Raw genomic sequence first — 57,671 nt, 5'->3', positions numbered from 1 at the left:
TTCTATATACTTTTTTAAACATGAAAATTATCCCATTTTATTATAGCATAGCAGGCTTGTATTCTTCAGGAGGGATTTAATGAATTTTAAAAGATGATTGATCAATCCATTCAATACTTTTCTCTGAATGTAAATCTGTTACTAATTGAAATAAAGCATTATCCTTTTGTTTCGCCTCAATCATACAATCAATTTGAGGCACACTTCCTTTTACCTCATGCAAAAATTTCAAAAACATGTTGGGATCAATATAATCCGCATGAGCCCTAAAGTCTTTTTCATTCTTTGGACTTGAAATATGCATTTTAATTGGTAAAGGTGATGCCTCCCAAGTACCAATAATCCTCTCCCATTGTTGCTCCCAATTTGGATCCTCATGAAAGGCTAGATGGTGGTGATAATCAAACACTTGAGGAACTCCAAGCTTTTCACATAAATAGAGAGCATCTTGTAAGTGAAATGTTGTATCATCATTTTCAAAAAGAAGCATTCTTTGGATAGAGACAGGAATCAGTCCCCAATTATGAATAAACTGTTCTAAAGCCTTTAGCTTGTCCTCATAAGCTCCACCGATATGTATAACACACCGATGTTCAGGATTAACTCCCATACCTTTCAGAAGCATTTCATGCATATGTAATGTTTTGACTGACATCTTCATAATTTCCGGTTTTGTAGAATTCAAGACAACAAAGTGGTCCGGATGAAATCCAACACGGATTGGGTGTTGATGAATAAACTCTTCTACCTCTTTTAGTTGCTCAGCCAGATTTCTCATGTATTTCCAATCGCTCAGCTCCTCGTGATTAGCTAAAGGAATTAACTTCGAACTAAATCGAAAAAAGTGAATGTCATGAGCAAGATTGTGCTTTAGTAATCGCAGACAATTTAAGATATTCGATTTTGCAATTTTTTCAAGCTTAGCAATAGCAGCATCTCTATCTTGAATTTTTTGAAATTGGGTAAATGTCATTGTTTGAGAGGGAGAACAATTTTGCAGATTCATACTCATCGCTACATAGCCTAATCTGATAATCGTCAATTTCCTTTTCACCTCGTTATTTCGTTCTATTCTTAGCTTTCCCAACTATTCATTTCGTATCATGCAGCTACTAGTAGACAGGTGAAGTATTGATATATTCTCTGTTATGGAGGATTTATAATCAAGTATGGTTGATATATTACCTTTTATGGTGGAAATCCTTTTGTTTTGCGGATAAATAGTTCATGTAGGAGAATTTTCTTTGGTTAATGGTGGAAAAATCACTTTTATTGGTTGATATCTCTACATTCTGTCTTAATAAAAAAAGACCGAACCTATTTCAGGTTCGATCATCAGTATCTTATTTCTTATTTCGAGTTAGAGTAACGACGTTGTTTGCTACCTTGGCCACTCTTGCCACGGTCACGACTTCCGTAAGATGAACGATTTTTTTGTCCATCTCTACGATTGAAATCACCTTTTCTTCTGTTATTAGAAGAACGGCCTTTGTTTTTAGATTTTGAGTATAATGGAGCTTCTTCAGTTAATTTAACTTCAACTGAGTTAGGCTCTTTAGTCATATATTTGATGGCAGCAGCAACAACTACTTGTGCATCAAATTCTTCTAAAAGCTCTTCAGCTGTACGCTTGTAGAAAGATAAATTATCACTTTCAATGATTGAGCGCATTTTTTCAACTGTCATCTGTTGTTGACTTTCAATTGCCTCATCAAGAGTAGGCGGCTTCATACGATCCATTTTGCGTTTTGTTGTGCGTTCGATGTTCTTCACAATGTCCAATTCTCTTGGTGTGACAAACGTCATCGCCATACCTGTTTTACCAGCACGGCCAGTACGTCCAATACGGTGAACATAGCTTTCCGGATCTTGTGGTACATCAAAGTTGTAAACATGTGTTACACCGGAGATATCTAATCCACGTGCAGCAACATCTGTTGCAACAAGAACCTCAATCGCACCTTCTTTGAATTTACGTAATGTTGACATACGTTTAGCTTGTGTTAAGTCACCGTGAATACCTTCAGCTGTGTAACCTCTTAATGTTAACGCCTCAGATAATTCGTCAACACGACGCTTTGTACGACCAAATACAATCGCAAGCTCAGGTGATTGGATATCAAGTAGTCTTGTTAAAATATCAAATTTCTTTCTTTCCTGTGTTTCTAAATAATATTGTGTAATATTCGGAACTGTCATTTCCTTCGCTTTTACTTTAACAAGCTCAGGCTCTGTCATAAACTTTTCCGCAATACGACGGATTGGATCAGGCATAGTCGCTGAGAAAAGTAATGTTTGACGCTCATCTGGTACATTTGAAAGGATTGCTTCAATATCTTCAATGAATCCCATGTTTAGCATTTCATCTGCTTCATCTAATACCAGTGTATGAACGTTGTTTAAGCGAATTGTTTTACGATTAATATGGTCAAGTAAACGACCAGGAGTTCCAACAATGATGTGTGGATTTTTCTTAAGAGAACGAATTTGTCTGTTAATATCCTGACCACCATAAATAGAAAGAACTCGAGAGCGTTTATGATAACCAATTTTATATAGTTCTTCTGAAACTTGAATTGCTAATTCACGTGTAGGAGCAACAACAACAGCTTGTATATTGTTATTTTTCACATCAATTTTCTCAATAAGAGGGATACCAAATGCAGCTGTTTTTCCAGTTCCTGTTTGTGCTTGCCCGATTACATCCTTCTTCTGCAAGGCTAATGGAATGGTTTGGGCTTGAATTGGTGAAGGCTCTTCAAACCCCATTTTGCTAATAGATTCCATCAATGACGAACTTAAACCTAAATCTTGAAACGTTATTGTCAATGTATTCATACTCCTTCTATATCGTTTGCTGTAAATATTTACAGACCTTATAGGTAATCCAAAATCGTCTTCATAATGAAACGATGTTTATATTCAATCCTAATCTCTGGTATGCTCCCAGAAACATTAGATAAACTGGGCTAATCGCAAGTCCCAGCGAAAACCCTAGTTTTTCTTATACCATCATCCATAATTTACCTATTTCTAATAGTATAAAAATAGATTATCAACTGTTGTGTCATCATGAAAAACAGTCAGATATTTAGAAAACATACTGTTCAAAAACAAATGTTTTCTTCATAAAGTTAAACCGTTCTGATTATTTGCAATAAAAAAATGCCCTTTTTCAGCCAAGGGCAGCAGTTTTACCTTATTTAAAGCCCGCAAACACTTTAAATGTAATCATACCACTACCAGTACTTTATTTCAACTTAATGTCAAAACCAGTAAATGAAATTCACTTAAAAAATACCTGATAAAAGACCTAAAGATCAATTATGTTAGTACATTCTCTTCAGTAGATAAAAAATCTTCAACATAGTTTTTTAGGTCTTCATAATCATCTCCGTGGCAAACATGGTGCTTCGAGCACGGTAATAAATAAAGTTTTTTTTCTTTCGAAGGAATGTTGTTATATAGATAATGAGCACTTTTTACCGGTACAATCCCGTCACATTCCCCCTGAATAATTAAAACGGGTATGTTTAGTTGTTGAAAGTATGGCTTTACTTTTTTTACAAGCTTTTGAAATTCTAAAGTAGATCTTATTGGTGTTTGAAGTATTTTTTGTTTATACCGGTTAAACAACTCATTATTATTAATGTTCCCACTCATTAAATCTTTTATCATATCTTTTGTATCAATCACAATTTGTTTTGGATTTACGTAATAGGCTGCTGCACTGAGCAAAACTAACTTCTGAACATTATAATGGGCTGCTAAGTAAGAGGCAATGATACCTCCCATTGAGAATCCAATTACATACACCTCATCCACCTCTTCCATTAAGGACAGAAGCTCTTGTTCAGCATATGTAATCCACTCCATATAGGTATGCCCTTTTAACGAAAGAGTTACTCCATGTCCAGGCAGGGTCGGCACTTTGACAACCCAGCCTGTTTTTTTACGAATATAGCTGGCTAAGGGCTCGACTTCATAAGGAGCACCGGTAAAACCATGAATAAAGAGACAGCCTTTCATCGAAATCATAGCCTCCTTTGAAACATATCACAAAGTCTATATCCTTTGGTTTTTTATGGGAAAAATGCTATTTAAATAAGAGCATTCACGACCTCTTCAAGCTTCATCCCTCTAGACGCTTTCACAAGTACAACATCATTTTTATGAACGAGTGATTTTAACATTGTAATCAATTCGCTTTTTTCCTCAAAGTGATGCACAAGTTCTTGACTATATTTTTCTCTTGCCCCTGCAGCTATTTCTGCACCTAAACGTCCATAAGTAAAAATATGTGAGATGTTGTTTGGCTTAATCGCTCTCCCTACTTCGCGATGATATTCTTTTTCTTCCTCACCAAGTTCGAGCATATCACCAAGAACGACAAACTTTTGTTCAAATCCCTTTAAATTTTCGATTAAGTCAATTGCTGCCTTCATTGATGTAGGACTGGCGTTATACGCATCATTAATGACCGAAGCACCACTTTTAGCTTCAATTAGCTCTAAACGCATACCTGTAATCTTTATAGACAAAAAGCCTTCCTTAATCGCTTCCTCTTTCACTCCTAAATGGGAAGCAACAGCATATGCAGCTAATGCATTCCATACATTATGTTTTCCTAGTACTGGAATAAAGTATTCCTCATTTTTCACTTTAAAAGATGTACCTGTGAGCTCTTGTGTAATTTCTGTTGGATAATAATCATTCGTTGACTTTTCACCAAATGTTGCTGTATGTATCGATAGGGATGGAACTCTTTCTTGTAGCAATTGTTCATCTCCATGGTATATGAACAATCCATCCTTTTTTAACCCCTTTGTAATTTCAAGCTTTGCCTCTGCAATTCCTTCCCGGGAGCCCAAATCCATTAAGTGTGATTCACCAATATTTGTAATTACGGCTACATCAGGATTGGCCAGAGTTGATAAAAGTTCAATTTCTCCTTTACCGCTCATGCCCATTTCGAGTACAGCTATTTCTGTATCCTCACTCATACTTAATACCGTTAATGGTAAGCCAATATGATTATTGAAATTACCCTTCGTTTTATGCACTTTAAAGGTTGTTTCCAATAGTGAAGCAACCATATCTTTTGTTGTTGTTTTTCCATTACTTCCTGTAATTCCTACAACTTTTACCTGCAGTTGATCGATATATGATTTCGCAAGTGCCTGCAAAGCCGTAAGCGTATCCTCTACAAAAATCACCGGGGCATCCTTTGGTGGATTTTTTTCAGTTTTTTGCCAAATTACTGCTGCTGCTCCATCTTTTATTGCTTTCTCTCCAAATTCATGACCATTATAAATATCTCCAACAAGCGGAATAAACAAGCAACATTCTTCAACCTGACGAGAATCCGTTGTAACCCCTGTTATGTAAAGGGTTTTATATTTTTCCTCTAGCCCGAATCCTCCAACCATTTTCTCAATATCATGCAACGACCTTTTAATCATATCCCCACTCCTAATTAAGGATTTTTTGAATGGAAAAAAGGAACTGATTGGTGTTTTATTCAGTTCCCCTCTTTTTATCCTGAATAAACGTTATTTTACCGTTTAAAAGGAATGTTTAATTTGTTGTTTTTGCTCATAGCGTTCTAATGCAAGATCCACAAGCTTTTCAATAAGCTGTGCATATTCTAAGCCTGTATGCTTCCACATTAACGGGAACATACTATAAGGAGTAAACCCCGGCATTGTATTTACTTCGTTAATTAATGCTCTTCCATCCTCTGTTAGGAAAAAGTCAGCACGTACAAGACCTGACCCATCAATTGCTTTAAAAGAAGCAATCGCCATTTCTTTAATCATTTCATATTCTTCATCTGTAATATTCCCTGGAATAATTAAATCTGTATCGCCATCTTCATATTTCGCTTTATAATCATAGAAATCTTTTTTCGGAGCAATTTCACCCACAACAGAACATTGAGGCTGATCATTGCCAATTACCGCAATTTCTATTTCTCTTCCTACAATTGCTTCTTCAATAATAACCTTACGATCATACTCGAATGCTTCTTTAATTGCTGCCTCTAATGATGAACGGTCCTTACATTTATTAATTCCAACGCTTGAACCAAGATTAGCAGGCTTTACAAAGCAAGGGTACCCCAACTCTTTTTCAATTTCTTCACAAGCAGCTTCCGATGACTGCTCATAGTCATTTTTAATAAAAGAAACATAGTTAGCTTGTGCTAAGCCTGCTTGTGCGAAAAGATTTTTCATGATGACTTTATCCATTCCAGCTGCAGATGCTAATACACCATTTCCTACATATGGAATATTTAATAGTTCAAGAAGCCCTTGAACTGTTCCGTCCTCACCATTTGGACCGTGCAGAAGCGGGAAGATGACATCAATTTTATCTTGCTCTTCAACAGTAGCAGGAAATAAGTCGGAGTTAAGTGAAACAGGTGAAATAACATCACCATTTCCTTGCAGCCTTAATGTTCCCACTTCTTTAACAGGTGCATTCAAAGCCTTACCTCTTACCCATTCTCCATCTTCTTTTATATAAATAGGATGTATATCAAATTTGCTCATATCTAACGCATTTATTACAGCTAAAGCCGTTTGCAGGGAAACATTATGCTCTGCAGACTTTCCGCCATAGATTAGACCTAACTTCATTTTCATCTGGATTATCCTCCTCAGTTCTTTCATCATTCTTATTTTATCACTTTAAGGCAAAATTGTTATTAACGATTCCTTATTTATGTAATAAGTTTTCAGGATCATTCGTCATTGCCACTATATAATCCGTTTATAACTATTTTTTTATAGGGTGAGTCTGAATAGTACAAGAATAATTTGAGGAGGAAACTTGTAATTACTTTTGCGCTAAAAAAGTAAACACCTTACCTTCTAATACTTCATTAGCACGATTGGAATAATCTGTATATATTGTGACGGATGAGAAACCAATTCTTTCAAGAATTAATTTAAACTCCTTAATCCCAAACCATGAAAAGGTTTGAATCTTATTCTCCTTATATGGGTTTTGACCTTCCTTCCAATGCTCGATTGAAAGGGTATATGTAGCTTTTTGCTCTATTAAATCAAATTTTACAAGTTTAGTTTCCCCAACAAATAAGTCATCATTTTTTTCAATGACAATGTTGTCTGTTTGAAGCTCCGAAAACTCACGTTGTAAATAAAGATCCACAATAAAAATCCCTTTATCTTTTAAATGATCATAACTATTTTTCACTATTTTAATTGCTTCAACTCTTCTGGACTTAGCACAAATCCCCCCAAAGGGAAGGATAATCGCTTCATACAATGAGGCAGTTTTATAATTAGGTAACATAGCCTGAAGTAATTTAGCTGATTGATCAATCTCTGCACATTTTTCATTGCAGTCTTTTTTTCCACCTTCAGTTTCTATAACACCTTCCATTTTCAAACCACGATTCATGAATATAGGGAGTAAATATAATGAGTTATGACCTAATTCAAGCACTTTCCCTTTTGTATCCTTCAACCGTTCATAATAAAAATTCACGGCATCCACCAGTTCATTCTCCTGTATATACGACTGAAGTGAATCCATAACAAACCATTTCAACCCTAATGACATTCCACATCTCTCCTAAAATACAATAAGTACGCTTCTAACTTCCCACTTACACTTGAAAATTATGTAAGTGAATTAGAAAAGTGGAAGCACCTTGATCAGTAGTTCATTAATATTGATCATTTCAAACTAAATAGAAATATGAACGAAAGGTTGTTCATATTTATTTATAAAATAATGGAAAGGTTATATTCATGAGACACAAAAAAATCTAAACTAGAACTATGGGTTATCATAAGGACTGACTAACCCACGAGCGACAATCAGCCATTAAGAAATGGAGTGAGAAAGATGAAACGAATTAGTGTTTTTTGTGGATCTAGCCCAGGGGCTTCTCCTTTATATTTAGAAGCTGCAGAAAAGCTCGGGCACCAGTTAGCCAAAGAAGGAATCACTCTAGTCTATGGTGGATCAAAACTGGGTGTAATGGGCACAGTGGCAAATGCTTCTCTTCAAGCAGGTGGAGAGGTTATTGGTGTCATTCCTAAAATGTTAATGGAAAGAGAGCTTGCACATACAAACTTAACAGAATTAATTTTGGTCAACACAATGCATGAACGTAAAGCCAAAATGGAACAACTTTCTGATGGATTCATTATCCTGCCAGGAGGACCGGGTACAATGGAGGAATTCTTCGAAGTATATACTTGGGCACAGCTTGGAGAACATCAAAAGCCAATCGGGATGATCAATGCTAATCAGTACTATGATAAGCTTCTTGCTTTTTTTGACCATATGATTCATGAAGAATTTTTAAAACCGGAATATCATTCTATGGTGATTGTTGAACAAGACGCACAAGAACTTATCAATAAATTCCGCACCTATAAACCACCATTATTAACAAAATGGATCACACCTGAACAAACATAGGTTCCTGTCTATGTTTGTTTTTTCATCCCAACTATCCTCTATCTATAGAAGTTTTCTTTTTTCACTCTGTATATAGTTTTCATTTTGATAAACACTACTCACATAGAGGTGAGGGATTATGAATCGAGGGATTTGGACAGCTCTTTCAGCGATAGGAATTGCTCAAGGTCTAAAAATATTTACACATAAAAAAGAAAACGATGTTTGGGATTGGCGGCCAATCTTCCAAACAGGTGGAATGCCTAGCTCGCATTCAGCTGGAGTGTCAGCTCTCGCAACATATGTGGCATCAAAAAAAGGCATGAATTCTGTTGAAACAGCCTTAGCGGTTATTTTTGGAATTATTGTTATGTATGATGCACAAGGAATAAGAAGACATACAGGTGAGATTGCAAAAATTGTCAATGACCTTGATGCAGATATAGAGCTCTTATCCGGCCATATGCCTGGTCTTTTTCATGTAAAGCAAGAAAAAGAGTTAAACGAGCTCTTAGGTCACCAACCCGCTGAAGTAGCAGGTGGAGCGTGTTTAGGAATTTTAATTGGCCTGATCAGCTCTCTTTTTGAGAGAAAACCAAAGTAAACAAAAAATCATGATGTGAAGCTTGTTAGCCTCAAATCATGATTTTTTTGACATTATAATAGAGCCTTGACTCCTTGATAACCAAAATACATCCCAAACACTATTAGCGATATCCCTGAAATAATAGAAATTGTCGCAAGCAATGTATGTGTAAGATACTTTCTTAAGATACTTGAAAGGATCGCCATCATAAAATCCCATAATAATACACCACTTAGAATAGCTGCTGAATAAAAAACAAAATGAGTTGCACCTTCTGTTGTTACGGTATTAGCTAAGATAGACCCATATATTCCAATCCAAAACAAGATGCTCAATGGATTCAGTAAAGACATAAAAAACCCTGAAAAATATGATTTGGTATGGCTTACACTTCCTCTTCCATTAATCCTCGTTTGTTTTTTTGCAGATAGTAAACTTTCAACACCTGTATACACTAAAACGAAAAATCCAAATAACCACAGAAAAGTTTGGACAATTGAGATTTGAAGAATATTAACAAAGCCCAGATACACTAAAAACATGTATACAACATCAGCTGTTGTCGCTCCAAGCCCAAACAGCCAGGCATGGAAAAATCCCCCTTTTATCCCCCTATCAATTTGCCCTGCATTTACAGGTCCGATTGGTGCTGCTAATGAAACGCCTAGAAAAACATAGCTAAATAAACTATTCAACATCCAAACCTCCATTATCTGTTGTAACCCTTTAATATGTATGCTTGTACATCATATTCAAGGAGATGACAGATTATGTAGGTTTGTTTAGGTTAACGATTATATGAAAAATAACCACATTATTCAAAAAACCCCCTATTTATTAGAGGGGTGTCGACATATTCAATGAACAGAAACTAACTTAATATGTTCTATATGATGTGTACTATGCCATGCATATAAAGCAACATTTGTGGATAGCTTAACAGTCTGTTTTGTCTCAGGATGATAAAAGGTTTTATCGAAGTCTGACATGGATATGGACCTTAATAAATAACACCAACGTTTATGAAGTGATTCCAGCAAATTAAGAGAAACATCAATTGGCATTTCACAATCTGGTAAATTAGCCCAAGCCTTTTCATCATATGCTTTTATAGTGGGTGAATTTTCTGTAAGAGCCCATTTAAATCGTATGTAGCTATTCAAATGACTATCAGCAAGATGATGAACGATTTGTCTTACTGTCCAGCCTCCAGGACGATAAGAAGTTTCAACTAGTGAATCAGGCAGAGATTCAAGTACTTTTTTAAGTTGCTCAGGAGCCCTTTCTATTGTCTCGATCCACCCATCTAAATCCTTTTTTGTAACATTCTCAGGAGCTACAAATTCACCAATGGGATACTGCAGGTTTTTCTTCATTTACATCATCTCCCTTATTACATTGTCTGTAGTTTCATTATATTTATGTCTGAACTTTTTAACAATACAGAAAAATCACACTTTATAATAGAATTATGATATAGTATGGTCATTCTCTTTCCATTAAATGGCTACTTTTTGTTGGGGGTGTACACTTTGAGAGCTATCCTTCTAGGGATTTGTTCTTCCTTCTTTTTTGCGTTTACTTTTGTTTTAAATCGTTCAATGGAGCTATCTGGAGGGAGTTGGTTATGGAGTTCATCATTGCGGTATTTTTTTATGCTTCCATTTCTCATTCTTTTTGTCATGGGGACAAAGAAATGGTCTCCACTTATGAAAGAAATGAAGAAAAATCCAATTCAATGGCTATTATGGGGGACAGTAGGATTTGGGTTATTTTATGCTCCTATCTGTTTTGCAGGTGCATTTGGTCCCGGTTGGTTAATTGCGGCCACATGGCAAATGACAATCCTTTCAGGTTCACTGCTTGCTCCGCTATTTTATAGGGAAATTCATACAGCAAATGGTCCTTTAAAGGTACGAGGACAAATCCCTCTTAAAGGTCTAAGTATGTCAATGATTATTCTTTTGGGAGTTGCTGTTATGCAATATGAACATGCCAGTCACTTATCACTAAAACCCGTATTATTAACTATCATTCCTGTGCTCATCGCATCTTTCGCCTATCCACTAGGAAACCGCAAAATGATGGCACTTTGTGAAGGAAGATTAGATGTGTTTCAGCGTGTTTTAGGGATGACATTAGGCAGCTTGCCTTTATGGATAATCTTTGCAATTGTGGCTTTATCCACAACAGGACTTCCGTCAAAAACTCAAACGATCCAATCCTTTTGGGTGGCCATATGTTCAGGCTTGATTGCGACATTATTATTCTTTCAAGCTACAAATATCGTCCAGCATAATATGGCACAGCTTGCAGCAGTCGAGGCCACTCAGTCTGTTCAAGTATTATTCGTCTTATTAGGCGAGATTCTTTTCTTAGGAGCTCCCTTACCAACCTCTATTTCTCTCTTCGGGATGGCATTGGTTATGATCGGTATGGTATTACATAGCTACATTTCCCGGAGTGACAAGGTAACACAAACAGTAAAACCTGATGCTTCTAAACAATTTTCATAATCAGTTTGGGTATGGTCTTTAAGGATAAGCAGATATAGTTTGCTTGTCCTTTTTATTTTTATAGCAGAATTCAAAAACTTACTAGAAAATAGGAAAAGATAGTGATTAGTAACAATTATTCAAAGTAAGTGTTTACAAAATTGTTAATAACTTCGTTGATATGTGGATAACCTGTTGGTAAACACCTATGTTATCCACATATCATTGTTAGACGGGACTATCTTCCATCACTTGAATTGACCGGTTCTCGTTAAGTATTTTGATTGTTTTATAGATGTTATCCACAATAAATGGTGCATCATAATCCATTGAAGCAACATGATAGGAATTTTCCAATTCTATAAGCAATTTTTCAGAAGTGGAGATGTGGTTAAAAATATAGTCCGAATTAGTTGGTGACACAACATGGTCGATTTTGGACTTAAAAATGACCGTTGGACTTGATACATGTTTCACTTTATCCTTTGTATCGTCCATTAGATCCAGTAATTGATGAATAGCCTTTAGTGGTACTTGAGTATACGTAATTTCATGCACAGCAGGTTTTTTTATATCAGGTGCACCTTCACCAATCATGCTTGGTGTAGTCTCATATTGATATTCCTTGTAAGCAACATCTGTAACAGCAGCGTTAATAAGAAAAATACCATCTACATCCTGTTGAGAAGCTACTTGAAGTGTTAAAGCTCCTCCCATTGATTGACCAACAATATATACCTTTTTACAGGTTTCCTTTAGGTTTTCATAGGCACTCTGAAGATTGCCAATCCATTCCTCATATGTGCTGGCCTCCATATCTCTTACGTGTGTCCCATGACCCTTTAGTCGGGGAATTGACACGGTATAACCATAATTAGCTAGATGTTCTCCTATATATTCCATACTCTGTGGTGTTCCATTAAAACCGTGACATAAAACAATTCCGGTTTCATTTCCTTTAATAAGTATATTTTCTGCTCCTGACATAACGGGATGCAACTCGTTATTCATAATAAACGGCCTCCTTATATTTTCACATATATTTACTTAGATTCACTATAAATTGGTGATATAATCAGGCTGTTTTCGCATAATTTGTTGCTTTTGATGCGTTATTGGGGAAAACTAGTCCGTTCCATTGCGCTATAGAGTTAATTTATTTTTTAAAAGCCAGCCACAACCTTAGTGAAAACAGTCAATATTTAAAGAATCATAATTTAAATTATTCTTATAAGTTTACTTGGTTTTATAATTTTATTTTATCCTATACTCAGCTTTTATACAACAAGAGAATCGGAATCGAAATTAAAAAAGCACGATGCCAAATTTCTTTAACCTTCGTGCTTTCTCTATTATTTATAACTAGGATAACCTGTAAATTTAAAATCATTACCTATTTTCATGATATCTATACGATCTATATGAACAGCATCTGCCATCTTTTCAATTCCGAGACCACCGATAAACCCGGGTGCTCCCTTTCCGCCTATCACCTTTGGAGCCATATATAAAACGAGCTTATCAACTAATTTCTCAGCTAAAAACGATGCATTCACATCTCCTCCACCTTCAATTAATACGGAAGAAACACCTTTTTCACCAAGTATTTGAAGCGTGTCTTTTAAATCAACCTGCTCTGTACCAGAGGTAATAAATACTTTTGCGCCTAATGCTTCCAATTGGTCTTTAGTTAATTGTGAATAGTTTTTGGAGGTGAAGATCCATGTTTCCGCCTGTTTATCAGTGACGACTTTAGAGTGAAGTGGAGTCCGTAAGCGGCTGTCAAGAATGATGCGAATAGGATTTCGCCCGTGCTCAATTCTAGTAGTTAATTCTGGATCATCCTTAATAACTGTCTGAACACCTACTAAAATCCCGGCATGCTCGTGTCTTAATTGATGGACATCTTTTCTAGCTTCTTCAGATGTAATCCACTTACTATCTGACGTATAAGCGGAAATTTTGCCATCTAAAGTTGTAGCGGATTTCATTGTGATAAATGGATTTTTAGTTGTGATATATTTATTAAACACTTCGTTCATCATGATGGATTCTTCTTCACAAACACCAACAATCACATCTATATTTGCATCCTTTAAAATTCTTATTCCATTCCCTGCAACAAGAGGATTAGGATCCAGAGTTGCAACTATAACTTTTTTGATACCTGCTTCAACAATAGCAACTGCACATGGACCTGTTCGACCATGATGTGAACAAGGTTCAAGGGTAACATACATTGTACCTCCCTTTGCTTGGTCACCAGCCATATGTAAAGCATGAATTTCTGCGTGCGGTCCACCCGCTTTTAAATGCGCACCAACGCCGACGATGCGATTATGATTTACAATCACCGCTCCAACCAATGGGTTTGGTACGGTTTGTCCTTTCATAGCAAGAGCATTGTTTAAGGCTAACTTCATATAAACCTCATGTTCACTCAATCATATAACCTCCTCTGAAATGGCCGGCCTTCTCCATTTTTGTTTCTAAGTAGCGCTGATTATAGTCTGACACATCTCCCCATAATGGTATTCGACCAACAACATTTGCGCCGGATTGTTGAAGCGCCTCCAGCTTAAGTGGGTTATTTGTAATTAATGTAACAGGTAACTGTCTAAGTGTTGCTAACACTCTTAACGCGTCTTTATAGTCTCTCGCATCATCAGCAAACCCTAATTGCTCATTTGCTTCTACAGTATCCAAACCTTCTTCTTGAAGAAGGTAAGCAAGCGCCTTACTAAACAAACCGATTCCCCTACCTTCGTGATTTGCCAGGTAGAATAACGCACCCGCTCCATGTTCTTTTATCATTCTTAGCGATTGTTTTAATTGATATCCACAATCACATCTCTTACTTCCAAATATATCACCTGTATGGCATATGCTGTGCATTCGAATGAGGGCAGATTCTTCTGTTTCAAAATCACCGTATACTAGTACACTCGATTGCTGTTGACTTGCTAATGGAAGAGTTTGTATTCTATCTAATAATTCCTCAAAAGAAGAATCTTTTTCCCCTTCTACATTCAGCCAGCAATACCATTTAAAGAATAATGTTTCATCATCTAATTGAACAGGCAAATGAATTGGGCCAACTATGTATGTTATTCCCGTTTCATACGGTACTACCTTTGTTTTATCTTTTAAAGTGTTTAGAGGAACTTCTTTTATTGCTTCAATCATTCATCTATCTCCCCTTAGCAAATAACTTACTTATTGTAAGTCAGTATACGGTTTGGGGATAAATGCCGTCAACTTTTCTGATTGTTTATTTTAGCATTTCTTTTGACCCTCATTATCCTCTATAATGTAACCATCAGTTATAGGCAAAATACTGTTTTTTCAACAAGATATGGGTAGAATAGGTGGTAGAGGTGATTATAATGGAACAGATAAAAACAGACAATCAATTTCAAGAACTTATTAGCAGGGAAGAGCCTGTAGTCGTAAAATTCGTCACTGACTGGTGTCCTGACTGCAAGCGCATGGATATGTTTTTGCCAACTGTTTTCGAAGAGGTTGGGGACATACCTATGTTTGAAATTGACAAAGACGAGTTTCCGGAAATTGCAGAAAAAAACAATGTTATGGGAATTCCAAGCTTGCTAGTATTTAAAAAAGGCGAGAAGCTTGCCCATTTACATAGTGCGAATGCGAAAACTCCTGATCAAGTCATTGAGTTTTTGTCAGAATCAGTTAAATAAACTTTAATAGGGTAGTCTCAGTACATGAGAGGCTACCCTATTTATTATTTTATGATCTCCAGCATCCATAAGATCATAGTTTCTTGTTGATAGGTCATCCAGAGTGTTCCCAGTTCTGATGATACAACCTTACGATCAGTCGGCATGATGATCCCTCCAATATTTATACATTTTTAACTTTTCCTTCTCCATTAAAAACATACATATATTTGGATGGACACACTACCTATAGGAATAATTCCTATTTTAATTTTTACTCGGTTTGAAACCCATTGTAGCGTTCACTGCTTTTTGCCATCCATCATAAAGCTCATTTCTTCGGATTTCTTTCATTTCAGGTTCAAATGATTGGTCCACCTTCCACTGAGACTCAATTTCATCACGATTCTGCCAAAATCCTATGGCCAAGCCAGCTAAATAAGCGGCACCTAATGCAGTTGTTTCATTAATAACAGGACGCTCAACAGGAACATTTAAAATATCACTTTGAAACTGCATGAGCATATTATTTTTTACAGCTCCACCGTCAACACGAAGCTTTTTAAGCTCGATTCCGGAATCTGCCTCCATTGCTTTTAACACATCTTTTGTTTGATAAGCTAGAGATTCAAGGGTAGCTCGAATAAAATGCTCTTTTGTTGTCCCACGCGTTAAACCAAAAATAGCACCTCTTGCATCACTATCCCAATACGGGGTACCTAGTCCTACGAATGCCGGTACAACATATACCCCATCTGTTGAATCTACTTTTTCTGCATATTTTTCAGATATAGGAGCGTTATCAATCATTCTTAATCCATCACGCAGCCATTGAATTGCAGAGCCTGCGACAAAAATACTACCCTCAAGCGCATATTCAACTTTCCCATTAATTCCCCAAGCAATAGTTGTTAATAATCCATTCTCTGATGGTACAGCCTTCTCACCTGTATTCATTAACATAAAGCAGCCTGTTCCGTACGTGTTTTTTGCCATTCCTTCCTCATAACATGCCTGTCCAAATAAAGCAGCCTGTTGATCCCCTGCTACTCCTGCAATTGGGACTGCTTCTCCAAAGAAATGATAATCAATCGTTTCTGCAAATACTTCTGAAGAAGAGCACACTTTAGGTAACATTGATTTTGGAACATCTAAAATTTCCAGTAACTCATCATCCCAATGTAGATCATAAATATTATACATAAGGGTTCTTGATGCATTTGTATAATCTGTCACATGTTTTAAGCCGCCTGATAGCTTCCAAATTAACCAGGAATCAATTGTCCCAAAAAGTAATTTCCCTTCATTTGCTTGTTGTCTGGCACCTTCGACATGATCTAGGATCCACTTTACTTTTGTTCCTGAAAAATAGGGATCTATTAATAATCCTGTTTTCTTACGAAAGAGATCTTCATGACCGCTTTCCTTTAACCTTTCACAAATATCAGCTGTTTGTCTTGATTGCCACACAATCGCATTGTAAATAGGCTTCCCTGACTCCTTATCCCAAACAACAGCAGTTTCACGTTGGTTTGTAATACCGATACCTGCTATTTCCTTAGGTGAAATATCCTTTTTCGCTAGTACTTCTGCTATCACCGCTAATACAGAACTCCATATTTCCAGGGCATTATGCTCTACCCAACCTGGCTTGGGAAAATATTGCGGAAATTCCCGCTGAGCTACTTCAATAATTTCACCTTTTTTATTAAACAGAATAGCTCTAGTACTTGTCGTCCCTTGATCTAATGACAATATATATTTCTTCTCCATAAAAAGTCCTCCATTCTTCATTATGATCTGTAATTACAATACTTCTTGATCTTTTACGCCAAATCCTTTATTTCTTACGGTGTTTTCACAGACTTTGTTGCTTCTAAATACATGAAGAAAGGGACCAACCAAAAAGGTTGGTCCCTCTATATTATGTTAATAGATCATAAACTCTTGCCTCATGAGGCTGTAATTTTAATATATTACCTTGTTCCACGTCTGGATTATCATAGTTTCCGATAATGATTTTTCGCTCTTTTTCTTTGAAATCTTCAGGTAAATGATATTCAACTACATGATCGGAATGATTCAACACAATAAGCCAAGTTGTTTCATTGTTTGAACGTGTATAAACATATAATTGTTCATCCCCCGGAGATAAATCGATAAAATCTCCATATACCATAACATCATGTTGTTTTCTTAATGAGATAAGTTTTTGATAATAAAAGAAAACTGACTTTGGATCGTTTAAAGCTGATTCAACATTTATTTCTTTATAATTAGGATTCACCCTTATCCAAGGCTTTCCACTAGTAAAACCAGCCTGACTCTTATCATTCCATTGCATAGGTGTCCTTGAATTATCCCTGCTCAATAATAAGAGGCTTTCAAATACTTCCTGTGGATCCCTGCCTTTTTCAACTTCTTCCTTATACTTATTTTTCATCGCAATATCATTATAATCATGAATCGTTTCAAAGCGAACACCTGTCATTCCAATCTCTTCCCCTTGGTATATATATGGTGTTCCCGGAAGAGTATGAATCATTGTGGCTAATAGTTTTGCTGATTCAACCCGAAACTCTTGATCATTTCCATATCGAGTCACCTGTCTTGTATGATCATGGTTATTGAGAAATTGAGAATTCCAGCCTTTTCCCTTTAAACCTTGATACCAACGGTTTTGAATTTCTTTATACCTGAGCATATCCCATGTTGGCATATCATCTGCTACTTCAAAATGAAATAACGTATTTAACTCATTTCGATCTTCTCCAACATACAAAAGCCCATCTTCAGGAGTGACAAAAGGAATTTCTCCAACAGTCATAACATCGTACTGTTGCAGGACCTCACGATACATCTCCTGAAGGTAGTCATGTATACCCGGATTATTTCCAAGGTAGCTTATGTTGGATGGTTCTTTTGCATCTGGAAAGCCTTCTTGTTTTGCTAAGAGGTTGATAACGTCCATTCGAAATCCGTCTATACCTTTATCAAGCCAATAACGCATCATCTTGTAGATTTCCTGACGGAGCTCAGGATTTTCCCAATTTAAATCAGGCTGCTCAACTGCAAACGAATGGAAGTAGTATTGATCCGTTTGTTCATCATATTCCCATGAGGATGGAGCAAAGTATGATCTCCAATTATTAGGTGCTTGTCCATTTTTTGAATCATGCCAAATATACCAATCACGCTTTGGGTTATTTCTAGAAGACTTCGATTCAATGAACCAAGGGTGCTGATCAGATGTATGATTTACAACTAAATCCATAATAACTTTTAGACCGCGGTTGTGAATTTCTTTGATTAACTTCTCGAATATTTCTATATCTCCTGCTTTTTCCATAATTCCATAATAATTTGATATATCATAGCCATTATCCCGATCCGGAGATTCATAAAATGGATTTAACCAAATGACATCAATTCCAAGCTTTTTGATGTAATCTAATTTGCTTAGCACTCCTTGTAAATCACCATATCCATCACCATCAGAATCGTAAAAGCTGCGCCAATAGATTTGATAAACGACAGCTTCCTTCCACCATTTTTTATGCATCTTTTTCAACCGCCTTTTATTTTGATTGAAAAAAAATCGCAGACCATATCATGTGATCTGCAATTTTCTTTTTTATTTGCTTTTATAAACTCTTGCCTCATAGGGTTTCAAGTTAATTGATGAGATTTCTTCCGTTTCTTCTACATCATAATTACTTATTAACAGTTCAACTGATGGCATCGTTACGTTTGCAGGGAGTGTGAATTGAGCTTCATCACTACTAAAGTTTGTTATTACTAATAGCTTTTCACCTTCATATGTTCTTGTATAAGCAAAGATTGTTTCATGTTCAGGTAAGATTAGTTCGTAATCACCGTACACAATAATAGGGTGTGCCTTCCGTAAAGCAATGATTTTTCTGTAATAATGATAAATAGAATCTGGATCCTGGACAGCTTGCTTTGCATTGATTTCTGTGTAATTCGGATTCAGTTTAAGCCAAGGTTCACCGGTCGTAAATCCTGCATTTTCACTATCATCCCATTGGAATGGTGTTCTTGCATTATCCCGACCCTTTACATAAATGGATTCCATTACCTTTGCAGGATCCTCATTTCCTTGGATGACCTTTTCATTGTACATATTCAAGATTTCGATATCTTTGTAATCATCAATTGAATCAAAACGAACATTAGTCATGCCGATTTCTTCACCTTGATACACATATGGTGTTCCTTGAAGCATATGAAGAAAAGTTACAAGCATTTTTGCCGATTCCACGCGGTATTCCTGATCATTACCAAATCTTGAAACCATACGGGGTTGATCATGATTATTTAAGTACAAGCTGTTCCAACCTACTCCGTTAAGACCAGTTTGCCATTTTGAGATATTCTCTTTTAAATCTAGAAGATTCAGCTTCTTTAAATCCCATTTTCCTTTTGGACCTGAATCAAGATCCATATGTTCGAAGGTGAAAACCATATTTAATTCTTCGCGCTCATGCCCTGTATACAGCTTTGCATCCTCTACAGATGCACCAGGCATTTCACCAACGGTAATAATGTCATATTTTGAAAGCACCTGTTGATTCATTTCCTGTAAAAACTCGTGAATCCGTGGTCCATTCATAAAATATTGACCACCTGGAGCGTATGTCTTACCTTCAGGATTTGGTGCATCCGGTAAACCAGGTACCTTGGAGATAAAATTAATAACATCCATCCGGAAGCCATCGATTCCTTTATCAAGCCACCAAGTCATCATGTTGTAAACTTCTTCACGTAACTTTTGACTCTCCCAGTTAAGATCTGGCTGTTTCTTACTAAAAAGATGTAGGAAATACTCATCTGTTGCTTCATCATATTTCCAAGCAGATCCACTAAAAACAGACTCCCAATTATTTGGTTCTTTCCCTTCCTTACCAGGACGCCAAATATAATAGTCACGATATGGGCTATCCTTGGATTTTCTCGATTCAGCAAACCAAGCATGCTCATCTGATGAATGATTAACAACCAAGTCCATAATTAATTTCATTCCACGCTGATGAACCTGATCTAAAAGCTCTTCCCAATCTTGCATTGTTCCGAATTCATCCATAATATTTTGATAATCACTTATATCATAACCATTGTCATCATTAGGTGACTTATAGACTGGAGAAAGCCAGATGACATCTATCCCCAAATCCTTTAGGTAATCAAGTTTTTCGGTAATCCCTTTTAAATCCCCGATTCCATCACCATTACTATCATTAAAGCTTCGTGGATAAATCTGATATATGATACTTTCTTTCCACCATGTTTTTTCCAAGATGTACACTCCTTCAACCTTACTTAAGGAAGCCCTCTCGGGGGCTGTCCCTATTACTTGATAGAACCTTTCATTACTCCGCTAATAATCCATTTCTGTGCAAAAATATACACAATAATCATCGGGGCTAAAGCCATTAAATACGATGCAAATGCTAAGTTATAATCTGTACTAAATTGTGATTGGAAAATGTATTGTACTAACGGTAATGTCGCCATTTCCCGGTCACTTAGCATAACTAAAGGCAGCATAAAGTCATTCCATGCACCTAAACAAGTAATAATGGCAACCGTTGCATTCATCGGTGCCAGCAATGGGAAAATAACTCTCCAGAAAACACCCCATGTGCTTGCTCCATCTATGATTGCGGCTTCTTCCAACTCTTTTGGAATCGAGCGAATATAACCTACGTAAATAAACGTATTAAAAGATAAATTGAACACAACGTATAAAATGATTAATCCTACAAGGTTATCCATTCCCCAAGCAGCTGTTTGCTTAACGATCGGTAACATGATGATTGGAAATGGGATAAACATAGCACTCACAAAATAATAAAATAGAAACTTATAAGCTTTTTTGTGCATATTTCTTGCAATAGCATAGGCTACTAACGAGTTTGTTAACACTGTAAATATCACAACGAATACTGTCACAAACACTGTATTACCAAGGGCCTGGAAGAAATTAGTCATTTCAATTGCTTGTGTAAAGTTATCTAAAGACCAGGATTTTGGAAGGGCTAATAAATTTCCTGCCATCTCCTGTGGAGTTTTAAAAGCAATGGTAATCGTTAAATACAATGGTAATAATATCAGTAATGTACCAACAATTAAGAGAGTGGTAACAGGCCAGTTTGTTCTTTTGTTAATCATTAGCTTTCCGCCTCTCGTTTTTCTAAGAATTTCAATTGAATAATCGAAATGACAACAATGACAATAAAGTAAATAACTGCATTTGCTGATTGATAGGCAAACTCTCCGCCTTCAAAACCACCTCGATAAATAAGTAACGAAATTGATTCTGTTGATGTTCCAGGTCCCCCACCAGTCAATGCAACGATTTGATCAAACACCATTAAAAAGTTTTTCATTGCCAATACCATATTGATTGTAAAGAAAGGAGCGATAAGCGGGAAGGTAATGTTCCAGAACTTTCTCCATATCCCTGCACCATCAATACTTGCTGCCTCATATAAATCTTCTGAAATTGTCACTAACCCCGCTAAATATAGAATCGTATTAAAGGCTACTGACTGCCAAACAGCGACAAGAACGATACCTAACCATGCCAGTTTTGGATCTCCTAGAATATTTTTCGAAAGAAACTCTATTCCGAAGCTTTCTCCAATGCCTGGAAGGAAATGCGTGAAAATAAAATTAAAAATGAACCCTACAATTAAAATACTTAGAATGTATGGTAAAAAATAAATCGCACGAAGAGTCTTCTGAAATTTAATCTTTGAATTAAGTCCCATTGCGACAAGTAAGCTGAAAATGTTAACCAAGATTGTAGAAATAATGGCAAATTTGAATGTAAATCCATATGCATCTAAAGCACGTTCATCCTTAAAAACATTTAAGTAATTCTTTAACCCAACGAAATCCCAATTCCCATACCCTTTCCAATCAGTAAAGCTATAGAATATCCCTTGAAGGGCAGGATACGTATGGAAGATGAAGAAAAGGATAAACGCAGGAATTGCTATTATCATATACACATAATTTTTCTTATTCATTATGACCTCTCCTTTATCAAACACCTATATATGCATTTTTTAACTTCAAGCATAAGACGCTCCTTAAAATAAGATGTCTTTCTCTATATCTTCCCTTAAGGAGTGGCTTATTTATTCTAATAATAGAATTGGGCATCAAAACGTGATGCCCATATTCTTTTTAACGATTTTGAACTTTTTCCCATTCACTATCTAATTTTTTCAAGAAAGCATCTTTCTTTTGTTCAATTAAGTACTCTTGAACAAGGTTTTCTGCCCCCATGCCTGATGGATAGTAGTGATCCGGGAAGCTCGTAATTGCACCTGTTTCAAAATTTGTTTTTATACCTTCAAATACAGGATCCTCTTGGAATACACCTTCAATAGCTGAGAATGCTTTTTGCTCATCGATATAACGTTTTGAAGTATCTTGATTCATCATAAATTCAATAAATTTCATCGCTTCTTCCTTATGCTCTGTTTCTTCATTCATTGTTAATAACACATCTACACCTGAAACAAGTTTATTTTGAGCAGGATCATTCGTTACAGGCATTGCAAAGGTACCTAATTGAATATCCGGATTAGCTTTTAGAATTTCTGGAATTGCCCAGTTACCTTGGATATACATAACACCTTTACCACTTGCAAAAGCGTTATTTCCATCGCCGTACGCAACACCAAGATTGTCTTTATGACCATATTTAGTTAGTGTTGAAATCTTATCAGCTACTTCGTCATAGCTCTTAACAAACGTTGTTTCACCAGCATTTTTCTTTTCTGCAAAATCCTCACCGGCAATATTTGCACCTAGTGAGTTCCATGCGATCATGCCTGTCCATGCATCTTTTAAAGTAAAGTAAATTGGAATTTCTCCAGCTTCTTTAGCCTTGTCTAAAATGGCAACAAACTCATCCCAGGTTTTTGGAACCTCTAAACCAAGTTCTTCAAACTTTTGCTTGTTGTAAATAACAGTGTTCGCGTTTGTTGCATATGGAAGTCCGAATACTCCTTCTTCTTCAGAACCAACTAAGCGACCGATCATATCAACATAGGAAGGTTGAATCGTTTTCACTAATTCGGAATCTGAGAAATCATGTAAAACTCCAGCTCTTCCTAATTCTCCATAAGTTGCATTCCCACCAATTGACATAATGTCAGGTAAATCATTTTTCGTTAATCTCGTTTTCAATACTGTTTCAGCTTCTGGAGGGGCATCAAGTTTAATTTTGATATCAGGATTTTCCTTTTCAAAATCGGCAATTATCCCTTTGTACGTATCAATGCTTTCAGCCTTGTTTGAGAAAAGTTCTAATGTTACTTTTCCATCCTCAGCTCCTCCACCCTCATTTCCCCCACATCCAGCTAGAATAGATGTTCCTAGAACTAGACTTAGGATACTTGCTGTTACTTTTTTCTTCATATTTAATCCCCCTAAAAATTTGTATTTGATACTTATGCTGTGTAAACATTTACAATATTAGTCAAAGAAAAACATATTCTTGCAATTTCAAAGAGTAAACGTTTACTCATTTTATTAAAAAAAATCTAGTTTCCATATCCTCTGTTCTTTTTTAATAAATCAGTAAACGTTTACGTAAACCTGCAAAAAAATATTATTCCTCCTTTTTAAGTACACTCTTTCTTTCAACAATTTTATGTGGCATGATCCTACTTTCAACTGTTTGATCAGAATCAAGTAACTCGAATAGCATCTTGGCTGCCATCTCTCCCATTTCCGTTAAAGGCTGTGCAACAGTTGTTAATGGTGGTGTAGACATATCTGCAATACTCAAATTATCATAGCCTATAATCGATAGCTCTTCAGGAACCTTTATCCCAAGCTCATAAGCAGAAGAAATAGCTCCAATCGCCATTTCATCACTTGCAGCAAAAACTGCTGTAAGATCGGGTACCTGTTTTAATAAAATTTTTAAGCTTTCTGCGCCATCATGAAAGGTAAATGCCTTATTAAATACCACATTATTGTCATCGAATGGTAGATTATGATCCTTTAAAGCACTCTTAAATCCGTCGAACCTAGGCTTGCCTGACACGGCATCTTCAACATTCCCACATAGCATCCCAATTTTTTTATGGCCTTTACTAATTAAATATTGAGTTGCTGTATATGCTGCATGTCGGTCGTTCACTTTAACATACGGTACTGGAAATGAATATGTTTCGGTCGACAATAATACCATTGGCACATTCATTTTCTTTATATATTCATAGTATTCCTCATACAAGGGAGCACTAGTGAAGATAATCCCATCAATCCGCTTTTCATTTAACAACTGCAAGTACTTCATTGTTTTCTCACCATTTGACTCTGTATGACAAACAATGACACTTGAACCAGCTTCATGTGTTGCTTTTTCAATACCGCTTAGAAGATCAGTAACAAGTGTACTTGATAGCTTTGGAAAAAGAACTCCAATTGTATGTGTGCGTTTGTTAATAAGACCTCTTGCAACAGCATTCGGTTGATAACCCAACTCTTCTATCGCAGCAAGTACTCTTTTTTTCGTTTTTTCAGAATAACCGACTTGATTATTTATAATTCTTGATACAGTTGCAATTGACACATTAGCATGCCTTGCAACATCTTTGATGGTATAAGACATAACCAACCTTCTTTCAATTAGGAAAACGTTTACGTAAATTATAATATCACCTTTAGAAAACCCTTTCAATACTTTTTTTAAATATGTATACCCATGGAAATAGTTTTAGCCTTATGTAGGCTAAATGAAAGACTTTTCTCGCTATTCCTCCTTGCGTTTTTGTCCTTCATCTACCTTATGAAAGACTTTTCTCATCTTCCTCCACCGGTTTTGTCCTTCATCTGCCTTATGAAAGACTTTTCTCGCCATCTCTCCACTAGTTTTGTCCTTCATGTGGCCTTATGGAAGAATTTTCTCGTCTTTCCTCCACCGGTTTTGTCTTTCATCTGCCTTATGAAAGACTTTTCTCGTCTTTCCTCCATCGTTTTGTCTTTCATTTCATCCACCTAATAAAAGATTTAAGCTATTAATTAAAAGAAAAAAAGAATCGAGTTCATAGCACCTTGAAGGTACAACCCCGATTCTAACTAGTATTAAGTGACTTCTTCTATTTTTCAATTTATATAAATTACTAAATGAGACTAATCAGTTCCTGTACACCTGTTAGGAAAATTCCGATTAAGAAACCACATACTGCTCCATTTACGCGAATCCATTGCAAATCTTTCCCAATGTTATTTTCCATCATATCAATTAATTTCTCATTATCCAGCTTATCTAAATTTTCTTGGACAAGATTTCCTATTTGTGAATGATTTTTTTCTATTAGGACCGCTAAATGTTCCTGTATCCAGTGGTCAATTTTCACATTTTCTTTCTTAATATCGTTTAATAGTTGGACAATAAATGGAATGATTTTAGTTTCAACAAATTCTTGATCTTCTACAAGCTCTATCGCATTTTCTTGAATTCTCTTTATGCTCTCTGTTATTTTTTGATCGGGTTCCCAACTATCCAGTAACTGACTTTTCCAATTTTCTACACCATCTATAAAGGCCTTGTTTTCATTAAGGGATTGAATTTCGTTCTGTATATACTTAATTAATGCCTCCCGATTAGGCTCTCCCTCGTGCTTTAAAGTCTTGATCACACTTAACAAGAGGTTTTTTATAATATTCCCCATCTTTTCCTCATCAAGTAAATTCTGAATGGACTTCAGTGCAAACTGCATGATCCCTTCCACTTCAACCTTGTTGAGCACATTCATAGAAATAGTTCCCAGCTGATGTTTTGTTCTTGGATTAGCCAGCCATACCTCTGCCTTATTTAAAAGATAATCTAACCCTTTCTTTTCAATCTGTTGATTAAGCAGGATTTTTTGAAGAAAATGGCTTATGTTAAGGTTTGAAAGAGTTGACTCTAGTTGTTTCTTCACAAAAGGAGTAAGCTTCTCAGCATCGATATATCGAATCAATTTCTTCAATTGTCCAGTAAGATTCTTTTTAAAGCTTTCTGTATGTATTTCTTTTTCCATAATAGTCGACAGCTTTTCTGTGAACGGAATTTGTTTCGTTTTTTCCAGAATACTTTCTTTCGATAACCAATCATTTTTTAGTATAGAAATGATTGCATTTGTCATTCTCTTTCGATTTTTTGGCAGAAGAGCAGTGTGTGGGATTCGTAATCCAAGCGGATGACGAAACAACGCTGTGACGGCAAACCAATCCGCTAATCCGCCGACCAATCCTGCTTCAAATCCTCCTTGTACTAAATCTACCCAAAGTGAACCTTGAAATGGGGTACAAGCGATAAAACCTGTGCCCATAATAATAAGTGAGTAGCTTGCAATTTTTTTAGACTCTTTTGTTTTAGTTGACATCATATTCGCTCATCCTTAAAAGTTATACATATACTATAACCAGTCTTTACTATGATCATTATGAGAATTTACTAAATCAATTTAAAAAATATCATGTTAGCAGCGCGGATGCAATTTTTTTGATTACTTGGTACTTAGAGTTTATTAATCCTAAAATGATAAAAATCAAATTATAGATGTATAGCACAATCTGCACAATTCTCCTAAAAAAACACAGAGGTTTTCAGCCTCTGTGTCGACAGTACTCTTCTATACCTGTGGTTCATCGGTATATTTCCGTTTTTCCTTGAATGTTTTTAAAACACCTTTTTTCTTCAACTCTTTATGCTTCCACTCAACCCATATCTGTGCAGCAATAAAAATGGATGAATATGTTCCGACGATTAAACCAACCAGCAATGCAATTGAAAAACCACGGATAGCTTCACTTCCAAATATCAATATGGAAACAACCGTTATTGCCACCATTAAAACTGTGTTAATGGAACGTCCTAATGTTTGACGCAAGCTTGTATTAACTACATCAACAATATCTTCATATTTCTTCAAATATCTTCTTTTTTGCATATTTTCACGCATACGGTCAAACGTAACGATCGTATCATTAATGGAATAACCTATAACAGTTAATAGTGCCGCAATAAACGTAATATCCACCTCAAGCCCTGTTAGACTAAAGAATGGAATAATGAAAAATGCAGCATACAAGAGAGCGATAACTGCTGAAACAGCCATTGGAAGCTCAAAACGAATGGTAACAAAGATAATTAAGCCAACAACAGCAATCGCAAGAGCTTTTACCGCATTCTTAGCAAGCTCTTTCCCTACTGTTGGAGTAACACTGCTCACATTGGGCTCTGCTCCCAACTTTTCACTAAAATGAGATTTTATTTTTGCAATTTCCTCTTTTGAAAGCACACCTTTAAACTGAGCAACAGCTATATTATTATTATCACCTGAGATTACAATATCATCAGAAGGTAACTCCAACTGTTCAAGTTCAGTGGTTACCTCTTCTGTTGTAAGTGAATTATCAGAGAGTATTTCAATTCTGGTCCCACTTGTAAAGTCAATGCCGAGATTCAATCTAAGCACCAATAAACAAATGATCCCCAAGGCAAAAATAGCACCTGAAAAAACAAAAAACTTTCTGCGATGCTTAACAAAGTCAAAACGATCAAATCTAGTTGGTAAATCGAGAGTATCAAAGTTTTCCGAAATATCCTTTATTTCACTTTTCTTTACCCCAAACCAACCTGGTTTATGCTTGAAGATTTTGCTATTTACCCAAAGACCTAATAACCATCTGGAAAGATAAACATTGGTTAAGAAGCTTCCAAGAATACCTATAATTAAACTCGTTGCAAACCCTTTTACTGAGCTTGTACCATAAAAGAATAGAACCGCTGAAGCCAATAGTGTCGTTAGATTGGCATCTGTTACAGCTGAAAATGAATTCTGATTACCGACCTTAAATGCAGCCTGAATTGATTTTCCTACTTTTATTTCTTCTCTTATTCGTTCATAGGTAATGATATTCGCATCAACAGCCATACCTACACCTAATATAAGAGCTGCTATCCCTGGTAATGTTAAAACAACGTTCATCCAATCGAATACTAATAATGTTAAATAACTGTATACAGTTAACGTAATTGTCGCGATAAAACCTGGGAATCTGTAATAAAAAATCATAAATAGATATACAGCGATAACCCCAATGATACCCGCTAATAGGGTTTTACTCATCGCTTGCTCACCAAATGAGGCACCTACAGAAGTTGAATAAATTTCATCAAGTTTTACCGGTAAGGCCCCTGCATTTAATACATCAGCAAGGTTTTTAGCTTCCTCAATTGAAAAGTCACCAACAATAGAAACAGTATCTTGATTAAATACTTGATTAACGACAGGTGCAGAAATATACTTTGGCTCTGCTTTTTGACTTTCTTCTACAAAAGAATCTTTTCCTTCTTCAAAATCAAGCCAAATTGCTAACACATTATTAGGAGCTAAACTAACAATCTCTGTTGTTACTTCCTTAAATTTCTCAGCACTTTTCAATTTTATGGAAACACTAGGTTTGCCATTTTCATCAAAGGTTTGTTCGGCTCCGCCTTCCGCAAGATCTGTACCATCCATCATTAAGCGATCATTAGCATCACGAAAAGAGAGGTTTGCCTCTGTTGATAATATTTCCCTGGCCTCGTTTTGATCTTCTACACCTGCTAATTGTACACGGATCCGGTTATTTCCTTCTATTTGAATATTGGGCTCACTCACGCCTAATATATTGACACGTTTATCGAGAGCTTCTGCAGTGGCTGAAAGTGCAGCCTCGTCTATTTTTTGGCCCTCTTTAGCCGGTTTCACCTCATAAAGGATTTCAAATCCACCTTGTAAATCCAATCCTAACTTGATATTACTTAAAATATTACTCGTTGTTAGGACCATGACTGATGTAAAAGCTATAATAAACACCATAAATGCCACTATTCGACTTTTTTTAATCATTCTCAATATCTCCTTACCATTTATAATGCCTCTTAATAAGTTTATCTAAATTTTCAAATAGTAAAAAACAAACGCCGGTTCATGTTTATGTATATCGTAACTCACTATATCCTAACCATTTATGTATTCCGCTGAGGTGTCATACCATCTTCATTAAATCTAGATAGCTATGGACGTTTCTTGGAAGATCCAACGTCAGTTAAATCCTTTTGAATAGGAGAAATGGATTCAACGTATATAATACCACTAATATAGCTATATTTATATAATTCCCCTCTTTTCTAACATTCAAATTAACATTGTGAAGGCAACCCTCTAAAGAGTCTCCTACCTATATTGTCTCACTTCCACTACTATAGAGTCAAAGCTTCCTTTACTTTTTATTTATTTTTATTTCAAATTCATGGACAAAAATACTCATTACAAGCTCTCATCTTCTTTGGAATAGCTAAAAAAAGACTGAGGACCCCATGATTTGAATCATAGCATCCTCAGTCTTTATATATTCTCTTTAAAAATAAATTGTTTTTTTGATATCCGGATTTTCGGAAATTTACCTTTATTCTACCGTCACACTCTTAGCCAAATTACGTGGTTTATCAACGTCACAACCACGGTGAAGTGCTGCATAGTAAGAGATTAACTGTAATGGTACTACAGCTGCAAGAGGTGCCAGCTGTTCATGAATGCTTGGCAGAACAAAACGATCGTCTTCTTCTTCAAGACCCTTCATTGAAATAATACACGGGTTAGCTCCACGTGCCACAACCTCTTTCACATTTCCGCGAATGCTTAGGTTAACATGTTCTTGTGTTGCTAGTGCAATAATTGGTGTACCGTTCTCAATAAGGGCAATGGTACCATGCTTTAATTCTCCACCAGCAAATCCTTCCGCTTGGATGTAGGAGATTTCTTTAAGCTTTAATGCGCCTTCAAGTCCCACATAGTAGTCAACAGAGCGTCCGATAAAGAATGCATTACGTGTTGTTGCAAAGAATTCTTTTGCGATAGCTTCCATTTCTTCTTTTTGATCACACAGTACTTCCATTGCATTAGCTACAATACCTAGTTCTTTTGTTAGGTCAAATTCCAATGATAGACCTTTTGCTTCTGCTGCCTCAGCTGCAAGGATTGATAGTACAGCTAATTGTGCTGTGTATGCTTTTGTTGATGCAACAGCAATTTCAGGACCTGCATGTAATAAAAGTGTATAATCCGCTTCACGAGACAGCGTAGATCCTGGAACATTTGTGATTGTTAATGCTTTATGTCCTAGCTCTTTAATTTGGACTAATACTGAACGGCTATCCGCTGTTTCACCACTTTGTGAGATGAAAATAAATAGTGGATTTGGTGATAAAAGCGGCATATTATAAGAAAATTCACTTGCAATATGCACTTCTACAGGGATCTTAGCCCAGTTTTCAATAAATTGCTTTCCAATTAATCCTGCGTGGTAGCTAGTACCTGCTGCAATGATATAAATACGGTCGGCACTATTTACTGCCTCAACGATATCAGCATCAACTGTAATACCGCCATCTTCATTGCGATATTTTGCAATAATTTTTCTTGTTACTAATGGTTGTTCATCAATTTCTTTTAACATGTAGTGAGGATATGTGCCCTTTTCAATATCACTTGCATCCAGCTCTGCTTTGTAAGGAGCACGTTCAATTACATTACCTTTTAGATCTTTAATTGTCACAGTTTCGCGTTCAACGAATACCATTTCTTTATCCATAATTTCCACGTATTGGTCTGTTACTTGAAGCATAGCCATTGCATCTGATGCAATTACATTAAAACTTCCATCACCTAAACCAATTAGAAGTGGACTCTTATTTTTCGCAACATAAATCATTTCAGGATTTTGCTCGTCTAATAATGCAATTGCATATGAGCCTTTTAAGATTGATAACGTTTGACGGAACGCTTCCTCAACCTCTAATCCTTCTTTTACAAACTTTTCGATCACTTGAACAATGATTTCAGTATCTGTGTCACTCTTCAATTGAACATCTTGCAAATATTCACGTTTTAAAATTGAGTAGTTTTCAATTACACCATTGTGAACAAGTGTAAATCTTGAAGACGTACTTTGATGAGGGTGTGCATTCACTTGGCTTGGAACACCATGAGTTGCCCATCTAGTATGCCCAATACCAGTTGAAGCTTCAACCTTTTCATCTACGATTTCACGTAATTTTGCAATACGTCCTTTTTCTTTAAAGATGTGAACACCATCTTGATTCATTGCAGCAATTCCAGCAGAGTCATATCCACGATACTCTAATTTTTCAAGACCCTTTAATAAGATTTCCTTTGAGTCCTGTTTTCCAATATAACCAACAATTCCGCACATAAATTTTTCCTCCCATAGTGTGAAACTAGGGACAGGAGCCAATAAACTTAATGGAGACATCACTGTCCCCTCACACATGTTTTTATTTTTGGAAGGCTATACTTTTCCCTTTGTTCAAAAAGTTACCTCTTTGGTTTGAGGAAAAGCTTACGGCTGTAACCAAACCAGCCGGGAGGCATCCGCCGAAATTTCGATAACCTCCATCCTCGTCAACTAAGCTGTTATACGTCCATGCTTAGTTCAGGCGCTTTAGGTGAATAAAAAAATCTCCTATTACTCCTTCCTTTTAGTATAAGTAAAACAACAAAATTAATGATACAACAGAAGAAAATAAAACGTCAATCAATTTTTACCATCCATAACCTTCAAATTGAATGTTATACCTTATCTATATGAATCCTCAGCTATACATGTTAACAACAATCACCCTTATTGAAATAAAAGAAGACGGGTTTCATCCCGCCTCTTTAAGTCTTATTCTAATCCCATTTCTTCCTTAACAACTTCGACAATTTGTTCTACATAAATACGGCATTGCTCTTCTGTTGGTGCTTCTGCCATAACACGAACTAACGGCTCTGTGCCGGACGGGCGAACTAGAATGCGTCCATTTCCACCCATTTCCTGTTCAACTGCTGTGATAACTTCACTTACTTTTTCATTTTCTGTTACTTTATACTTATCTGTTACCTTTACATTTATAAGCAATTGTGGATATTTTTTCATTTCATTTGCAAGTTCAGATAATTTTTTACCTGTAAGCTTCATGATATTCACCAATTGCAAGCCAGTTAATAAACCGTCACCTGTCGTATTATAATCTAAAAAGATAATGTGACCTGATTGCTCTCCACCTAAGTTGTAGTCATTTCTTTTCATCTCTTCTACAACGTAACGATCCCCGACAGCTGTTGGAATACTCTTAATATCGTGCTCCTCAAGAGCTTTATAGAAGCCTAAATTACTCATAACAGTTGAGACAACTGTGTTTTTCTTTAATCGGCCTTCACTATCCAAATGTTTTGCACATATGTACATAATCTGATCACCGTCAACGATTTCTCCATTTTCATCAACGGCTATCAAACGGTCACCATCTCCATCAAAAGCTAGTCCAATATCAGCATTTTTCTCTTTTAAGAAAGCAGCTAATGCTTCTGGGTGTGTAGATCCTACGCCCTCATTAATATTTAAACCATTCGGAGAAGTTCCCATAGTTGACACATCTGCGTCCAGATCAGCAAAAAGATGCGTAGCAAGAGAAGATGTTGCACCATGAGCGCAGTCTAATGCAACATGGATGCCTGTAAAATCTTCATCCACTGTTTGTTTTAAAAATTGCAGGTACTTTTGTCCACCTTCAAAATAATCATTAACTTGTCCTAAATCTTTTCCTACCGGTCTTGGTAACGTATCTTCTTCTTTATCCATCAAACTTTCTATTTCAAGTTCCTGCTCATCTGATAATTTGAAACCATCTGGACCAAAATATTTAATTCCATTATCAGCAACAGGATTATGTGATGCAGAGATCATCACCCCTGCTTCAGCTCCCAATGCTTTCGTTAGATAAGCAACACCCGGCGTTGAAATCACACCTAGGCGCATAACTTCGGCGCCAATTGATAATAGTCCTGCGACTAAAGCTCCTTCTAACATATGACCCGAAATGCGAGTATCGCGTCCTATCAAGACTTTAGGTCTTTCTTTATCTTTTGTTAAAACATACCCTCCAAAACGCCCAATTTTAAAGGCCAACTCAGGTGTTAATTCACTATTTGCAACTCCTCTAACTCCATCTGTACCAAAATACTTTCCCATAGGTTTCGCTCCTTTATGTAATCTGCATATTAAGAGGCAGAAGAAATTCTCACTTTTACTTTTTCTTGTTCTAATGACCAGGTAATATTATTTTGTGAACTATTTACTTGAACGGGTACTTCATGTTCTCCATCACTTAAGTTTGAAAGGTTAATATAGAGCTCGATATCTTCAGAATTGATCTGATTAATTACACTTGGCGCACCATAGATTTTAATATCTAATTCTCCAACATTAGGATCCAGAAAGTCAAAAACCTTACCTTCTGCCATACCAACCTCTTCAATTTTTTTATCAGAGAATGATTTCTCCTGTTGCTCATCCACATCTATATCAATTTTAATCGTTTCTGGACTAACCTTTTCAATCCCTTCAGGTATAGGGACATCAACTTCAAGGACTGTATCCTTCTCAATTTTTGATAAATCCACCTTTACCCCATCAATAAAATCATAATTTTCTAACACATCCATAGGCCCGTATGCTGTAATTTCTTTCGGTTCTGTTTCCATACTTAAAATGCTGAATCCTTTTTTAAGTTCTCCTTCTCGTACTACTTTAAAAGGGAGGACTTTACTTGGGCTTTTTATCGGAACCGTTACATCAACTACTGATGGGTCAACTTCAACCGGTAGTATGTTGCCATCACTATCATAGATCGTAATTCTGGATTCTTTATTAATCGTTTCTTTTGCACCTTCTAAGTTTATGGTAGCTTGAACTTTTGAAATACGGTCGATAATTTCTTTTGATGCAGTAACATGAACGCTATTCGGGCTTACTATTGGTTGATCAGGTGTATAACCTTCTTCTAATTTATCTTCATTTATATATTCAACTTCAACCGGAAAATTTTTTGAAATCTTTTCTTCAATTGTGACTGTAATAGCTGAAGGACTTATGGTAGCTTTTAGGTCACTAGATAAATTTTTAATTTTTAGATTTACTTTATGTGATCCAATTGATAAATTGGTTAACTCTGCATAGACTTCAAAATCCTTTTGTTGCCTTGCCTTTACCAACGTACCTGTTGGACCTTCTAATGTGACATTCACCGTTTCAGGTACCCCTGTTACCACTAAACCTTCTTCATCAAAGTATGTAACAACTGGTATATCAGTCACTACCGCTGTTTCTAAAGAAGAAGAAGTTGAAGTTTCAAATGGTGTTGAGGATTTATTAGTCTGAGTTCCTGTTGTTTCAATATTTACTGATGCATAAAGCATTAAAGCTAAAAACAGAGCAATAACTCTCATAACCCAATGATTATTCATCAACTTATCCATCTTTTTTCCCCCTCCAGTGCCAACGGTTTGAGGAAACAGCTTTAGTTTGCGTATACAGTTCCTTTTGAAGAATATCCCTTAACTCATCTTGAGTTAAATTACGATGTAATTCACCATTTCTAGTAACAGAGACATTTCCTGTTTCTTCAGATACAATAATTGTTAAGCTATCTGTTACTTCACTAATCCCTAATGCTGCTCTATGTCTTGTTCCAAGTTCCTTCGATATAAAAGGACTTTCTGATAAAGGAAGATAACATGCTGCAGCAGCTACTTGGTTTTTCTGAATGATAACCGCACCATCGTGTAGTGGTGTATTCGGAATGAACAGGTTAATTAAAAGCTCAGAAGATATTCTTGAATTTAAAGAAATACCTGTTTCGATATAATCGCTCATACCTGTTTCTTTTTCAATTGACATAAGTGCACCAATACGTCGTTTTGCCATGTAATCTGTTGCCTTTACAATAGCTTCTACAGTGACTTCAGGATCATCTTCTCCCGGTAAGCCACTTCTAGAAAATAACCGACCTCTTCCCAGTTGTTCCAAAGCTCTGCGAAGCTCTGGTTGGAATATGATAATAATTGCTAAGAAACCCCATGTTAGGGCTTGGTCCATTAACCATTGCAAAGTACTTAAACCAAGATATTGACTTAACATACGGACCACGATTATAACCGTTATTCCTTTTAACAACTGAACAGCTTTTGTTCCCCTTACAACCATAATTAATTTATATATAACGTACCATACAAGGAGAATATCAATAGCTATACCGAGGTAATGCAATATTGGTATGTCATTCAATATTGGTAAAACCTCATACCCCATTCACTTGTCCTCCATGAGTTAACTTTATTCTATTCTTTATTACTATTTTGACAACTATCCCATTATATCATTTTATATAGAGCTATGTAAAAAGGCCACCATTTCGATGACCCTGCCGTTAACTTACTACGTCCTCAGATATCCTTTTAATGTGATACCATAACCATTCAAATACTTCGTCAACCTCTTCAATTTTTCCTGTTACATTACCTGCAGATGCCATATATTGTTCTCCATTAATAACAGTAACATCGCCTTCTATTGTACCTTGTATTTCCAAGGTCCCATTTTTGACGATCACATCACCTTTCACTACTTCATCTTTCGGAACAATGACTTTACTATTTTCGACAACAAGATTTTCCTGTTTTGAAACACTGAAGTGCTGATCCTCATTCCATGCAGAAAATAAGCTACTTACCATTAAAAGGATAAAAAGGGATGCAGCTGTTAAAAGCGGATGTCCTTTAAACCATCTATTCCATGATACAGTTCTTTTTTCTTTAGGAAGGCTGTTCATGATTCCTTCAGTGAAATTTAATGGTGCTTCTATATGTGATGTACTTTGAACGAACGCTACTGCTTTCTCAAGTTCGTGAAAATGCTGATAACAAGCTTCACACCTATGAAGGTGTTCTTTTACATCTTTCTCTTCAGCAGGTGATAGTTCATGATCTAAATATTTATGCAAAAGTTGTACATATTCTGAAGAACAGCTCATCTTTTTCACCTCTTTTTATATATACCTTAATTGCTTTCTCAAAGCTTCCCTGCCTCGATGTATACGAGTTTTAACCGTACCAACTGGTATTGTTAAGATTTCACTAATTTCATTTAGTGATAGTTCATCAATATACTTCAATACAATTACAGTTCGATACTTATCAGGTAATTTTAATATTTCTCTTTGAATCGTTTGTTGTAATTCTAACGTTTCAAGTTCTTCTTCTGGTAATGAAACATCTGCCGCTACTTGAGAATACATATTTAAACCATCAGTACCTGATACCTCTGCATCTAAATAGAAATCTGGTTTCTTTTTTCTAATTCGATCAATCGATAAATTCGTTGCGATACGGTATAACCATGTTGAGAACTTTTTATTCATATCATACGTATGAATATTAACATATGCTCTTATAAATGCTTCTTGTGCAATATCTTCTGCTTCATGAGCATTCCCAAGCATCCGATAACATAATTGATAAATTTTATCTTTGTAGATATCAACTATTTCAGCAAATGCGTTTTGATCTCCCTTTTTTACTTGTTTTATTCTTTTTCTTATTAGTGTCTCCATATTTATCATACCCCCGCACTCTGCGGCTATCTTTTATACGTAATAGAATGCTGCTAAGTTTCATTTTTTTCACATAAAATTATTTTAACAAATTTTGGTTGAAGTATGGAGAAAACTTTATTTCTTTTCAATGAATTCTTGTTAGATAAATATGATAATGCATCAAAAAAGCGATAAACAGAGGTTTATCGCTTATATGTAAAAACATTATATCAAGTTTTTGGTGGAGCCTAGCGGGATCGAACCGCTGACCTCCTGCGTGCAAAGCAGGCGCTCTCCCAGCTGAGCTAAGGCCCCATGGTGCCGTTGGAGCGGAAGACGGGATTCGAACCCGCGACCCCCACCTTGGCAAGGTGGTGTTCTACCACTGAACTACTTCCGCAAAATGAGCCATGAAGGACTCGAACCTTCGACCCTCTGATTAAAAGTCAGATGCTCTACCAACTGAGCTAATGGCTCTAATGGCTGGGCTAGCTGGATTCGAACCAACGCATGTCGCAGTCAAAGTGCGATGCCTTACCGCTTGGCTATAGCCCATTAATTAAGTAATAATACTATTCCCTTTAATAGTGAAATTATTCACAACTCATTAGAAAGATTTAATTATAAAATGGTGGAGGGGGGCAGATTCGAACTGCCGAACCCTAAGGAGCGGATTTACAGTCCGCCGCGTTTAGCCACTTCGCTACCCCTCCATATTATAAAGAAAGAGTGCCGGCGAGAGGACTTGAACCCCCAACCTACTGATTACAAGTCAGTTGCTCTACCAGTTGAGCTACACCGGCATATGGTGGAGGATGACGGGATCGAACCGCCGACCCCCTGCTTGTAAGGCAGGTGCTCTCCCAGCTGAGCTAATCCTCCAATTTAAATGGTGACCCATACGGGATTCGAACCCGTGTTACCGCCGTGAAAGGGCGGTGTCTTAACCGCTTGACCAATGGGCCTTAATGATATTCCTTTAAGCTTCCAACCGGGCTCGAACCGGTGACCTCTTCCTTACCATGGAAGTGCTCTACCAACTGAGCTATGGAAGCAATGGCTCCGCAGGCAGGATTCGAACCTGCGACCGATCGGTTAACAGCCGATAGCTCTACCACTGAGCTACTGCGGAACAATCAAAGCCTGGCAACGTCCTACTCTCACAGGGGGAAACCCCCAACTACCATCGGCGCTGAAGAGCTTAACTTCCGTGTTCGGCATGGGAACGGGTGTGACCTCTTCGCCATCATTACCAGACATTTGTGACAAAAATTATTATACTATTTTGAAGGGATTTTTCAAGTCTTTTTTCAAAGAAAATAATATTCCTTCAAAACTAGATAACGATTCACAATTCAATTCACTTACTGAGTTTATGCTCTTACTCTGTCCAGCTACAGAAGCCAAATCCTACGGTCATTTCACTCTCTCGTACGAAGTCAAAGAACGACTTCTGCTCGATCGCTCCAATGCCCTATGGATTTAAACGGGCTTCTTCCGCTTTTCTAATAGGTTAAGTCCTCGATCGATTAGTATCAGTCAGCTCCACACGTCACCGCGCTTCCACCTCTGACCTATCAACCTGATCATCTTTCAGGGATCTTACTCACTAGTGTGATGGGAAATCTCATCTTGAGGGGGGCTTCATGCTTAGATGCTTTCAGCACTTATCCCTTCCGCACATAGCTACCCAGCTATGCCTTTGGCAAGACAACTGGTACACCAGCGGTGCGTCCATCCCGGTCCTCTCGTACTAAGGACAGCTCCTCTCAAATTTCCTACGCCCACGACGGATAGGGACCGAACTGTCTCACGACGTTCTGAACCCAGCTCGCGTACCGCTTTAATGGGCGAACAGCCCAACCCTTGGGACCGACTACAGCCCCAGGATGCGATGAGCCGACATCGAGGTGCCAAACCTCCCCGTCGATGTGGACTCTTGGGGGAGATAAGCCTGTTATCCCCGGGGTAGCTTTTATCCGTTGAGCGATGGCCCTTCCATGCGGAACCACCGGATCACTAAGCCCGACTTTCGTCCCTGCTCGACTTGTAGGTCTCGCAGTCAAGCTCCCTTGTGCCTTTACACTCTACGAATGATTTCCAACCATTCTGAGGGAACCTTTGGGCGCCTCCGTTACATTTTAGGAGGCGACCGCCCCAGTCAAACTGCCCACCTGACACTGTCTCCCAGCCCGATCAGGGCTGTGGGTTAGAATTTCAATACAGCCAGGGTAGTATCCCACCGACGCCTCCACCGAAGCTAGCGCTCCGGCTTCTCAGGCTCCTACCTATCCTGTACAAGCTGTACCAAAATTCAATATCAGGCTACAGTAAAGCTCCACGGGGTCTTTCCGTCCTGTCGCGGGTAACCTGCATCTTCACAGGTACTATAATTTCACCGAGTCTCTCGTTGAGACAGTGCCCAGATCGTTACGCCTTTCGTGCGGGTCGGAACTTACCCGACAAGGAATTTCGCTACCTTAGGACCGTTATAGTTACGGCCGCCGTTTACTGGGGCTTCGGTTCAAAGCTTCGCTTGCGCTAACCTCTCCCCTTAACCTTCCAGCACCGGGCAGGCGTCAGCCCCTATACTTCGCCTTGCGGCTTCGCAGAGACCTGTGTTTTTGCTAAACAGTCGCCTGGGCCTATTCACTGCGGCTTTTCCGGGCTATTCACCCTAAAAAGCACCCCTTCTCCCGAAGTTACGGGGTCATTTTGCCGAGTTCCTTAACGAGAGTTCTCTCGCTCACCTTAGGATTCTCTCCTCGCCTACCTGTGTCGGTTTGCGGTACGGGCACCTCTCACCTCGCTAGAGGCTTTTCTTGGCAGTGTGGAATCAGGAACTTCGGTACTATAGTTCCCTCGCCATCACAGCTCAGCTTACGTGACAACGGGATTTGCCTCGTTGTCAGCCTAACTGCTTGGACGCGCATATCCAACAGCGCGCTTACCCTATCCTTCTGCGTCCCCCCATTGCTCAAATGGTGAGGAGGTGGTACAGGAATTTCAACCTGTTGGCCATCGCCTACGCCTTTCGGCCTCGGCTTAGGTCCCGACTAACCCTGAGCGGACGAGCCTTCCTCAGGAAACCTTAGGCATTCGGTGGAGGGGATTCTCACCCCTCTTTCGCTACTCATACCGGCATTCTCACTTCTAAGCGCTCCACGAGTCCTTCCGGTCTCGCTTCACAGCCCTTAGAACGCTCTCCTACCATTGTTCGTAAGAACAATCCACAGCTTCGGTGATACGTTTAGCCCCGGTACATTTTCGGCGCAGAGTCACTCGACCAGTGAGCTATTACGCACTCTTTAAATGGTGGCTGCTTCTAAGCCAACATCCTGGTTGTCTAAGCAACTCCACATCCTTTTCCACTTAACGTATACTTTGGGACCTTAGCTGGTGGTCTGGGCTGTTTCCCTCTTGACTACGGATCTTATCACTCGCAGTCTGACTCCTGAACATAAGTCTTTGGCATTCGGAGTTTGACTGAATTCGGTAACCCGATGGGGGCCCCTAGTCCAATCAGTGCTCTACCTCCAAGACTCTCATTTCAAGGCTAGCCCTAAAGCTATTTCGGAGAGAACCAGCTATCTCCAAGTTCGATTGGAATTTCTCCGCTACCCACACCTCATCCCCGCACTTTTCAACGTGCGTGGGTTCGGGCCTCCATTCAGTGTTACCTGAACTTCACCCTGGACATGGGTAGATCACCTGGTTTCGGGTCTACGACCACGTACTCTTTCGCCCTATTCAGACTCGCTTTCGCTGCGGCTCCGTCTTATCAACTTAACCTTGCACGGGATCGTAACTCGCCGGTTCATTCTACAAAAGGCACGCCATTACCCATTAACGGGCTTTGACTACTTGTAGGCACACGGTTTCAGGATCTCTTTCACTCCCCTTCCGGGGTGCTTTTCACCTTTCCCTCACGGTACTGGTTCACTATCGGTCACTAGGGAGTATTTAGCCTTGGGAGATGGTCCTCCCTGCTTCCGACGGGATTTCACGTGTCCCGCCGTACTCAGGATCCACTCTGGAGGGAACGAAGTTTCAACTACAGGGTTGTTACCTTCTTTGACGGGCCTTTCCAGACCTCTTCATTTACTCCGTTCCTTTGTAACTCCGTATAGAGTGTCCTACAACCCCAAGAGGCAAGCCTCTTGGTTTGGGCTAATTCCGTTTCGCTCGCCGCTACTCAGGAAATCGCGTTTGCTTTCTCTTCCTCCGGGTACTTAGATGTTTCAGTTCCCCGGGTCTGCCTTTATTACCCTATGTATTCAGGTAAAAATACTACTCCATTACGAGCAGTGGGTTCCCCCATTCGGAAATCTCCGGATCAAAGCTTACTTACAGCTCCCCGAAGCATATCGGTGTTAGTACCGTCCTTCATCGGCTCCTAGTGCCAAGGCATCCACCGTGCGCCCTTACTAACTTAACCTTCGACATCGAAGATGTCATTTACTTCATTAATAAGAGAATCACTAAACTAAGCGTTTAAACTCAGTGAATTACTTGAATTGTTATCGTTATCTAGTTTTCAAGGAACATAAAGCACAGGATATTTATATCCTATGTGTTTTATTACTTATATTGAAAGATCCAATGATCTCTCAAAACTAAACAAAATACCAAGCGTACCTCATATCCTTAGAAAGGAGGTGATCCAGCCGCACCTTCCGATACGGCTACCTTGTTACGACTTCACCCCAATCATCTGTCCCACCTTAGGCGGCTGGCTCCTTACGGTTACCCCACCGACTTCGGGTGTTACAAACTCTCGTGGTGTGACGGGCGGTGTGTACAAGGCCCGGGAACGTATTCACCGCGGCATGCTGATCCGCGATTACTAGCGATTCCGGCTTCATGCAGGCGAGTTGCAGCCTGCAATCCGAACTGAGAATGGTTTTATGGGATTGGCTTGACTTCGCAGTCTTGCAGCCCTTTGTACCATCCATTGTAGCACGTGTGTAGCCCAGGTCATAAGGGGCATGATGATTTGACGTCATCCCCACCTTCCTCCGGTTTGTCACCGGCAGTCACCTTAGAGTGCCCAACTGAATGCTGGCAACTAAGATCAAGGGTTGCGCTCGTTGCGGGACTTAACCCAACATCTCACGACACGAGCTGACGACAACCATGCACCACCTGTCACTTCGTCCCCCGAAGGGGAACCTTCTATCTCTAGAAGTAGCGAAGGATGTCAAGACCTGGTAAGGTTCTTCGCGTTGCTTCGAATTAAACCACATGCTCCACCGCTTGTGCGGGCCCCCGTCAATTCCTTTGAGTTTCAGTCTTGCGACCGTACTCCCCAGGCGGAGTGCTTAATGCGTTTGCTGCAGCACTAAAGGGCGGAAACCCTCTAACACTTAGCACTCATCGTTTACGGCGTGGACTACCAGGGTATCTAATCCTGTTCGCTCCCCACGCTTTCGCGCCTCAGCGTCAGTTACAGACCAGAGAGTCGCCTTCGCCACTGGTGTTCCTCCACATCTCTACGCATTTCACCGCTACACGTGGAATTCCACTCTCCTCTTCTGCACTCAAGTTTCCCAGTTTCCAATGACCCTCCACGGTTGAGCCGTGGGCTTTCACATCAGACTTAAGAAACCGCCTGCGCGCGCTTTACGCCCAATAATTCCGGACAACGCTTGCCACCTACGTATTACCGCGGCTGCTGGCACGTAGTTAGCCGTGGCTTTCTGGTTAGGTACCGTCAAGGTACCAGCAGTTACTCTGGTACTTGTTCTTCCCTAACAACAGAACTTTACGACCCGAAGGCCTTCATCGTTCACGCGGCGTTGCTCCGTCAGACTTTCGTCCATTGCGGAAGATTCCCTACTGCTGCCTCCCGTAGGAGTCTGGGCCGTGTCTCAGTCCCAGTGTGGCCGATCACCCTCTCAGGTCGGCTACGCATCGTCGCCTTGGTGAGCCGTTACCTCACCAACTAGCTAATGCGCCGCGGGTCCATCTGTAAGTGACAGCTAGACGCCGTCTTTCAATTTCGAACCATGCGGTTCGAAATGTTATCCGGTATTAGCTCCGGTTTCCCGGAGTTATCCCAATCTTACAGGCAGGTTACCCACGTGTTACTCACCCGTCCGCCGCTAATCTTCGGGAGCAAGCTCCCTCAGATTCGCTCGACTTGCATGTATTAGGCACGCCGCCAGCGTTCGTCCTGAGCCAGGATCAAACTCTCCAATAAAGTGTTTGATGTAGCTCATATAAATTTGTACTATTATAGTACGATTTTTGTTAATCGAAATTAACGTTGGCACGCTTGGTTTTGTTTAGTTTTCAAAGATCATTTCCGTCCACTTCCTCAGAAGCGACTTTATTAATATAACATTTGACAATTTCTTTGTCAACTTCTTTTTTTATTTTTCAGAAGAAGTTTTTTCCATCGCTCAGCAGCGACGTTTATTAATATATCACCTTTAATTAGTATGGTCAACCTTAAACTCAATTTTTTTTTTGATATTCATCAAAACATTTTTTCTCTCTTGAAGGGCTCTTCTTTTTATTGATTTTGAACTGTCCATTTTTTCTATGAGTTCATTAACTTTCCTAATCTCATAACTAACTATACATTCCAGCTCAATTCTTTCCTTCTCATGAAGTAAATAATAATTCATTAATTTATACCTCCCTTCACATTCTTTCTAATTAATTCGTTTTTTAATCATTTTAGAGAAGGTCCAAGCATAGACTTGTCTCAAGAGAATGCTGTTTTAAGGAGGATCGATATGAATCAGTTTCATGTCATTCATATGAAGAAAATTAAACAACTTGCACTCATTATGCTAGCTGCATTTTTCACCGCAGGAATCTTATTTGTAGAGAACACATTAAATTATCCAGTGTTTTCAACAGCTGAGGGACCAAAAGCAATCTATAGAGGGGAAACAAAGAATAAGGAAATCGCTCTAACCTTTGATATTAGTTGGGGGGATACAAAAGCTGCAAACATATTAGATACATTAAAAAAACAAAATATTAAGAATGCCACATTCTTTTTATCCGCTTCGTGGGCTGAGAGACATCCGGATGTGGTAAAACGAATACAAGAAGAAGGTCATCAAATTGGAAGTATGGGCTACAATTATAAGGATTATCGAGATTTAGAACCAAATGAAGTCAGAAAAGACCTAGCTATGGCTCAGGATGTTTTTACTCAATTAGGAATTAAGGATGTTACATTACTTCGACCACCTAGTGGCGGGTTTAACAAAGATGTCCTAAAAATTGCAGATCAACAAGGATTTACTATTGTACATTACAGCATAGACTCTGACGATTGGACGAATCCGGGAGTGGAAGAAATAATCAAAAACACGACTTCAGACATTAAAGGCGGAGATATTGTTCTCCTCCATGCATCAGATTCTGCAAAACAAACAGCTCAAGCGTTACCTACAATTGTTAAGGAAATTCGAGGTAAAGGCCTCCAGAATGTTACAGTTGATGAGCTCATTGCAAATGCTGAAACAAAATCTTCTGAAGTAAAATGAAAATTAAGATATAACAAAAAGAGCAGCCTATGGCTAGCTCTTTTTTGTTTGAATAAATCTTGGCAACATGATTAGTTGATATGCGTTACATATTTGCAAAGGAATCAGCATTAGCAATAACCAGTCTTCTTGGTTAACTCGTAGAGCGGGAAACCACTCAATGACCGTTACAACCGTCATAAAGAATAAAGCAGGTACAAATGCTTCTTTGTTTGTATCCTTTCTTTTAAAGAAAGCAACAATTATTCCAAATATAAATATGTAAAGTGCTAATAATATATAGGGTGTATAGCTTTCACCTTCTGTAGAGAATAATTGATATCGAAAATAAACTAAATCAAATAGGACGAAGAGGATAAGGATAATTTGAGCAAAATTCCATAGGGAAACCGATCTAAATATCCCAAGTCCAAATCGATGGACTGTTAGATAAGCAAAGAAACCCATCTGACTGATGACACTAAATATAAGTCCTACTCCAAATAACCAAAAAAGAACGGAAAGAATTTCAATGATATCAAAATTTAAAAATAAATCTTTGTATTCTGACCACTTAAGGAGAAATCCAATTATACCTGTTGTAACTCCTCCAACAAGCAGCGTGCTTAAAAATAACCGTACCCAATTTCTACTGTTCACGTTTACATCCTCCATCACATTAATCCATTTTGATTTTACCAATCCTTTTAAAAAAAAGCCATATGATTGCTATTTTCCTCGTATAAATTCTCTATTCTAATTCAAAATATAACTAGTACGCAAATATGAAAGGAGCTTGGATTAACATGAAGAGATACTCGCTCCTCATGACTCTCATAGTTTTTATTCTCGTGATGTCTGCCTGTGCCCCTAGAGAAGAATCAGGAGCACAAATGGATTATGAAGAAACAAAGAAAATGGTTGTCGATATACTTAAAACCGATGATGGTAAAAAAGCATTGCAGGAAGTAATGAAAGACGAAGAAATGAAGCAGGTTTTAATAATGGACCAAAATATCGTCAAAGAGACCATCGAAAAAACGATGACATCTGACGAAGGAGCAAAGTTTTGGAAAAAGGTATTTGAAGATCCTAAATTTGTCGAAAGCTTTGCAACAAGCATCAAAGATGAACACGAAAAAGTAATCAAGAGTTTAATGACTGATCCTGAATATCAAAAGATGTTAATTGATATTTTAAAGGATCCTGAAATGGAAAAAAGTATGTTGGAGGCCGCAAAGAGCCAAGAATTCAGAAAACATTTACAAGATATCGTAATGGAGACATTATCCAGCCCGCTTTACAAAGTCAAAATTCAAGAGACTCTTTTAAAAGCTGCAGAAGAAGCCGGTCAACAAGCCGGTGGTAGTCAGTCCCAACAAGGTCAAGAGCAACAAGGTAGTGGAGGCGGTCAAGAACAGGGTGCGGGTGGCGGGAGTTAACCCAATGATCTCTGCAACTCATAATAAAAAAAGCGCCAACGGCGCTTTTTTTATGCTTTAACTGGTACTAATTTGATTACTTCCTGTCCGATATTTGTATAGATTTGTCCTATCGGATGATCTGCAGTATAAACAGATGGGGCAAAATCATCATCATTCCAATCAGGCTGTTGTAAAGGGATTTTACCTAATAGAGGTACTCTTAGTTCCTCAGCTAGTTTCTCTCCACCACCACGTCCGAAAACATATTCCTTTTCTCCCGTTTTTGCACTTTCAAAATACGCCATGTTTTCTACAACCCCAATGATCTCGTGATCTGTTTGCAATGCCATCGCCCCAGCTCTTGCCGCTACAAAAGCAGCCGTTGGATGAGGTGTAGAGACAATAATCTCTTTACATGCAGGCAGCATGGAGTGCACATCTAAAGCAACGTCTCCAGTTCCAGGAGGTAAATCTAATAGAAGATAGTCAAGGTCTCCCCATTCAACCTCACTAAAAAAGTTATTTAACATCTTCCCTAACATTGGTCCTCTCCAGATGACAGGTGCATTATCTTCAACAAAGAACCCCATGGAAATAACTTTCACACCAAATCTTTCAACTGGGATGATCTTTTCTCCTCTTACTTCCGGACGTTTCGTAATTCCCATCATGTCAGGGACACTAAATCCATAGATATCAGCATCAATCAATCCTACTTTTTTTCCAAGGCGCGCTAGTGCTACAGCTAAATTTACGGATACTGTTGATTTTCCAACTCCGCCTTTTCCACTGGCAATAGCCACAAATGTTGTTTTATTACCAGGAGACAATAAGGATTTAGATTCACTTTGATTTGTCTCTTGATATGCTGCGATTGTTTCTTGTGAAAGCTCATGAAAGCGAAGTCCCACTGATTCAGCGCCTTCTTCTTTTACTAAAGCTACTATTTGCTGTTGCAATTGCAGTTGTTCAGCTGTATTTATTTTTGATATTCCTATTTTTAAACTAACATGTTGTTTCTCTTGCTTAATTTTTATTTCTTCTATGGCATGTAACTCGTCTAATGATATATGTAAGAAAGGATCTTTAAGTTGTCCAATTAATGTGCGAAGTGCTTCTTCTTTTAGCATACTATTCCACCCTTATCATGAATTCGTTTCCATTAGTATACCATATTTAAACAGGAAGGTAGAATTTGAGATACCACTTCACTCTGGTGGATTTTTTTCATTTGAAAAATACCTTAGAACTCCATTATAAATGGATGCAGCAACTTTTTCTTGATACACCTTTGTCGAAAGCAGGTTTTCTTCAGCCGGATTAGATAAAAAGCCAACTTCGACTAAAGCTCCCGGCTTTTCTACGTTTCTAAGAAGGTATACCCCATCTATAGGCTTTGCAACTCTCGTTGTATTCTCCAGATTCCTTCTAAGTTCATCTTGAATAAATTTAGCTACATGTTCATTTTCAACATATCTTCCACTATAAAATGTCTGTGCCCCACTCCACCTTGCTGAGGGAATAGCGTTAAGATGGATGCTTAAAAATAAATCAGCTTCAGATTCATTAATAATGTTTACCCGCTTTTTTAAATCTTCTGCCTTTCTTCTGCTATACCCTTTTGTATCTTCATCAGCAAGGTCTACATCGTCTTCCCTCGTTAGTAACACAAGTGCTCCTTGTTCTTGAAGGTAATCTCTTATCATTAGCGAAATACTTAATGAGATATCCTTTTCTAATGTGTCACTACCAACAGCACCGCCATCAGGGCCTCCATGACCTGGATCAATATATATAACTTTTCCTGTTAATGGTAAATTCCAAGAATCCCATGAATTATTGTTCGTAAATTGCCATTGAAATAAGATTAATAACACGATAAAACCACTAATAAAGGCTATCCATTTTATCTTTTTCTTCATCCCATTCCCTCCTGCTCGTCCTCACTTCAATATATGGGACAATTAAAAGGAATATGATAAAGTTTGATATGTTTTCAAGATCATTAATGAAGTCTTAATTTATATCGTTTTTCACCCTTAGTGTAACCTTGTTCCCACCAAGAATGGATATAATACTCACAAGCAAGAAAAAGTTCTTCAATTAACAAGTCACCCTCTTTTATTTTTCCCCAATTCAATAAGTAGTCAAAAAGATCATCCATTAACCTCTTCTCTTCAAATTGGCATCTTTTATTTGCCGAATGCATTGATTCTCCATAATAACCAAAGCGACTATACTTAGCACCTAACAAAAATGCTTCTATTGCAAAATCGATACAACCGTCCTCAATAATTGTCTTTTTAAATTTCCCTTCAAAGCTTCTAAAGCAATCATCAATTCTGGTCTTAATCTCGGTTAAGTTTAATTCTCTAAGCATTTTTCTTTCATATTTCAATTCTTTCTGATGTCTCTTTTGTTTCAAAGAAATGATCTCAGTCATTATCAATGCCTCCCTTTCTAATTATTGTTTATCAGTCCTTTTTTATCATTCGTTAAATGGCTTCCAATTTCATCTAGAAAAGGAAAGGATGAAATTGCTGAGAAATAAAATTATTTCCTAAGAAATGAACTTTCTCTTTAAGATTTAGCCCAAAATAAAAAGGCCGCTAAAACACATTTCTTTTTTATAATGAAATGTCAATCTAAAAGACATATTAATAGTAAACAACAGAAAGGAAGATATACTAAATGCAATTTACGAATCGGGATAAAGTAATAAAAGACTTACAACAAGCCTTCCAACCATTAATTGAGCAATATGGTATTGAGGATATCGGTGTTTTTGAAGAGCAAGGTCAAAAGAATCAATACCATATGGGATATACAATTAGGAAAGATGGAAAAACCTATATGGTACATACTCCTTACTTCAAGAATGAGCTCGGGCAGCTGTCAGCTGGTAACAGTGAATGGACAGTTGAAACAGATGAACCTAGTTCAGAGGATATAGGTGGATATAAAGGGTTGGATGAAGCTTTACGTTCACTTTAATTTAGTGAGTTATAATCTTCATGATAAAAAAAGACATCATCTTGATGTCTTTTTGATTAAATATATTTTTTGAGGAAAGTGCGATATAACGTTATTTCTCTTGACGTAATATCCACATAAATTAATAGCTACAAATTTTTGAAATTACTTTCCCAGTCATGTCCTCATAATCTTTACACATGATTTCCCATGATTTTTCGATATCTTCATCTAAACCAAATAAACCGCTACGACCTATGATATAAATATCAGGACCGGCTGCATCAATGCTTTTAAATGTTTTCCGACTAGATGATCCATCCATTTCAATGACATATTGATATCCTTTTTCTTCTCGTAATTCTCTTAATGCTACAATTTTATCTAGAGTGCTTTCGATAAAACGCTGCCCAGCAAACCCTGGATCCACTGTCATAATTGTAATTTTATCTACTAACTCAATATAAGGGAAAATCGTTTCAATAGGCGTTTCAGGATTTAAAACTACCCCTGCTTTTAATCCGGCATCATGTATTTGATCGATTAACCGAAAAGCCAAACCATCAAGTACTTCTGCATGCATGCAAATCCATTCGCACTTCATATCAACTAATTGTTGAACCCAGAAACTTGGATTCGTTACCATAAGATGTGCAGACATTGGTAAATCACTTATTTTTCGTACTTCTTGGATAAACCATGGAGATAATGTAATATTAGGAACATAATGCCCATCCATAATATCAATATGATAAGAATCTACATGATTGTTTAAAAAAGTGATTTGTTCTTTAAACTTATCTAAGTCCATTGTCATCAATGATGGTGAAAATTCTACTTTTTTCATACTCTGTTTCCCCTCCACAAAACTATAATGGTAGGGTTTATCGTCACCCCACCAAATAGTTTTAAAGTATTGATATGTTTACATATACATTCTCTTAATATTTATTTGTACTTACATTTATATAATTTGAATATCATCTAGATCAATATCATCTTCTTCAATTTCTACTTGCTCGTCTTCTTTCACATTTTTCTTAATCAGAGCCAAGGCCACCCCTGTTACAAGAGCATTCACTAATATGGCTACTGCTCCTGTCCATGGTTGCGACATCGTTGGTAACATGAATACACCACCAAATGGGACAGTCGCATCTGCTCCTAACACCATAGATACTGCTCCACCTGCCGCTCCACCAATCGCTACGGCCGTTACGCAACGAACAATATCATTCATAACGATCGGAATAACACCTTCAACGATATTAACAACACCCATAGGAACTGCTGATTTCAACGTCTCAACTTCTGATCGAGTATAGATATTTTTCCCAAACATTTTTGCTATAAAGAAAGCTAATCCGAATCCAATTGGTGTTGCTGTATTTACTAATTGTAGGGCTGTAATCGGTCCATTAATTCCTTCTGCCTGCATTGTCAATACGAAGGCAAATACAGTCTTGTTAATTGGGCCACCGAAATCAACCCCACTCAATAAGCCTACAATTCCACCAAATACTAACAATGAAGATGTTCCTAAGCTATTTAATGCATTTGTTAATAATGATGTAAAAGCTGCGATAGGGATACCTATAATGTAGACCATGAGTAATCCACCAATAATAGAGGTGAAAAATGGAACAATTAAAGTTGGCATTAATCCCTTAGCCCAACTAGGAACTTTAAAATGTTTAATAATAGCTACGGCAAGGTACCCCGCCAAAAATCCTCCTAAGATCCCACCAATAAATCCAGCGCCAATTGCATTAGCAGTTAACCCTATAATAAAGCCTGGAGCGATCCCCGGTTTTCCTGCAATTGAATAAGAAATTCCTGTAGCAATAACGGCAGGTAGTAAACCTAAACCAGCACCGCCCATAGTTGCTAAAGCATCCCAAATGGAAAACTCACCTTGTACTAAGGTACCTTGACTAGTACCTCCAAAAGCCATCCCAATTGCGATTAAAAAACCTGCTCCACAAACAATTGGAATCAAATATGAAATTGCCGTCAATAAATGACCTTTAAGATTTAAATTTTTTATTTTACTCATTCTAAGCCCCCCTATTACTACAAGTCTTTTTAATTACATAAAGCTTCTTTCACATCTGCAGCATTTTTCGACTGTAGCATGTTCTCAATGACTTCATCATTACCTAATTTTCTAGCAAATAATGATAATAATTTCAGATGAGTTTGTGCCCCATCATTTTCTTTTCCAACAGCAAACAAAATGATTCCCTTTACTCCGTTTCCATCGAGTGTTTCCCAAGGGATTTCTTCCTTCGTAATCCCAATCGCTACTCCTATTTTGTTGACAGAATCACTATTACCATGAGGAATAGCAATATAATTTCCGATTCCAGTTTGTCCTACCGCTTCCCTAGCATAAATATCTGTCAGAAATCCTTTAACATCTGTAATGTATTCATTTTGCAATAATACCTCTGCTAATTCTTGTAGTGCTTCTTCCTTATTTTTAGCATTCATGTCGGTTTTGATTGTTTCTAAATCTACAATATCTTTTACATGCATATCTTTCTCCCCCTATTCGATGGATTAAATTATTTCTTTTGTTCTATAACTTCTGCAGCTTTTTGAATTAATTTATTTGGTGATTTTACAGCTATTTCTGTTGTAACTTGGATGATTCTCTTCCCGTCAAAACGTTCTCTTCCTGCGATTTTAACATCTGCTGCTAAGATAACGATGTCTGCTTCATCGATCTGTTTTTGAGTTAGTTCATTCTCTGTTCCAATCGTTCCTTGTGTTTCAATATGAATTTCATGGCCGGCTTTCTTTCCAGCATTCTCTAATTTCTCCTGTGCGATATATGTGTGTGCGATCCCAACTGTACATGCTGCTACTCCTACTATTTTCATCATTAGCCCTCCTAAAATTTTTTAATTTCTTTATAAAAGTTTGCTTCTTCCTTAATAGTCAATAATCGATTTAAGTACTCTTCATCTGCTAGAGTTCTGGTGAATAAGGATATTTTCTTCTTTATTTGTTCGTTTTCATTTTCTTTTAATAAAATAGCTATTAACAATCGGATATCCTTTGTTTGATAATCCCAAGATAAAATCGGGTTTGCTAATCGGATAAATATAATTTGGCTCTTCTTTATTTGAGCACTCTCAATATGAGGCAACATCACATGTTCAGCGATTAATGTGCTACCGACTTCTTCTCTATCATTTAATTGATTAATGACTTCCTCTTTTTTTGAAAGATCATCCTGACATACAATTTCAGAAATAAAGGAGTATACTTCTTCTCTTGTCTTTAACTCCCAATTAAAATAGAGTTGATAAAATGAGTTAATTTCCATGATAAATCTCCTCTATCTTTCTCTGAAGCCTCTTCTGATCATCAATTGTAAACATCGCACTCACTAATAAATTGTGAATTGGTACTTCGTCCTTAATATGGACCGTACTTAGGATCAACTCAGCACCTGGGTATTTCTCTTTAAACGTTTTCATATTTTGGGAAGCTACTACATCAACAATTTCTAGCTCAGGAAATTTTCTTGATACTTTAGCTTTTAAAAGTTCTGAAGTTCCAATTCCTGTAGTACACATGATTAGTGTTTTTATAGGACGTTGATGTTGGCCAGTTACAATGACTTTTGCAAAGTAGAGGGTGATAAACCCATTTTCATCGTCATTAATTGCTGGTAAGTTAAATTTCTCACTTACAAATTCAGATACGTTAGCTACACCTAAAAACACATCTTCATAAGTTACCTTGATTTGACTTAACAAACTATTTTTAATTCGAATTTTATATTCCAATCTATTAAGCATAGGTTTAATATGATTAGCTAATTCAGTAAAAATAGATTGACTATTTATATCAATTCCTAAGTGAATACTCATCCCTTCAATGTATGCTTTCGTCACTTGGATAACCTCTGGTGAAAAAGTGGAGGTTTTAGCAGGAGATCCCTGCATTCTTGATGACACTAAATACTGATATAGAAAATAATTTTCAATACCTGGTAGAGAACTGTTTAAATATTTTTCAATATTGTTAACAACAGCTTTAGCAACCGGATACAAAATATTATCTCTCTTCATGTTTTCCATTTCTTCAATAGAAACCTTATCAGGAAATAATAAGGCAGGAACTTTTCTAGAGCGACTTAGTAGTATATATAAGTGTGAGAAAATGTTTACATTATATGGGTAGGGAATCGTGATATCTAAATCCTTTTCAATGTTTCTTAATTGACCCAATATAAATAAAACATCATGCTTATTGAAATTAAGTTCTTGATTCCTTTTTAAATCATCAAGATCAATCGCATTAAAAATTTCATTCGTGTACTTGATTGCCTTCCTAATATCAACTTCCTCACCTAATATGGCCAATTTTCTGTTTTTTCGCTCTAAAACTAATTTGTACTTTTTTAATTCTTCACTCATTATTTGTTCATCGTTAGAAATAACAGAATCCCCTACATAATAGTCACTAAATAATTGGTAAATACTTATAGGGTTGGGAGAAGACAACAATAATTCTTCCATAATTCGTTTGCGTCTCTCGCTAGGAGAAAAATGCTTTTGTTCATTATTATTTTTGCCTTTTTGGTAGTTAATAAAATTTTCGTAATCTAGTTTATAACCTCTTCCTCTTTCAGAAATAATTAAAGGGCTGTCTACGTACTCATCGTTAATTTTTTTTATTAAACGATATACTGTTTTTTGAGAAATATTTAGTGCATCTACTAGTTCCTTTGAAGTAACGTAATCTTGATTTTTTGAAAGAAACAGTAACAGATTTTGTTCACGATTATCTTTTGAACTCACAGCCATGCCTCCTTGATATTTATATTAACCCATTTTAAAGAAAACGCTTCCCTGTAAAATGACCGTTGCAACGGTCATTTTTTTTGTGAGTAGGTAAACTCATTTCTATGTTTTATGTTAAAAAAGCTATAAGGGTCTTGCATCTAATCTTTCTTTCCAACGGGCATATTATTAAGTGAATACATCACTTTTAAAATAACATAAAAAAAAACCTATCCACCAAAGTGAATAAGGGTTTTCTCCATTTATTACTATTAACGTTTTGAGAACTGAGGTGCACGACGAGCGCCTTTAAGACCGTATTTTTTACGTTCTTTCAATAGCGGAGTCGTTTACTATTATATGGAATTTTATAAACCTCTTTAAATCAACGTTTTTCCCTGGTTAAACTTCGTGGGATTTTAACGGATCTTTCGCAAAGGGTATTTCAAGGGGTATTCAAGAAGGTATTTAAAATAAATACGCTGGCAGGCTATATACAGGAAACATTTAAAGCGTACTGGGAGATTATATCGATTCGCGCAACAACTTCTCGCCACACTATCCGTTAACACTTTATCATTTTGGTTTTCCTTATGGCAGCAATTTTAAATTAAGGTTTATATGAGATCGACTGATCTGATACGTGATTGACATTTGGGGTGTTCTCCAGTTGTTTACGTTGAAATTCATTGAAAAATAATTTTACCCATATTAGTTCCCGTTCTTTCTATTTGTTTTGAATATATCGGGTTATCTATGGTAAAACATAAAAAATCCCTAATAATGGACTTTTTTATAAGTGTCCATTATTAGGGATACAGTCAAATAGTTCTAGTCTTTTAAATATTATTAACCCATAACTATCGGTATAACAAGTGATACAATGAAAAAAATTAATCCTATACTACCAACTAGTGTTAAGTTTTTGATCATTTTTTTATCTTTAAAGATTTTCCTGTTAAATAATAAATTTATAATAATGTATACAAAAAGTCCTAAGATTAATAGTCCAGCTATGATAGATGTAACAAAAAAGGCAGTCTCTAATATGGAATTACCCATATATTGGTGAAAATTATCTTGTAAAGCTGTAATTATTGTTTCTTGATTATATGAAGTTTCTGACTCTTTGTTGTTTTGAATAAGAAGAGCTACATATCCACTTATGTAAGCAGTAGCAAAAGATGCTCCCGTATCCAGTGTTAGTTTATCATCTAAAAAAGTACTGGCAATATCTTCTCCAGGTCCATAAACATCAATTTTTGAATCTTCGAAACCATTCTCCGATAACTTTCCTTCTTCATCTAACATTCCAACTGAAATTACTTCTTCATAAGCAGCTGGAAAGGCAACTTTTCTTTCCTTATTTGGATCATCCTGATTTCCAGATGATGCAACCATAATAATATTATTGTTGTAAGCTTCTTTAATAACTTTATGTAAATCCGGATTATCCTCATAAAATTCTAAACTAATATTAATAATATCTACCTTTTGTTCGATTGCCCATTGGATCCCTTTAATTAAGTCACTAGACTTGGCATATCCCAGATCATTTGATACTTTTCCAACGTAAAGATCAGAATTAGGTGCAATGCCTAATAATCCAAAGTTATTTTCTTTTGCTCCAATAATACCTGATATTTTTGTACCATGACCATTTACATCTGCTGCACTTGGATCGTCCAGATTTTCTTCATCGACAAAGTTCTGTGATGCAATGACTTTTAGGTCTTTATGTTCTAAGTCAATTCCTGTATCTAACACAGCAATTTTAACATTTTCACCTTTTAGTCCATCTTCATGTAGAGATGAAACGTTAAATAGACCATAACCTTGTTGGTGAACTTCTTCCTTTTGTCCCAATAAGTTTTCGGTACTTTCACTTAATTCTTCTGTATGGTCCATATGTTCTGAGTGATCAGTATGTTCTAAATGATTTTGATGCTGGCCGCTTTCCGATTGACAACCCGCTAGTATAAAAATAAGAAATATACCAAGGAAAACGGTAAAATTTTTTAATTTCATAATCGACTCCTTTTTCGTAAATTAATTAGTAAAGCACCCCAAAAACTACCAATTCCAATTAAAAATTAATAACTTATAGGGGCTCTATAAAATTAATGAGTATGCCAGTATTTGCTGTGGAAAATTAATGGGGAACAATTCCTTATATTTGTCTTACAATATCTTAACGAATATACACCCATTTTACTTCCGGATTGATCAAGAACACAGAAGAACCACCAGAAGTATGCCCATTGACAGTCTGAGTTAATAAAGTTTTTATAACCCCATCCATTATCATCCAAGCAATAAGGCCAACCCCCACCTGAGATTCTTCCATCTGTATCTTCGCTACTATGATCAACATAAATTAAACTTTTAGGTATTTTCCAATCAATCGATTCTTTGATAGAAACTGCTAATGGATGATCTTTTTTTCCTAATTTATCAAATTCTTTATGTAACTTTTCATACTCTTTTACAGTATTTTTAATTGTCTTTTTAATATAAGACATATCTTTTTGAGAAATTCCAAAATCTTTAGCTTTTGCATTCAAGATTTCATCATAACTGTACAACTTTTCCCCATTATCCTCTGCTTGTTCTATTGCATTTTCTATGAATTTCACCTTTTGTTTCTGCTTCTCAACCATATCATTAACAAACAAAGAGTTAATGTTTTCATCTTCAGCTATCGCTTCTGATGGATCCCCCTCAATGGAATTTTCATCATACATTTCCAATAAGTCTTTTGCCATCATTTCATAATGCGCTTCTTCTGTAGTAGCAAAAGCTTTTATACTACCAGTGAAGAAAGTAACCGCTAATACCAATGCGACAACTGAATAGTATCTTCGGCTTATAATCATTTTCCTCTTCCCTTCCCATTTAATTAGTATTTTTAATACAGTTAAAATGGTACCAAATGGAAATAATTGTGATAATAAGGAAAAATAATTATAAATTATAGTTCATAAGATATGTTTTTTTGGAATTACATGTAAATTAAGTAACTATTATCCTCTTGTTATACAAGTTGGATCAATATCAAACGAAGTAGTCTTGAGGTAATTTTATGTCTCTTTTAGATTATCAAATTGAATTTAATTATAACAATTAATCCATTTGTAGATTATTCCATTATCAAGACCCAAATCGTAAAAAGTCATAAAAAATAAGGAGTGATACATATTATCATGAATAATATGTATCACCCTTTTACTACTTGTTCAGCAAACTCGCCCTTATATACAGTATAGCAAGAAGTAGTATTTAACGTTTTCAAAGTTAAGTATTACTTCTTTTTTGTTTCTTTAAAAACAACTTATATACAGTAGGAAATTATAGTATTCATAGTTTTTATAGAAAGACTTTTATAAATACATCACTATGTATTCTGGAGGTGATGTTAATGAAAGTTCAAGAGGTTTTAATTGATGATAAAAAGCGATATATACTCATTGATGAATACAACAAACCAGTGGTTCCTGTTGTCAAATATCTTAAATATATCGATAACATTGGAAAAGTTGAAAACATATTGAAATCATACTGTCATCAATTGAAATTTTACTTTCAGTTTTTAAAGGAAAAAGGAAGAGAATACAAAGAAGTTGATCTCGATCTATTGGCGGAATTTATATCTTGGTTAAGAAATCCATATCAATCTAGTAAAGTTGTCCACTTTAAACAAACCAAGGCTAAAAGATCAGAGCGAACAGTAAATACAATGTTAACTTGCGTTCAAGGCTTCTATGATTATTTGATGCGTATTGAGGAATATGAAAAAGACCTTTCCGAAAAAATAAAAAAGCACATGGTTGGAAATTACCGATCATTCAAACCGTTTTTACATCATATTTCAAGGGGAACTGTACGCACTGCATTGGTCGGACGTGGACTTTCATCATAAGAAAATCAGTTTGAAAAAGACATTGATCCACACAAACGGCGAAAAACAGCTTCAGACATCAAAAACAAAAGCCTCTCGTCGTGTTGTTAGCGTGGATGATAAAACTCTAGCAATTTTAAAAAAATGGCGTAGCAAGCAAATACAGCGCTATCTGACGTTACAACTTGCCGATCGTTTTCGATCTGATGATAAGCAGCCCGTCTTTACGGTCTATAATCAGTTAAAACAGGAAATGGATTATTGCCGACTGGCTTACTTTAATGAAAAGTTGGAGCGGATTTATCAACAGAACCCGAATTTGCCACAAATAAATGTTCACGCATTTAGGCATACACATGCCAGT

General features: G+C 37.0%; 48 protein-coding genes, 10 tRNA genes, 3 rRNA genes and 1 pseudogene (1 of these 62 only partly in view). 9 read left to right on the top strand and 53 right to left on the bottom strand.

Translation table 11 applies throughout. The annotated features are described in order from the left end of the window. Positions 1-76: 76 nt before the first annotated feature. The 6 genes from uvsE to HWV59_RS02640 form a co-directional block, all read right to left on the bottom strand. Positions 77-1,042: a UV DNA damage repair endonuclease UvsE gene (gene uvsE / locus HWV59_RS02665; protein ID WP_175638005.1), complete on the bottom strand. Its 966-nt coding sequence runs from the start codon at positions 1,040-1,042 to the stop codon at positions 77-79. A 308-nt stretch (positions 1,043-1,350) separates the two neighbouring features. Next, the gene (gene cshA, locus HWV59_RS02660) at positions 1,351-2,829 is read right to left on the bottom strand and encodes a degradosome RNA helicase CshA (RefSeq protein ID WP_175638004.1); all 1,479 of its coding nucleotides are present in this window, start codon (positions 2,827-2,829) and stop codon (positions 1,351-1,353) included. Between the two features lie 495 nt (positions 2,830-3,324). Further along, positions 3,325-4,029 (bottom strand): alpha/beta hydrolase, encoded by a 705-nt coding sequence (locus tag HWV59_RS02655; RefSeq protein WP_102232876.1) that lies wholly within the window; start codon positions 4,027-4,029, stop codon positions 3,325-3,327. A 71-nt stretch (positions 4,030-4,100) separates the two neighbouring features. Then, on the bottom strand, positions 4,101-5,462 hold the full coding sequence (locus HWV59_RS02650) for a UDP-N-acetylmuramoyl-tripeptide--D-alanyl-D-alanine ligase (protein WP_102232877.1): 1,362 nt from the start codon (positions 5,460-5,462) through the stop codon (positions 4,101-4,103). A 102-nt stretch (positions 5,463-5,564) separates the two neighbouring features. Beyond that, on the bottom strand, positions 5,565-6,647 hold the full coding sequence (locus tag HWV59_RS02645; RefSeq protein ID WP_102232878.1) for a D-alanine--D-alanine ligase: 1,083 nt from the start codon (positions 6,645-6,647) through the stop codon (positions 5,565-5,567). A gap of 193 nt (positions 6,648-6,840) precedes the next feature. Beyond that, positions 6,841-7,590, bottom strand: coding sequence for a hypothetical protein (locus HWV59_RS02640; RefSeq protein ID WP_175638003.1), 750 nt, complete (start codon positions 7,588-7,590; stop codon positions 6,841-6,843). Between the two features lie 288 nt (positions 7,591-7,878). On the opposite strand from HWV59_RS02640, the gene HWV59_RS02635 reads away from it, so the two are divergent. Together HWV59_RS02635 and HWV59_RS02630 are read left to right on the top strand one after the other, a co-directional pair. Next, positions 7,879-8,460, top strand: a complete 582-nt coding sequence (locus tag HWV59_RS02635) for an LOG family protein (RefSeq protein ID WP_175638002.1) — start codon at positions 7,879-7,881, stop codon at positions 8,458-8,460. Positions 8,461-8,578: 118 nt separating this feature from the next. Next, positions 8,579-9,043: a divergent PAP2 family protein gene (locus tag HWV59_RS02630; protein WP_102232881.1), complete on the top strand. Its 465-nt coding sequence runs from the start codon at positions 8,579-8,581 to the stop codon at positions 9,041-9,043. Positions 9,044-9,096: 53 nt separating this feature from the next. Here HWV59_RS02630 and HWV59_RS02625 read toward each other — a convergent pair whose 3' ends face one another. Both HWV59_RS02625 and HWV59_RS02620 read right to left on the bottom strand, forming a co-directional pair. Continuing rightward, positions 9,097-9,720 carry a LysE family transporter gene (locus HWV59_RS02625; RefSeq protein WP_407941529.1) on the bottom strand — a complete coding sequence of 208 codons (624 nt, stop codon included), beginning with the start codon at positions 9,718-9,720 and terminating at the stop codon, positions 9,097-9,099. Between the two features lie 162 nt (positions 9,721-9,882). Further along, positions 9,883-10,401, bottom strand: coding sequence for a YfiT family bacillithiol transferase (locus HWV59_RS02620; RefSeq protein ID WP_175638000.1), 519 nt, complete (start codon positions 10,399-10,401; stop codon positions 9,883-9,885). A 156-nt stretch (positions 10,402-10,557) separates the two neighbouring features. On the opposite strand from HWV59_RS02620, the gene HWV59_RS02615 reads away from it, so the two are divergent. Continuing rightward, positions 10,558-11,541: a DMT family transporter gene (locus HWV59_RS02615; RefSeq protein WP_102232884.1), complete on the top strand. Its 984-nt coding sequence runs from the start codon at positions 10,558-10,560 to the stop codon at positions 11,539-11,541. 207 nt (positions 11,542-11,748) lie between these two features. On the opposite strand, the gene HWV59_RS02610 is transcribed toward HWV59_RS02615, so the two are convergent. From HWV59_RS02610 to HWV59_RS02600, 3 genes are all read right to left on the bottom strand, one after another. After that, positions 11,749-12,531, bottom strand: coding sequence for an alpha/beta hydrolase (locus HWV59_RS02610; RefSeq protein WP_175637999.1), 783 nt, complete (start codon positions 12,529-12,531; stop codon positions 11,749-11,751). A gap of 341 nt (positions 12,532-12,872) precedes the next feature. Beyond that, positions 12,873-13,964: a bifunctional diaminohydroxyphosphoribosylaminopyrimidine deaminase/5-amino-6-(5-phosphoribosylamino)uracil reductase RibD gene (gene ribD, locus HWV59_RS02605; RefSeq protein WP_102232886.1), complete on the bottom strand. Its 1,092-nt coding sequence runs from the start codon at positions 13,962-13,964 to the stop codon at positions 12,873-12,875. Further along, positions 13,957-14,706, bottom strand: coding sequence for a GTP cyclohydrolase II (locus HWV59_RS02600; RefSeq protein WP_102232887.1), 750 nt, complete (start codon positions 14,704-14,706; stop codon positions 13,957-13,959). The genes ribD and HWV59_RS02600 overlap by 8 nt, the downstream gene beginning before the upstream one ends. Positions 14,707-14,906: 200 nt before the next feature. Between HWV59_RS02600 and HWV59_RS02595 the strand changes: the two genes are divergently transcribed. Further along, entirely contained in the window at positions 14,907-15,227 is a 321-nt protein-coding gene (locus tag HWV59_RS02595; RefSeq protein WP_175637998.1) for a thioredoxin family protein, read from the top strand. Between the two features lie 246 nt (positions 15,228-15,473). Here HWV59_RS02595 and glpK read toward each other — a convergent pair whose 3' ends face one another. From glpK to HWV59_RS02450, 29 genes are all read right to left on the bottom strand, one after another. Further along, on the bottom strand, positions 15,474-16,979 hold the full coding sequence (gene glpK / locus HWV59_RS02590; RefSeq protein WP_102232889.1) for a glycerol kinase GlpK: 1,506 nt from the start codon (positions 16,977-16,979) through the stop codon (positions 15,474-15,476). Positions 16,980-17,130: 151 nt separating this feature from the next. Continuing rightward, on the bottom strand, positions 17,131-18,768 hold the full coding sequence (locus HWV59_RS02585; protein ID WP_175637997.1) for a glycoside hydrolase family 13 protein: 1,638 nt from the start codon (positions 18,766-18,768) through the stop codon (positions 17,131-17,133). A 72-nt stretch (positions 18,769-18,840) separates the two neighbouring features. After that, positions 18,841-20,523, bottom strand: coding sequence for a glycoside hydrolase family 13 protein (locus HWV59_RS02580; RefSeq protein WP_102232891.1), 1,683 nt, complete (start codon positions 20,521-20,523; stop codon positions 18,841-18,843). A gap of 53 nt (positions 20,524-20,576) precedes the next feature. Beyond that, on the bottom strand, positions 20,577-21,395 hold the full coding sequence (locus HWV59_RS02575) for a carbohydrate ABC transporter permease (protein ID WP_102232903.1): 819 nt from the start codon (positions 21,393-21,395) through the stop codon (positions 20,577-20,579). 2 nt (positions 21,396-21,397) lie between these two features. Continuing rightward, positions 21,398-22,261, bottom strand: coding sequence for a carbohydrate ABC transporter permease (locus HWV59_RS02570; protein ID WP_102232892.1), 864 nt, complete (start codon positions 22,259-22,261; stop codon positions 21,398-21,400). Positions 22,262-22,421: 160 nt separating this feature from the next. Continuing rightward, a complete protein-coding gene (locus HWV59_RS02565) occupies positions 22,422-23,663 on the bottom strand; it encodes an ABC transporter substrate-binding protein (protein WP_102232893.1) in 1,242 nt (413 codons plus the stop codon). A 193-nt stretch (positions 23,664-23,856) separates the two neighbouring features. Further along, a complete protein-coding gene (locus HWV59_RS02560; protein ID WP_102232894.1) occupies positions 23,857-24,867 on the bottom strand; it encodes a LacI family DNA-binding transcriptional regulator in 1,011 nt (336 codons plus the stop codon). Between the two features lie 511 nt (positions 24,868-25,378). Beyond that, positions 25,379-26,629, bottom strand: a complete 1,251-nt coding sequence (locus tag HWV59_RS02555; RefSeq protein WP_175637995.1) for a DUF445 domain-containing protein — start codon at positions 26,627-26,629, stop codon at positions 25,379-25,381. Positions 26,630-26,875: 246 nt separating this feature from the next. Further along, on the bottom strand, positions 26,876-29,140 hold the full coding sequence (gene secDF, locus HWV59_RS02550) for a protein translocase subunit SecDF (RefSeq protein ID WP_102232896.1): 2,265 nt from the start codon (positions 29,138-29,140) through the stop codon (positions 26,876-26,878). A gap of 559 nt (positions 29,141-29,699) precedes the next feature. Continuing rightward, the gene (gene glmS / locus HWV59_RS02545; protein WP_102232904.1) at positions 29,700-31,505 is read right to left on the bottom strand and encodes a glutamine--fructose-6-phosphate transaminase (isomerizing); all 1,806 of its coding nucleotides are present in this window, start codon (positions 31,503-31,505) and stop codon (positions 29,700-29,702) included. A gap of 474 nt (positions 31,506-31,979) precedes the next feature. Next, on the bottom strand, positions 31,980-33,326 hold the full coding sequence (gene glmM / locus HWV59_RS02540) for a phosphoglucosamine mutase (protein ID WP_102232897.1): 1,347 nt from the start codon (positions 33,324-33,326) through the stop codon (positions 31,980-31,982). A gap of 29 nt (positions 33,327-33,355) precedes the next feature. Then, positions 33,356-34,612, bottom strand: coding sequence for a CdaR family protein (locus HWV59_RS02535; RefSeq protein ID WP_102232898.1), 1,257 nt, complete (start codon positions 34,610-34,612; stop codon positions 33,356-33,358). Continuing rightward, positions 34,605-35,444 (bottom strand): diadenylate cyclase CdaA, encoded by an 840-nt coding sequence (cdaA, locus tag HWV59_RS02530; protein ID WP_102232899.1) that lies wholly within the window; start codon positions 35,442-35,444, stop codon positions 34,605-34,607. The genes HWV59_RS02535 and cdaA overlap by 8 nt, the downstream gene beginning before the upstream one ends. Before the next feature lie 118 nt (positions 35,445-35,562). Further along, entirely contained in the window at positions 35,563-36,165 is a 603-nt protein-coding gene (locus tag HWV59_RS02525; RefSeq protein ID WP_102232900.1) for an anti-sigma factor family protein, read from the bottom strand. Positions 36,166-36,180: 15 nt separating this feature from the next. Continuing rightward, entirely contained in the window at positions 36,181-36,744 is a 564-nt protein-coding gene (sigW, locus tag HWV59_RS02520; protein ID WP_102232901.1) for an RNA polymerase sigma factor SigW, read from the bottom strand. 221 nt (positions 36,745-36,965) lie between these two features. Beyond that, positions 36,966-37,041 (bottom strand) — tRNA-Ala (locus HWV59_RS02515). A gap of 10 nt (positions 37,042-37,051) precedes the next feature. After that, positions 37,052-37,126 (bottom strand) — tRNA-Gly (locus HWV59_RS02510). A 4-nt stretch (positions 37,127-37,130) separates the two neighbouring features. Next, positions 37,131-37,203, bottom strand: a tRNA-Lys gene (locus HWV59_RS02505). 3 nt (positions 37,204-37,206) lie between these two features. After that, a tRNA-Gln gene (locus tag HWV59_RS02500) sits at positions 37,207-37,281 on the bottom strand. Between the two features lie 74 nt (positions 37,282-37,355). Beyond that, positions 37,356-37,439 (bottom strand) — tRNA-Tyr (locus HWV59_RS02495). 17 nt (positions 37,440-37,456) lie between these two features. Next, a tRNA-Thr gene (locus tag HWV59_RS02490) sits at positions 37,457-37,529 on the bottom strand. Positions 37,530-37,532: 3 nt separating this feature from the next. Beyond that, positions 37,533-37,608, bottom strand: a tRNA-Val gene (locus tag HWV59_RS02485). Positions 37,609-37,616: 8 nt separating this feature from the next. Continuing rightward, positions 37,617-37,691 (bottom strand) — tRNA-Glu (locus HWV59_RS02480). A 17-nt stretch (positions 37,692-37,708) separates the two neighbouring features. Beyond that, a tRNA-Thr gene (locus HWV59_RS02475) sits at positions 37,709-37,781 on the bottom strand. Positions 37,782-37,783: 2 nt separating this feature from the next. Next, positions 37,784-37,858, bottom strand: a tRNA-Asn gene (locus HWV59_RS02470). 9 nt (positions 37,859-37,867) lie between these two features. Then, positions 37,868-37,983 (bottom strand): 5S ribosomal RNA (rrf, locus tag HWV59_RS02465). A gap of 252 nt (positions 37,984-38,235) precedes the next feature. Next, positions 38,236-41,164 (bottom strand): 23S ribosomal RNA (locus HWV59_RS02460). Between the two features lie 213 nt (positions 41,165-41,377). Then, positions 41,378-42,928: ribosomal RNA gene (locus HWV59_RS02455) — 16S ribosomal RNA — on the bottom strand. Together the 16S, 23S and 5S rRNA genes with 10 tRNA genes alongside form the textbook arrangement of a ribosomal RNA operon. A 232-nt stretch (positions 42,929-43,160) precedes the next feature. After that, positions 43,161-43,358 carry a hypothetical protein gene (locus HWV59_RS02450; RefSeq protein WP_102232741.1) on the bottom strand — a complete coding sequence of 66 codons (198 nt, stop codon included), beginning with the start codon at positions 43,356-43,358 and terminating at the stop codon, positions 43,161-43,163. A 111-nt stretch (positions 43,359-43,469) separates the two neighbouring features. Between HWV59_RS02450 and pdaB the strand changes: the two genes are divergently transcribed. Then, positions 43,470-44,234, top strand: coding sequence for a polysaccharide deacetylase family sporulation protein PdaB (gene pdaB / locus HWV59_RS02445; protein ID WP_175637994.1), 765 nt, complete (start codon positions 43,470-43,472; stop codon positions 44,232-44,234). A gap of 33 nt (positions 44,235-44,267) precedes the next feature. Here pdaB and HWV59_RS02440 read toward each other — a convergent pair whose 3' ends face one another. Next, complete coding sequence (locus tag HWV59_RS02440) at positions 44,268-44,873, bottom strand: KinB-signaling pathway activation protein (protein ID WP_175637993.1); 606 nt, start codon at positions 44,871-44,873, stop codon at positions 44,268-44,270. 146 nt (positions 44,874-45,019) lie between these two features. On the opposite strand from HWV59_RS02440, the gene gerD reads away from it, so the two are divergent. Beyond that, on the top strand, positions 45,020-45,655 hold the full coding sequence (gene gerD, locus HWV59_RS02435; protein ID WP_175637992.1) for a spore germination lipoprotein GerD: 636 nt from the start codon (positions 45,020-45,022) through the stop codon (positions 45,653-45,655). A 50-nt stretch (positions 45,656-45,705) separates the two neighbouring features. On the opposite strand, the gene HWV59_RS02430 is transcribed toward gerD, so the two are convergent. From HWV59_RS02430 to HWV59_RS02420, 3 genes are all read right to left on the bottom strand, one after another. Continuing rightward, on the bottom strand, positions 45,706-46,767 hold the full coding sequence (locus HWV59_RS02430; protein WP_102232745.1) for an Mrp/NBP35 family ATP-binding protein: 1,062 nt from the start codon (positions 46,765-46,767) through the stop codon (positions 45,706-45,708). 78 nt (positions 46,768-46,845) lie between these two features. After that, positions 46,846-47,559 (bottom strand): N-acetylmuramoyl-L-alanine amidase CwlD, encoded by a 714-nt coding sequence (gene cwlD, locus HWV59_RS02425; RefSeq protein ID WP_102232746.1) that lies wholly within the window; start codon positions 47,557-47,559, stop codon positions 46,846-46,848. Between the two features lie 83 nt (positions 47,560-47,642). After that, positions 47,643-48,080 carry a DUF2521 family protein gene (locus HWV59_RS02420; RefSeq protein WP_102232747.1) on the bottom strand — a complete coding sequence of 146 codons (438 nt, stop codon included), beginning with the start codon at positions 48,078-48,080 and terminating at the stop codon, positions 47,643-47,645. Between the two features lie 248 nt (positions 48,081-48,328). On the opposite strand from HWV59_RS02420, the gene HWV59_RS02415 reads away from it, so the two are divergent. After that, entirely contained in the window at positions 48,329-48,631 is a 303-nt protein-coding gene (locus HWV59_RS02415) for a DUF5634 family protein (protein ID WP_102232748.1), read from the top strand. Positions 48,632-48,752: 121 nt separating this feature from the next. On the opposite strand, the gene alsE is transcribed toward HWV59_RS02415, so the two are convergent. From alsE to HWV59_RS02370, 9 genes and pseudogenes are all read right to left on the bottom strand, one after another. Next, a complete protein-coding gene (gene alsE / locus HWV59_RS02410) occupies positions 48,753-49,457 on the bottom strand; it encodes a D-allulose 6-phosphate 3-epimerase (RefSeq protein WP_102232749.1) in 705 nt (234 codons plus the stop codon). Between the two features lie 117 nt (positions 49,458-49,574). After that, complete coding sequence (locus tag HWV59_RS02405; RefSeq protein WP_102232750.1) at positions 49,575-50,666, bottom strand: PTS fructose transporter subunit IIC; 1,092 nt, start codon at positions 50,664-50,666, stop codon at positions 49,575-49,577. Between the two features lie 29 nt (positions 50,667-50,695). Then, entirely contained in the window at positions 50,696-51,148 is a 453-nt protein-coding gene (locus HWV59_RS02400; RefSeq protein WP_102232751.1) for a PTS sugar transporter subunit IIA, read from the bottom strand. A 29-nt stretch (positions 51,149-51,177) separates the two neighbouring features. Next, entirely contained in the window at positions 51,178-51,495 is a 318-nt protein-coding gene (locus HWV59_RS02395; protein ID WP_102232752.1) for a PTS fructose transporter subunit IIB, read from the bottom strand. Between the two features lie 11 nt (positions 51,496-51,506). Next, entirely contained in the window at positions 51,507-51,944 is a 438-nt protein-coding gene (locus HWV59_RS02390) for a PTS sugar transporter subunit IIA (protein WP_102232753.1), read from the bottom strand. Beyond that, entirely contained in the window at positions 51,934-53,433 is a 1,500-nt protein-coding gene (locus HWV59_RS02385; protein WP_407941528.1) for a BglG family transcription antiterminator, read from the bottom strand. Before HWV59_RS02385 ends, HWV59_RS02390 begins: the two co-directional genes overlap by 11 nt. Positions 53,434-53,681: 248 nt before the next feature. Further along, a pseudogene (gene rpsI / locus HWV59_RS02380) lies at positions 53,682-53,747 on the bottom strand (30S ribosomal protein S9); the annotation flags it as partial. A 511-nt stretch (positions 53,748-54,258) separates the two neighbouring features. Next, complete coding sequence (locus HWV59_RS02375) at positions 54,259-55,437, bottom strand: S8 family peptidase (RefSeq protein ID WP_102232758.1); 1,179 nt, start codon at positions 55,435-55,437, stop codon at positions 54,259-54,261. Positions 55,438-55,529: 92 nt separating this feature from the next. Beyond that, the gene (locus tag HWV59_RS02370; RefSeq protein ID WP_102232759.1) at positions 55,530-56,285 is read right to left on the bottom strand and encodes a hypothetical protein; all 756 of its coding nucleotides are present in this window, start codon (positions 56,283-56,285) and stop codon (positions 55,530-55,532) included. A 542-nt stretch (positions 56,286-56,827) separates the two neighbouring features. On the opposite strand from HWV59_RS02370, the gene HWV59_RS02365 reads away from it, so the two are divergent. Beyond that, positions 56,828-57,328, top strand: a complete 501-nt coding sequence (locus HWV59_RS02365; RefSeq protein ID WP_102232760.1) for a site-specific integrase — start codon at positions 56,828-56,830, stop codon at positions 57,326-57,328. Positions 57,329-57,338: 10 nt separating this feature from the next. Continuing rightward, positions 57,339-57,671, top strand: partial view of a site-specific integrase gene (locus HWV59_RS02360; RefSeq protein WP_328824168.1) — the 5' portion only. It continues 150 nt past the right edge of the window; 333 of the gene's 483 nt are visible here — the first part of the coding sequence; its start codon is at positions 57,339-57,341; the stop codon falls past the right edge of the window.

The sequence above is a fragment of the Metabacillus schmidteae genome (assembly GCF_903166545.1).
Classification (GTDB): Bacteria; Bacillota; Bacilli; order Bacillales; family Bacillaceae; genus Metabacillus; species Metabacillus schmidteae.
This window is presented reverse-complemented; position numbering and strand designations above follow the sequence as displayed.

Coding starts and splice junctions, on each gene's coding strand:
- HWV59_RS02645 (WP_102232878.1), bottom strand. CDS start 6,647: ATGAAAATGAAGTTAGGTCTAATCTATGGCGGAAAGTCTGCAGAGCAT.
- HWV59_RS02600 (WP_102232887.1), bottom strand. CDS start 14,706: ATGATTGAAGCAATAAAAGAAGTTCCTCTAAACACTTTAAAAGATAAA.
- HWV59_RS02595 (WP_175637998.1), top strand. CDS start 14,907: ATGGAACAGATAAAAACAGACAATCAATTTCAAGAACTTATTAGCAGG.
- HWV59_RS02535 (WP_102232898.1), bottom strand. CDS start 34,612: ATGGATAAGTTGATGAATAATCATTGGGTTATGAGAGTTATTGCTCTG.
- cwlD (WP_102232746.1), bottom strand. CDS start 47,559: ATGAAGAAAAAGATAAAATGGATAGCCTTTATTAGTGGTTTTATCGTG.
- glmS (WP_102232904.1), bottom strand. CDS start 31,505: ATGTGCGGAATTGTTGGTTATATTGGAAAACAGGACTCAAAGGAAATC.
- HWV59_RS02390 (WP_102232753.1), bottom strand. CDS start 51,944: ATGGAAATTAACTCATTTTATCAACTCTATTTTAATTGGGAGTTAAAG.
- HWV59_RS02635 (WP_175638002.1), top strand. CDS start 7,879: ATGAAACGAATTAGTGTTTTTTGTGGATCTAGCCCAGGGGCTTCTCCT.
- HWV59_RS02400 (WP_102232751.1), bottom strand. CDS start 51,148: ATGCATGTAAAAGATATTGTAGATTTAGAAACAATCAAAACCGACATG.
- HWV59_RS02525 (WP_102232900.1), bottom strand. CDS start 36,165: ATGAGCTGTTCTTCAGAATATGTACAACTTTTGCATAAATATTTAGAT.
- HWV59_RS02585 (WP_175637997.1), bottom strand. CDS start 18,768: ATGCATAAAAAATGGTGGAAGGAAGCTGTCGTTTATCAAATCTATTGG.
- HWV59_RS02560 (WP_102232894.1), bottom strand. CDS start 24,867: ATGTCTTATACCATCAAAGATGTTGCAAGGCATGCTAATGTGTCAATT.
- HWV59_RS02415 (WP_102232748.1), top strand. CDS start 48,329: ATGCAATTTACGAATCGGGATAAAGTAATAAAAGACTTACAACAAGCC.
- gerD (WP_175637992.1), top strand. CDS start 45,020: ATGAAGAGATACTCGCTCCTCATGACTCTCATAGTTTTTATTCTCGTG.
- HWV59_RS02640 (WP_175638003.1), bottom strand. CDS start 7,590: ATGTCATTAGGGTTGAAATGGTTTGTTATGGATTCACTTCAGTCGTAT.
- HWV59_RS02395 (WP_102232752.1), bottom strand. CDS start 51,495: ATGAAAATAGTAGGAGTAGCAGCATGTACAGTTGGGATCGCACACACA.
- alsE (WP_102232749.1), bottom strand. CDS start 49,457: ATGAAAAAAGTAGAATTTTCACCATCATTGATGACAATGGACTTAGAT.
- HWV59_RS02620 (WP_175638000.1), bottom strand. CDS start 10,401: ATGAAGAAAAACCTGCAGTATCCCATTGGTGAATTTGTAGCTCCTGAG.
- HWV59_RS02385 (WP_407941528.1), bottom strand. CDS start 53,433: ATGGCTGTGAGTTCAAAAGATAATCGTGAACAAAATCTGTTACTGTTT.
- HWV59_RS02450 (WP_102232741.1), bottom strand. CDS start 43,358: ATGAATTATTATTTACTTCATGAGAAGGAAAGAATTGAGCTGGAATGT.
- sigW (WP_102232901.1), bottom strand. CDS start 36,744: ATGGAGACACTAATAAGAAAAAGAATAAAACAAGTAAAAAAGGGAGAT.
- HWV59_RS02555 (WP_175637995.1), bottom strand. CDS start 26,629: ATGATGTCAACTAAAACAAAAGAGTCTAAAAAAATTGCAAGCTACTCA.
- HWV59_RS02565 (WP_102232893.1), bottom strand. CDS start 23,663: ATGAAGAAAAAAGTAACAGCAAGTATCCTAAGTCTAGTTCTAGGAACA.
- HWV59_RS02430 (WP_102232745.1), bottom strand. CDS start 46,767: ATGCTAAAAGAAGAAGCACTTCGCACATTAATTGGACAACTTAAAGAT.
- HWV59_RS02655 (WP_102232876.1), bottom strand. CDS start 4,029: ATGAAAGGCTGTCTCTTTATTCATGGTTTTACCGGTGCTCCTTATGAA.
- HWV59_RS02630 (WP_102232881.1), top strand. CDS start 8,579: ATGAATCGAGGGATTTGGACAGCTCTTTCAGCGATAGGAATTGCTCAA.
- HWV59_RS02610 (WP_175637999.1), bottom strand. CDS start 12,531: ATGAATAACGAGTTGCATCCCGTTATGTCAGGAGCAGAAAATATACTT.
- HWV59_RS02420 (WP_102232747.1), bottom strand. CDS start 48,080: ATGACTGAGATCATTTCTTTGAAACAAAAGAGACATCAGAAAGAATTG.
- secDF (WP_102232896.1), bottom strand. CDS start 29,140: ATGATTAAAAAAAGTCGAATAGTGGCATTTATGGTGTTTATTATAGCT.
- pdaB (WP_175637994.1), top strand. CDS start 43,470: ATGAATCAGTTTCATGTCATTCATATGAAGAAAATTAAACAACTTGCA.
- HWV59_RS02650 (WP_102232877.1), bottom strand. CDS start 5,462: ATGATTAAAAGGTCGTTGCATGATATTGAGAAAATGGTTGGAGGATTC.
- HWV59_RS02370 (WP_102232759.1), bottom strand. CDS start 56,285: ATGATTATAAGCCGAAGATACTATTCAGTTGTCGCATTGGTATTAGCG.
- HWV59_RS02365 (WP_102232760.1), top strand. CDS start 56,828: ATGAAAGTTCAAGAGGTTTTAATTGATGATAAAAAGCGATATATACTC.
- cdaA (WP_102232899.1), bottom strand. CDS start 35,444: ATGGGGTATGAGGTTTTACCAATATTGAATGACATACCAATATTGCAT.
- HWV59_RS02405 (WP_102232750.1), bottom strand. CDS start 50,666: ATGAGTAAAATAAAAAATTTAAATCTTAAAGGTCATTTATTGACGGCA.
- HWV59_RS02375 (WP_102232758.1), bottom strand. CDS start 55,437: ATGAAATTAAAAAATTTTACCGTTTTCCTTGGTATATTTCTTATTTTT.
- glpK (WP_102232889.1), bottom strand. CDS start 16,979: ATGGAGAAGAAATATATATTGTCATTAGATCAAGGGACGACAAGTACT.
- HWV59_RS02570 (WP_102232892.1), bottom strand. CDS start 22,261: ATGAATAAGAAAAATTATGTGTATATGATAATAGCAATTCCTGCGTTT.
- glmM (WP_102232897.1), bottom strand. CDS start 33,326: ATGGGAAAGTATTTTGGTACAGATGGAGTTAGAGGAGTTGCAAATAGT.